We start from the raw sequence: 42,724 nt of genomic DNA, 5'->3' as shown, positions 1-42,724 counted from the left end.
GGTGGAGGACGCCCCGGCCGGGATCGCGGCGGCGCGAGCGGCCGGCATGCGCGTCATCGGCGTCACCACGACGGTCGGGCGCGAGCGACTGGAATGTGAGTGGTGCGTCGATGATCTCACGGCCTTGACCGTGGAGGCGTGCTGACAATACGAAGGTGGACAGCTCCGGCGACCAGTCAATACCAGCACCTTGTCCTTGTGGGCCTTGTCGGACATGAAGATTCCTCTCTTTCGAACAGAACGCTGATTCAGCGAGTCTTGCTACATGCAATGGATTTCGACCGGAACCGATACAAGCCAGCCGTTGCTTGATCATGCCGGTTCCTCCTGGCGAGACCTGACTTCGGACACGTTTCGGCGCGGCTCTTTGCGGCGGGTTGTTGATCTGGGCTTTTGCCGGTTGTCTGGTCGAGATTTGCGCACTTTAGCTCGATCTGGTCGACCGTCCCTCTGTCTCATCGATCAGCCGCCGCAGATGCGACACCTCGAAGTTCGACACCCCGATAGCCCGCATGCGGCCTTCGGCGAGGATCTTCTCCAGGGCACGCCAGGTTTCGACATACTTGTCCTTGCCTGGCACCGGCCAATGGATCAGATACAGATCAACATAATCCAGGCCCAGTGCGACAAGGCTCGAGTCGAACGCCCGCTCATGGCCGCGGTCGGTGTTCCACAACTTGGTCGTGACGAACAGCTCCTCCCGCGGCAGACCGCTCGTCCGGACCGCGGCGCCGACACCACGCTCGTTGTGGTAGAACATCGCCGTGTCCACGCTGCGGTAGCCCGCCTCGAGCGCCGTGTGCGCCACTCGCTCGATGACCTCGTCCGGGATCTTGTTACACGCCCGACCCGAGGCTGAGCATCCGGACGCCGTCGAGCACAATCGCGGGAACCATGCCAACCACCGTAGTGGTGACCAGGGCCGGGGGTTGGGCGGTGGTCAATTCACGGCCAATCCTCAATTTTCCGGCCCCATAAGGCCATAAAGGTAGCGGACCCTTCCCGGATCTGAGATGCTGTAGCGGAATGAGGCGGACCGAAATGTCCGTAGTTTACACGTCATACGCATCTGAGAATTCTCACGGGCTCATGACGTTGATACCGGATGGGCAGGTTTGGCAGCGTGGAAAAAACCTCGCAGGTAACAGGAACTGGCACGGGTGCCGATCCGATCGACCGGGCGCCGGGAATCGCGGAACCGATTCCCGAGGACGTTCCGCATGAGGCCGCGACACCGCAGGTCGTGGCACCGGGGATCAGGATGCTCACGTTCCCTGGTGTCAAGAACGTCGTCAAACGGTGGGGTCAGGAACGATGGTTGCACGAGTCAGACAGTCCGTTCGGTTTCAAGGTGGTCCGCATCCGGGCGGGGCACCGGACGCCTCCACGGTCAAGGCCGTGAGATCATCGACGCACCACTCACATTCCAGTCGCTCGCGCCCGACCGTCGTGGTGACGCCGATGACGCGCATGCCGGCCGCTCGCGCCGCCGCGATCCCGGCCGGGGCGTCCTCCACCACCACGCACCCAGCTGGCTCGACGCCCAACCTGGCTGCGGCACGGAGGTATCCGTCCGGATACGGTTTGCCCCGTCGGCACGAGCTTCCGTCAGCAGCCCAAGCATTTCGTTGCGAGGACTACACCCCATTCAGTATTCGAGCTTGACGAAGTAAGCCAACTCGCGCATGTCCTCGGTCAGTGTCCGCCGCTTGATGACGACGGCCGACAGGACGTCACGGGCGTAGCGTTGTTGTGTCAGCCATTGGGGTGCGGCGGGCAAGTGGCAGGAAGGACCCGACTTCTACATCTTCCGGTTTATCCCCAATCCTGCGGTCACCGTGGACAAGCTGACCAACCGACGCGACGAGATCTTCCTGGCCCTGGCCCTGGCCCTGCCCTCCGGGTTCAGCATTCGCACCCGCAGCGACCGCGGCTCCGTGCTCTTCGAGATCCCCAAGATCGACGACGAGAAGTACGGGGTCGACGCCAAAGCGCTGTGGCAGCGGTGCCCGGCCGATCCCGAGAGCCTCATCGCCCCGCTGGGCGCCGACATCGAAGGCAACCCGGTCACCATCGACCTGTCCTTCGCAGACTCACGGCACTTGCTGGTGGCCGGCACTACCGGATCAGGAAAGTCCGTCGCCCTGGACACGATCCTCGAGGGCTTGGTCCGGTACGACAAGAACACCCTGCGACTCCGCCTCGTCGATCCCAAGGGCACCGAGCTTGTCGACTTCGAGGACGACCCTCACCTTGATGGCATGATCGGCATGGACGCCGCCGACGCCATCGAGATTCTCGAGGAAACCGTCGAAGAGATGGCTGTGCGCTACAAGGACATGAAGGCGATCCGCACACGCAAGCTCGTCGAGTACAACGCCAAGGTCGACAAAGTAGACCGAAAGCCCTGGATCGTCATCGTCCTGGACGAGTACGCCGACCTCACCAGCGATCCCGAAGAGAAGAAGCAAATCGAAGCGCTGCTCGAGCGCCTGACGCAGAAGGCCCGCGCTGCGGGCATCCATGTCATCGCAGCCACGCAGCGCCCGAGCGCGGACGTTATCTCGACGACTATCCGCTCCAACTTCCCCGCCCAACTCGCCCTGCGGGTCAAGACCGCGACCGACAGCCGCATCATTCTGGACGAGACCGGAGCCGAAGCTCTGGCCGGACAAGGCGACGCCTTCCTGCACACAGCCAAGGGCACCATACGAGTGCAGGTTGCCTACGACGGGAGCTGACCAGGCCCCAAGACCGCGGCGAACCATGGGAACGCCACAATGCGGCTGAGGCAGCTATGGACGCACTACGAGCATTTGAGCACTACCCGCTCGGACACGAATTTTCTGGCGCTGCAAACCAGACTGATCGAACCCGGACGCCACGAGGCTGCCGACATCGCTCCATACAGCTGTGAGCCGCCTCCCAGTACGTAAGTCAACACTCTTCAGGAATTGGATGTTCAGTTGTCGACACCTGCCGAAGCGTTTTTCAGTTCAGCCGTGATGCCGTGATGAGTTGGAAGGCGTCGCCGACTCGCTCGACGCACGGCTGATGGAAGTCTGCCGTCTCGAGCATGGAGACGAGCTCGGCATCAGAGTGGAGGCGAACGCGTTTAGCCACAGGTGGGGGCATGAGAGAGCGGGGCGGCTCGGGTGCGACGGTGTGCAGGACGAGACGTCCGCCCGGCGCGAGCACACGATGCAGTTCGGCGAGCAGGGCTGGAACAGAGACGAAGAACAGCACGTTCATCGCGGTCGCGCAGGTGAAATGCCGGTCCGGCAGGGGTAACGATTCGGCAGCCGCCTCGATGACCTCGAGCCGGCCGCCGCGCACGGCGTCCGCGTTGGTCGACTTCGTCAGCGCCACCATGTCGGCGCTGTGATCCACCGCGGTGATCCGGCAACCGAGCGCGAGCGCTTGTGCTGCGAACGTGCCGCCGCCGCAGCCGATTTCGAGCAAATGATCATCGGATGTGAGGTTCAGCGCCGCCAGGGTGTCGCGGAATATCTCGTGGTGGGACTTCATGTCCCGCCACATCATCCGGGCCAGCCGTCCTCGGGGTCGGCGCAGCAGGTGGTCGGTGAAGAGGTCGAAGAGTGCCAAGACTGTTTCCTCGGTCGGTGTCGGTGATCGGTGTCAGGATCGGGGGTGCGGGTCGATGCGCATATCTCCGAAAACGCTGCGGCGCGCCATGGGGCTTGCGAGGACGTTGTGTGGATATACCGGACTGATGGCGGATGCTTGCCGCAGGTAGTCGAGATGGTGGTCCTCGAAGTGCACGGTCAGCGCGCCGAGATTGTCCTCGAGCTGCGCGAGGGTGCGTGCTCCGAGAACGGGCGCGGTGATATCGGGACGGCGCAGCGTCCAGGCGAGGGCTATCTGCGCCGGGGAACGACCGAGCTCCTCGGCGACCCGGCGCACGGAATCGGCTACGGTCAAGGACCGTTCGGTGAGCCCGTCACCGGCGAGGATCAGGTCCTTGCGGGAGGTGCCCACCGTCGGCTTGCGCGCGTGCGACGGCAGATCGGCCCGGGTGTACTTGCCGGTGAGGACGCCGCCTGCCAGCGGTGACCAGGCGACGACGCCGAGACCGAGTTCCCGTGCCATCGGCAGCATGTCGTGCTCGGCGGTGCGCTCGGCCAGGTTGTACTCGAGTTGGACCGCGATCAGCGGCGTCCAGCCGCGCAGGTCGGCGATGGTCTGCATGCGTGCGATCTGCCAGGCGGGGGTGTTCGAGATGCCGACGTACAGTACTTTGCCTGCGCGCACCAGATCGTCGAGGCCGCGCAGGATCTCCTCGACCGGTGTCAGGTCGTCCCACAGGTGCAGGTAGAGCAGATCGAGATAGTCGGTGTTCAGGCGGCCCAGACTGGCCTCGACCGAGGCGGTCAGGTTCTTGCGGTGGTTGCCGCCGGAGTTCGGGTCGGTGAGTCGTCGTAGCGCGGTGTATTTGGTCGCCAGGACGAGGGCGTCCCGGTCGGCCGCGGCGAACTCACCGAGCCATTCCTCGGCGGTGCCGTTGGTGTAGTTGCCCGCGGTGTCGAGGAAGTTGCCGCCCCGTGTGACATATGCCTCGAAGATCCGCCGCGCCTCCTGTTTGTCCGCCCCCCAACCCCAAGCGGACCCGAAGGTCAAGGTGCCCAAAGCCATCGGTGACACACGCAGTCCCGACCGGCCGAGCAGGCGATAGTGGTCCAACGCGTTATTGAAAAGGAATGTCATTTTCGGTTAGTGTAGGCGGGTTGAGTTACCCGAGCAAGGGCTGGAGATGCCGACAACCGTGAATGAAGTTCGCCGTTGCGCCGCAACGGTTCTCGGAATCGACGCAAGCGAGATCGACACGCAGCGTCCGTTGCAGGAACTCGGATTGGATTCTTTCCTCGCCGCCCGTCTACATCTGCGTCTGGCCGAACGTACAGGCGTCCGCGTCCCACTCGCCTCTTTCGTCGGAGCCACTCTCGAATCACTGGCCGCCGAAGTCGAAAAGCGCAGCGAGACAACGAATCACCCGCAAGTTGACGATGCTGTGCCGTTGCGCACCGCCACGCTGCCCGACGTCGTTGCCGAGGAGGAGCTCACTGCGATCCAGGCGTCCTACTGGGTCGGCCGTGAGGAGGGAATGCCACTCGGCGGGGTGGCCACTTTCTACTACTTCGAGTTCGACCGCGATCCGGAGCGGTTCGCGGCGGTGGACGGGCGAGCCGAGGTCGGCCTGCTCGAAGCGGCCTGGAACAAGGTCGTCGCACGTCATGACATGCTGCGGGCCGTCGTCACCGACGAGGGTCGCCAGCGGGTGCGACCGGTCGGACATCCGTACCGCATCGGGATCACCGATCTGCGGGATCCCGGAAGCGACGCCTCCGCGGAACTGGCGCGCCTACGGCAGGAGAAGTCGCATCAGGTGTGCGACACCACGACCGGACCATTGTTCGACATCCACGCCGCGCTGCTGCCATCCGGTGCGATGCGGCTGTTCGTCGGTTTCGACATCATGATGCTGGACATGGCGAGCTGGATTCAGCTCATGCAGGAGTGGGGATCGTTCGTCGCCGATCCCGGCGCCGTGCTACCCACACCGTCGACGTCGTTCCTCCAGGTACTGCGCGCCCGCCGGATGGCCGAAACGGCGAGACGAGAGCGGGACGAGGCGTATTGGCAGGAGCGACTGACCGTGCTGCCGCCCGGCCCTCGGTTGCCCTACGCCGTCGCTCCGGAAAGCGTTCGCACCGCCCGTTTTCGCCGCCATGAGCAACGATTGAGTCCGGCACATTGGTCGGCTCTCACCACGCATGCGGCACGGCGCGGCCTGAGCCCTACCGCAGTGCTGCTCGCGGCCTTCGGCCTCACCCTGTCGCGCTGGGGAGCCACCGACGCGTTCTGCCTCAACGCCACCCTGTTCGACCGGCCCGACAACGGCGCGGACATCGAAGATGTGGTCGGTGATTTCAGCACTACCGCGTTGGTCGAGATGCCGTCGCTCGACCTGGGTTCCTGGCAGGGCTTCACCGATTTCGCCCGCCGCGTCAACGAACGTTTCTGGGCCGATCTGGAACACCGTTCCTACAGCGGTGTCGAGGTACAGCGCGAGCAGGCGCCCGACCTCGCTCCGCGCTATCCCGTGGTCTTCACCAGCGGCGTGGGATTGGGCCAGTCCGACGGCCCGGCCGCGGGCTGGCTGGGCGATGAGATCTTCGGCGTCTCGCAGACCCCGCAGGTGACCCTCGACCACATCGTCTGGGACGAAGCGGGTGGACTGCGACTGGCATGGGACGCCGTCGAGGAGGTCTTCCCGACCGACTTCGTGGCCCAGATGCTCACCGCGCACGCCCGTCTGCTGCGTTGGCTCGCCGGGGACGACGATGCTTGGGAGAACATCGATTTGGGCTGGAACCCGCATTTCGAGTCGGTGCGCCCGCTCCCGCCCGGACTCGGCACCGGGATGCTCACCGATTCGCAGCGCGACCAGTCGGCGGCGCGGCCCGAGGCAGCCGCGGTGCTGTCCAGCACGGGAAGGCTCACGCACGGCGAGGTCTCCGCGCGGGCGCGTGCGCTCGCCGGGCGGCTGATCGGGGCCGGGGTCCGGCCACAGGACCGGGTGGCGGTCTTGGCCCCCAAGTCGGCGGCACAGATCGTCGCCGTGTACGGAGTCCTCTGGGCAGGGGCGACATTCGTGCCCGTCGAGCCCGATTGGCCCGCGTCGCGGATCACCTCGGTCTGTCGCCGTGCCGGGATTGCGCATGCCGTGGCCGTATCCGGCGTCGAGTTGCCGGAGAACGTCACCGCGCATCCGCTCGACGCGGCGTCTGGGGCGGTCACCGTGGACCAGCCGCTCGCCGCTGGGGACGACGCCTTGGCCTACATCATCTTCACGTCCGGATCGACCGGTGAGCCGAAGGGCGTCGCGGTCGAACATCGCGCCGCGCGCAGCACCATCGACGAGATCAACGACCGCTTCGGCGTGGGCCCGAGCGACCGGGTGCTCGCACTCTCGGCGCTGAGTTTCGATCTGTCCGTGTACGACATCTTTGGCGTGCTCGGCGCGGGCGGCGCGCTGGTCCTGCCGGATGCCGAGGGGTTGCGCGATCCTGGGCACTGGTGCGAGCTCGTCGCGGCGCATCAGGTCACGGTGTGGAACACCGCGCCCGCGCTCGCCGAGATGCTGGTCGAATACGCCGAGGCCGATCCGGCGGCTGCGGGTCGGCTGCGCTCGCTGCGGGTGTTGCTGTTGTCCGGTGACTGGATCCCGCTGTCGCTGCCGGATCGGCTGCGTGCGGTGATCGGCGAGCACGTGCGGGTGATCAGTCTGGGTGGGGCGACCGAGGCCGCTATCTGGTCGATCTGCTATCCGATCCGGACGGTGCGGCCCGAATGGACCAGCATCCCGTACGGCACGGCGCTGCGCGGCCAGTCGTTTCTCGTGCTCGACGACGAAGGCCTGCCCTGTCCGGTCGGTGTCCCTGGTGAGCTGCACATCGGAGGCGCCGGTCTGGCGCGCGGGTATGTCGACGACGACGAGCAGACCGCGCGCCGTTTCATCTGGCACGATCGGCTGGGGCAGCGGCTGTATCGAACCGGCGACCTGGGCAAATGGCGTCCCGACGGGGCGATCGAGTTCCTCGGTCGTGTCGACCGGCAGGTCAAGGTGCGCGGCCACCGCATTGAACTGGGTGAGATCGAAGCCGTGCTCGCCCGCCATCCGGGCGTACGCCGTTGTGTGGCGGCGGCCGTGCCGGGGGCGGATGACCGCCCGCAGCTCGTGGCCTACCTGGTGACCGGTGATACACCCTCGGAGACAACGGATCTCGCCGACCACGCGGCGCGCCACCTGCCGCACTACATGGTGCCGACCCGGTGGGTGCGACTGGACGCCTTGCCGTTGACGTCCAACGGCAAGGTCGACCATTCCCGGCTGCCCAACCCGTTCCGTCCCGGCTTCGCGGCCGCGGCGTCTCACGCCTCGGCCGAGGACGGTCGTGCAGACGGCGGGACCGCAGTTCATCCGAAGCCCGAAAAGACGCTTGCGGCAATCGATCTCACGCAGCCCGCCGTAGTGACAGACGACGACGGGCCTATGACAGCGGCATCCGGCGATCTCGCGGGCGCACCGGGTGCGGCAGGTGAGCAGGCGTGGACCCCGGCCGACGACTGGCTGCTGCACGCAGCACGACAGGCCGAGGCGCTCGGATTGACGCTCACGTTGCGCGCGCAATCCGTCGACCATGCCGCCGCGACCGCCGCTGGCGAGTGGGTCGGCCGACTGCATGCCGCCGCCACGGCGGGCGGGCTCGTCGCCGAGGTCAGCTATGGCGATGCGGCCGAGCTCGTGCTCACCCCCGCGGTCACGACGGCCACGGTCGCCCGCGCGCGGGTGGAGGCGGTGATCGCGGAGGTCTTCACCGATCTGCTCGGCCCCGAAGTCGCGGCAACCACCCCCTTCCACGATCTCGGCGCGACTTCGCTGACATTGGTTCGCGCCCATCGCAGGCTGCGGCATCTCACCCCGGCGCTCACGGTGCCGGACATCTTCCGGCTCGGCACCGTCCGGCGACTGGCGGACTGGATCGCCGAGCGTGTCGCGCCGGGTGGGTCGACGCGCGAAGCCGATGCCGTGCCGATCGATCTCACCCACGCCGCAGCGCGCGGCCGCCGCCGCGCTCACCGATCGAAAGCGAGGCTCGCGGATGTCGTTCGCTGACACCGTGTTCCGGCTGCGTACCGCCGCAAGCCGGGCGGCCGACCGCAGACAGCGATTCACCGTCCACACCGCCCACCGCTCCGGCACCCCCACCGAAATGTCGGTGCGCATCGGACGGCACAGCGTCGTGGTCGACGAACCCATGGCAGCAGGGGGCGGTGACGCCGGTCCCGACCCGATCGGAATGGCGTTGGCCGCGCTGGGCGCCTGTCAGGCGGTCACCTACCGGTTTCACGCGGCACGGCTGGGTATCGAGATTCGTTCGCTGTCGGTGGACGTCACCGCCGATGTGGATCTCGGTCCCGTGTTCGGGCTTACCGAGCCCGCACCGCCGGGGCGCATCAGCGTCCGTGCCCGGGTCGGCGGCCCGGACGAACCGGCCCGGTATCGGGAGTTGCATCGGCTCGTCGAGGATTCGTGCCCGGTGCTGGCGATGATGCGCGGACAACTGACTGTGGACTCGGAAGTGGAGATCGAATCGTGAACGACGACAACGCCGTCGCCATCATCGGGATGGCCTGCCGGTTTCCGGGCGCGCCCGACCTGGCCGCCTACTGGGACCTGATCGCCTCGGGGCGGGAAGGTCTGACCCGGTTCGACGACGCGGAGCTCGCCGCGCGCGGCGTGTCCGCCGAACTGCGCGCGCACCGCAATTACGTGCCCGTCGGCGCGGTGATCGAGGGGCAGGACCGCTTCGAGCCGGAACACTTCGGCATCGTGGCGCGCGATGCCGAACTGATGGACCCACAGCTGCGGCTGCTGCTGGAATGCGCATGGGACGCTCTGGGCGACGCGGGATACCGAGGTGGGGCAGGCCTCGACGCGGTCGGTGTTTTCACCGGCGCCTCGAGCAGTGACTATCTGGAGCACAATCTCGGCGCCTACCGCGCCGATGCCGAACGGGATCCGATCGGTCGGCTGCAAGCGGAGATGGGCACGCTCACCGACTATTTCCCCCAGCAGATCGCCTACCGGCTCGACCTCACCGGACCCGCTGTCGCGGTGCAGGCCACCTGCGCGACCTCGCTGGTCGCGGTACACACCGCCGTGCAGGCGTTGTTGTCGGAGGAATGCGATGCCGCCCTCGCCGGGGGTGCGTCGTTGATCGTCCCCCAGGGACGCGGCTACCTGCACGTGCCCGATGCGATCTTCTCCGCGGACGGTCATACCCGAGCGTTCGGAGCGGACGCCACCGGCATGGTGCACAGTCAGGGCGTGGGCGTGGTGGTGCTGCGGCGACTCGCGGACGCGCTCGCCGACGGCGACCCGATCTACGCGGTGGTGCGCGGCAGCGCGGTGAACCACGACGGTGGCGGCAAGGCCGGTTTCGCCGCTCCGTCGGCGGCCGGGCAGGCGCGGGCGATCGCCGAGGCGCTCGCGGTCGCCGATGTCGGCATCGACGCGGTGGACCTGATCGAGTCGCACGGCACGGCGACACCACTGGGTGATCAAATCGAACTGGCGGCGCTGGCCGCGGTGTTCGCCGACCGAACGGCGGCGCAGCCGATCGCGCTGGGGTCGGTGAAGAGCAATATCGGTCACACCAACAGCGCGGCAGGCATTGCGTCAGTGATCAAAACCGCTCTCGCCCTGTCGCATCGGCGCATTCCGGCGACGCTGCACGCCAGTCCCGCCCATCCGGATCTGGAACGCCATCGACGGTTGTTCGAAGTCGTCGAGCACACCCGGGACTGGGCGGAGCGCGAGGGAACCCGGATCGCAGGGGTGAGTTCCTTCGGTATCGGCGGCGCCAATTGCCACGCGGTGCTCGAACAAACTCCCGTGCGGGGCGGTTCGAGCGACCCCGACCCGCGCGCGCAGCTGCTGTTGGTCTCGGCGGTCACGGAAGCCGGATGCCGGGATCAGATCGCGCAGGCCGATGCCGGTGTGACCGCGGAAACCAGAGCCGATTACGCCTACACCGTTTCGCGCGGGCCGCATACGGAGTCCGGGTGGCGTGCCGCGGCGCTGCTGTCGGACGCGGATCCGGGTTCGCGGCCCGTTGCCGCCGGCCAGGTGCCGTCCAGGCGACCGGACATCGTTTTCGCGTTTCCCGGCGCCGGTGCACAGTATTCGGGTATGGGCGCCGGGCTCTACCGTAACGAGCCCATGTTCGCCGCTCGAATCGATGAATGCGCCGAAGCGATGCAGCCGGTGCTGAACTACGACATACGCGAGATCGTGAGCGGCCGCGCCGTTGCGCAGGACGTGGACGACGTGCGCTACGGACAGCCCACCCTGTTCGCGGTGTCGGTGGCCACCGCGGCGACCCTGCGCCACTACAGGATCGAGCCCGACGCCGTCATCGGCCACAGTTTGGGCGAATACGCTGCCGCCGTGGTCGCGGGAGCGCTGAGCTTGCGCGATGCCGCCCGGTTGGTGGCGGTGCGGTCCGTCGCACTGGCGGACACCGCGCCGGGAGCGATGCTGGCGGTCGAGCTCGGGGAGGAGGATGTGCGCGCCGCTTTGACCCGCTACCCGGAGATCGCGCTCGCCGCCGTCAACGGCCCGGACGCCTGCGTGGTGTCGGGACCGGTCGACGCCATCGAGACGCTGTCGGCCGCCCTCGGTCGAGCCGCGATTCGCGCGAGCAGGTTGCGGGTCAACGCTGCCCTGCATTCTCCTGCCGTCGCCGCGGCGGTCACGCCGCTGCGTACCGCGGCCGAGAGCGTGCCGTCCACTCCGGCCACGCTGCCGCTCTACAGCACCCTCACCGGCCGGCGGATCCGATCCTTCGACGCCGAGCACTGGGTGCGGCATCTGCGTGAACCAGTCCTGTTCGCGACCGCGGTGCGGGCCGCGACGGCCGCGGCTCCGACGATCCTCGTCCAGGTCGGACCGGGCAGTGCCCTCGCCGCGCTCGCGCGATGCAACGCGCCGGCAAACTTGACCGCCGCGCTGAGCACGCTGGCCGAAGCCGAGGAACGGACCGGCGATACGGCGCCGGATCGCGCCGCGCTGCTCAGCGCGGTCGGTCATCTCTGGTGTACCGGCGCGGCTGTGGACGTTGATGCTCTGCATCGTCGTCGTCGCCGCATTCGCCTGCCTGCCTACCCCTTCCAACGCCGCAGTGTGTGGATCGATCCGCCCAGTGACCCTGGAACGGCACCAGCCGCGCCGGGCACCCGATCCGCGCCGCGTTCCATGCAGGACGGTGGCCGCCCACAGCTCGGTCCAGAGGTTCGGATCGAGGCGCCGGCGGTGGCGCTCGCACCATCCGCGCAGCCGGCTCCAGCGGTCGTCGAAACACGGGCGGTGTTGTTGACCCGCGAATCGCTGTTGCCCGCCAGCGAATCGGTGTTGCCCGCCAGCGAATCGCTGATGCCCACTCCCGAACCTGTGTGGCCTACCTTTGAACCGGCATTGCCCCTTCGTGGATCGGCGGTGCCCAACTGTCGGCCGGAGGCAACCGAGTCGGACCGGCGGCCGGAACGGCAGACGAGGAACGGCAGGCCGCAACCGGCGTCGTCACTCCCGGCGCCTGACCTGGTGGGTGGAAAGGGAGCACCGGCCTCAACCGCCGTGTCGGAACCCGCCGGATCGCGCACGTTTGCGAGTCCGGAAGAGAACAAGATCGCCGCACTCTGGGAGGAGCTGCTGGGGGAGCGGGTCCCCGGTACTGAGGCGGACTTCTTCTCGCTCGGCGGAACCTCCCTGCTGGCGACCCGGATGCTCGACATCCTCAACGAAGGCGAGCACACCGATATCCGCATGCGGGAGCTGCTCGCTCACTCGACCGTGGGCGCCTTCGCGGCACTGCTGCGAAGTCGCCGCCCGGCATCATCGGTCGCGGCGGTGCCGGCTGTACCCGAGCTGCCCGCGACGGAGGTCGAACGCCCGATACGCGAGGACGTGCTGGTCGCCGACGCCACCTTCCCGCTCACCCGGGTGCAGCACGCGTACTGGGTCGGACGGTCGGGCGCCTTCGGGCTGAGTGACGTGGCGTGTCACATCTATCTCGAATACGACTGCGACAAGCTGGATCTGGATCGCTACGAGCAGGCGTGGAACCGTGCGATCCGGCGGCATGAGATGCTTCGTGCGATCATCACCGAGGACGGGCGCAATCAGATCCTCACCGAGGTGCCGGAATACCGGATCCGCCGCCACGATCTCGCCGGCTCCACCGGCCAGGCCCGTGCGGACACGCTGGGGGACCTGCGGCGGCGGCTGTCGCACCGGGTGCACCGCCCTGACCGCTGGCCACTGTTCGATGTGCGCGCCGCCCGACTGGACGACACCACCACGCGGCTGTTCATCGGCATCGATGCGCTGATCTGCGATGCGGGCAGTTTCCTCGTCCTCGACCGCGATCTGCGCCTGCTCTACACCGACCCGGCGGCCGTGCTGCCGCCGCTGCCGTCCCGGTTCGCCGATTACGTGGCACATACCGAGGCACGCGCCGAGTCCGCGGACCGCAAGCGGGCGATCGACTACTGGCAGCGGCGGATGGACGCCCTGCCCGGGGCACCCGCTCTGCCGACCATCACCCGCACCCAGACTCAGCCATGGTTCGGCCGCCGTGCGGACCGTCTCGAACCAGCGGAATGGCAGGGGCTGCGGCGGCTGGCCGCCGATCATGGCGTCACGCCGTCCGCTGTGCTGCTCACCGCGTATTCGGACGTGCTCGCCGCCTGGTCCGGCGACGAGCGGTTCACCCTGTCGCTGACTCTGGTCGACCGGCCGGTGGCGTTGCCCGGAATCGACGGCGCGGTGGGCGATTTCACCACGCTCCTGGCGCACGAAGTCGATCGGACCGATGGCGGCGCCTTCGTGAAGCGGGTCGTCCGCACACAGCGGCAGCTCTTCGACGACATCGATCACCGGGAGTACTCGGCACTGGACCTGCTTGCCGAACTGTCCACCCGCACGGGGCAGCGCCGGCTGCTGCCGGTGGTGTTCACCAGCGCCCTCGATATGGCCCAACTGTTCGGTGGCGCACCGGATCTGGAGTGGGCGGGCAGCATCGTGCACGGCGTGAGCCAGACACCTCAGGTGTGGCTCGACCATCAGGCGTTCGTGGATGCCGGGGGACTGCAACTGCAATGGGACGTCCTCGAGACCGTCCTCGATCCCGTGGCTGCGGACACCGCGTTCGCTTCCTATGTGGAGTGGCTGCGCCGTCTCGCCGCTGATCCGCAGGCGTGGACCGTACCGGATGCCGGTACGCGACGGGAAGACCGGGACGAGGACGTGGCCGCCGCCGTCTCCGCGATCTGGGCGCAAGTTCTGAACGTCGAAACCGAGGTGCTGCGGCCCGATTCGACCTTTGTCGGCCTGGGCGGCGACTCGGTTCTGGCGGTGCGCATGGCCACCATCGTGCGCACGCGACTCGGTGTCGCGGTGCCCGTGGCGGAGCTGGTCGGGGATCTCTCGTTCGCCGATCTCATCGCGCTGATCGCCGAGCGCCGTTCCGGTCTCGCGGCGACGGCTGTCGAGCTGGCGCGGCAGGCCGACCCGGCCGCGCCGTTCCCGCTCACCCCGCTGCAACAGGCGTATTGGGTGGGGCAGCAGCACGGCTACGCTCTCAGCTACGACTCGGCGCACAACTATGTCGACTTCCGGCTCACCGGGATCGATCCGACCGTTCTGGATGAGGCGGTGCGCAGGCAGGTCGAACGCCAGCCCATGCTGCGGGCGGTCTTCCTTCCGGACGGCACGCAGCAGGTGCTGCCCGCCGACGACCCGCGCCTGGCCGCGCTGCCGATCATCCACCTTGACATGAGGACGGCGAGTGCCGGTGAAATCGACCGGCGACTGGCCGCCATCCGCGCCGATGTGCAGCGCACCGGGCCGCGGCTGGATCCGTGGCTGTTCGCCGTGACCGCCGTCCGGCTTCCGGGCGACGAACTGAGCTTGCACATCGTGTGCAGTCTGCTCGTGGCCGACGGGTGGTCGGTGCAGCTGATGTTCACCGAGCTGTTCACCTACCTCGACGAGCCCAATACGGTGCTGCCCGCGCTCACCGCGCACTTCGGCGACTACGTGGAAACCATCTCCCGCCAGCGTGGCGAACCGGAGTGGCAGGCACAGCGCGACTGGTGGTGGGAACGCATCGACGATCTTCCACCCGCTCCCGCATTACCGCTGGCGGTGCCGTTCGATCAGGTGCGTCCGGACACGCTGGAACGACGAGAATTCCGAGTATCCGGCGAGCGGATGGCGATCCTGCGCGACCACTGCGCCGAGTACAGCATCACCCCGACCACGGCGTTCGCCACCTGCTGGGCAGCGGCGCTGGCCCGGCTGGCCGGGCACCGCCGATTCCTGCTGAATGTGCTCTACCTCAACCGCCTGCACCTTCCGCGCGATCTCGATCACGCTATCGGCCCGTACGCGGGCACCGTGCTGCTCGACATCGCCCTGCCCGCACAGCCGACGTTCCTCGCCGCCGCCCGGACGGTGCAGGAGGCCATCGTCACCATGCTCGACCACGGACAGGTCACCGGCGTGGAGGTGCTGCGGGAACTGGCGCGGCGCAGGCGCGACACCGCACCCCAGGCGCCGGTTGTCTTCCACAGCACCCTCGGGCTCAATCCGCCGGGCGGGACTCCCGACACGGTCGGCGTTCGCGATTTCTACCAGCGTGTACGCACGCCTCAGGTGGCCTTGGACATGCAGGTGTTCCAGTGGGACTGGGACGACTCGGTGGTGGTGAACCTGGACGCGGTCGCGGAACTGTTCCCTCCGGGCGTGCTCGACAGTCTGTTCGCGCAGGTGTGCGACGTGATCACCGCGCTCGTGGACCGGCCGGGCACGTGGACGGCGCCGCTCGAGGTACCCGAGGCCGAACGACCTGCGCACAACGTCGCCGCATCGACGCCCGCGGTGGTGGGTGGCCCGCCCGCCACCGAGACCGAGCGCGCCATCGCCGAACTGTGGCAACGGATGGTGGACGTGCCCGGTAGCCTCGACCGCGGCACCGACTTCTTCACCATCGGGGGTGATTCGGTACTGGCGATCCGGATGCTCAACCTCCTGCGCGGCGAGCTCGGCTTGGCGGTGACGCCACGGGAATTCCTCGCCGATCCCACGCTGGCTGCCGTCGCGGCGGCCGCGCGGCACGGAGCCGCGGAGCCGTCAATCCCTGGTGATTGTCTGGTGCCGCTTCGCGACGGCGTCGGACGGCCGCTGTTCCTGATCCATCCGACGGGTGGCGACGTGCTCTGTTATGTGGATCTGGCGCGCACGCTCGACACCCGGGCACCGATCGTCGGAATACTGGACCCGGAGTTGGCCGGGGCGCCGGGACCGGAGACGATCGCCGATCTGGCGCGGGTGTACGAGGGCGTGGTGCGCGCTCACCAGCCGGTCGGCCCCTACCGGATCGGCGGCTGGTCGATGGGCGGCATCATCGCGCACGAGGTGGCACGCCGGCTGCGTGCGGCGGGTGACACCGTGGAGGCGTTGATCCTGCTCGACTCGAACATCGCCGACCGGATCCATCATGTCGACGGCCGCGGATTCTGGACGCGCTACCTCGGGTCCCTCGCCGCTTTCCTCGATTTGGACCTCGAAACCGACACGCTCAGCGCCGAGTTCGATCGGAATCCGGACGAGCAGCAGCGAGCCGAGGTCCGGCGTCGACTGGCCGCCGCGGGGCTCCTGGAGCGCGGCGACTCGGCCGACCAGCGGGTCCGGGAAGATATCTTCCGGCGTCACCTGCGGGCTCTCGGCACACACCACACCGGTCATCTCGACGGCGACGGGCTCGAGATGCTCCTGGTGCGCGCCGACCTACCGTCGCCACACAACTCCGGTGTCGGCATGGGAGTCGACGACTGCTCCGATCTCGAGGACCTCGGATGGGCGGCCCACACCGACGTCGTCATCGATACCCGGCCCGTCGCGGCCCACCACTACGCGATGCTGCGCCCGCCTGCGGTCCTGACGGTCGCCCATCTGGTGTCGGAACTGCTCGCGAGCCTGGACGATTCGGAGCAGCCGTGACCGACGACTACGCCGCCGCGGCGGAGTTCTACGACCTCATGGCCACACCGTACGTGGCCACGGTGGAACCGGTGCTGGCGAAACTGCTGGCCGAGGTGGACACCATCGCCGGACTGGTGGCCGACATCGGGGCGGGCACCGGACTGTCCACAATGCTCGTCGCCGACGCGTTGCCGGACGCACGGATCGTGGCGGTGGAGCCGGCCGCGGCGATGCGCGCGGTGCTGCTGTCGCGACTGGCGGCCCGCAAGGATTTGCGCGAGCGAATCACCGTGCTGCCGCACGGATTCCTCGATATCCGACTGCCCACGGGATGCGCGGCGGTGGTCGCCCTCGGTGTGATCGGGCACTTCGATCCCGCTACCCGTCCCCGGGTGTGGAAGGCCATCGCGGACGCGCTGGCACCGGGCGCCGATGCCGTGGTCGAGGTACAGCGTCCCGGGCGCGTCGAACCATCGGCGCAACGGCGCTACACCACCGCAAGGGCCGGGGACCTGCGGTACGAGGGCTGGAGCCGGGCCGACCCGGTGGACGCGGAGTCCCTCGTCTGGCAGATGACCTACCGCGCCTACAACGGCGACCGACTGGTCCAAGAGGTGCGCACCGAACACCATGTCTGGCCGACCGACGCCGACCGCCTCGCCGCCGAGGCGCGCACGGCCGGGTTGCGCCTGGTCGACGCCGACCACACAACCGGGCTGCTGCGCTTCACCCGCTGACGGCTCTGAGCACCTGGAGACCGCACGGGAACGAACATCCGACTCGCTATGGAGGACAACGCAATGACCGACGACGCCACCGCCGCGGTACTGGCCGCGGTCGGTGAACTGCTGCCGACGCTGAGCAAGCGTGCCGCGGACACCGAGCAGGCCAGGAGGATTCCGGCGGAGTCGCTGGCGGAGATCACCGCGACCGGGTTCTTCGGCCTGCTGCGCCCGCGCCGCTATGGCGGGCACGAAGCGCATCCGGCCGCCTTCTACACGGCAGCCGCCGAGCTGGCCTCGGCCTGCGGCTCGACCGGGTGGGTCGCCTCCGTTCTCGGCGTATCCCCATGGAACCTGGCACTCTTCGACGGCTCCGCCCAACAGGAGGTCTGGGACTCGGGCGTCGACATCCCCATCTGCTCCTCGTACGCCATGACCGGCACCGCCGTTCCGGTCGAGGGCGGCTATCTGCTCAGCGGAACGTGGGGTTTCGCGTCCGCTTGCGACCACGCGCGGTGGGCGTTGCTGGGCGCACGGGTCATCGTCGACGGCGAATCGGTCGATTCGTGCACCTTCCTGGTGCCCGCTGGCGACTACCGCGTCGCCGACGTGTGGCAGGCGATGGCCCTGCGCGGCACCGGAAGCAACGATATCCATGTGGAGGAGGTGTTCGTGCCCGCGCACCGGGTGCTCGCCTCGGATGCGGTGACCGCCTGCCGTACGCCCGGACAGCAGGTCAACGATGGGGCGCTGTACAGGATTCCGTTCGGCTGCCTGCACACCAGCGCCATCACCGCCGCCATCGTCGGAATGGCGCGCGGCGGTTATCGCGCGTACCTCGAGCAGCAGAGTGACCGGGTGCGTGCCGCATTGCCCGGTGACGCACGCAAGGACACCGGCTACCGTGGTGACCAGTTCCGCGACGATCCAGCCACGCTGGAGCGAATCGCGTTCGCCGCGACCGAGATCGACGCCGCCTGGCGCCAGCTCACCCACAACATCGATGATCTGTACGCGCTGGCGGCGGCAGACCGGCCCATCGGACCGCGTGATCGATTGCGGCTGCGCCGCGATCAGGTCCGCGGCACCGAGCGCGCGGTGGCCGCCATGGATCGACTGTTCGAAAGCTCCGGTGGCCGCGCGTTGCGGCCCGACAGCGCCGTGCAGCGTTTCTGGCGCGACGTGCACGGGGGGCGGGCGCACGCGGCCAACGATCCCGAACGCGTGTACCGCATGTTCGCCGCGGCCGAACTCGCGGCCATGTCGCAGGCGCGCAAGCCGTGACCGATCAGGTGGTCGCCGCGCTCGGGCGGCATCCGTGGGTCGATTCGGCGTGGTGGGACGCGCGTCGTGCGGCGCTCGTGGTGCGTCCCGCCGCCGAAGCTGTCGCGGTGCGGCCCGCTCCCGGGGCGCTGCTCGTCGAGTATTTCGAGCATTGGCGGCAAGTGTACGAGTACGTCTATTCCTCCGAGGAGCTACGCCACGGCGAGGATCTGGATCTGTCCGGATGGCGGGCCTCCGACACCGGTGCGGCGTTCCCGCGCGAGCACATGCTGGAGTGGATCGATCACGCCGTAGGCATGGTGCGTCGCGGGCGACCCGACACTGTCCTCGAGATCGGCTGCGGCAGTGGTCTTCTCGTCCACCGGCTGTATCCGTCGACGCGAGGCTATGTGGGGCTCGATCCGGCCGAGCCCGTGGTGGAAAGGCTGCGTGCTCTACGGCTTCCGGGTGTCTCGGTGCTGCGCGCTGCCGCGCACGAGCTCACTACCGACCAGGTGCGGGCTGCACTACGTGCGGTGGATGCGAGCGGGCGGCCGGACTGCGTCCTGCTCAACAGCGTGACCCAGTGCTTTCCGGACGAGCGTTACCTCACCGCCGTACTCGATGACGCGCTCGACATGGTCGCGCCCGGGGGCGCCGTCGTCGTCGGTGACATCCGTAATCTGCTCGGGGCGCAAGATTTCGCTCGATGGCTGGAACTGGCCCGTGATCCCGGCCTGAACGCCGAGGACCTGGATCGGCGGGCCGCCGCCCGACTCGACGCGGACGAAGAGCTCCTGTGCGATCCACGGGTCTTCGCTCGGATCGCGCATCGGCATCCCCGATCGGTGCGGGTCGCCTTCTACGCCAAGCCGATGCGGGACGATACCGAACTGACCCGATATCGCTACGACGCCGTACTGACCGTGGACGAGCCCGCGCCGGTCCCGCCCCGTACCGTCGTCTGGCGCGACCTTCGAGGCCGCGACACGGCCGATCGGATCGCCGCGCTAGCCGACACCGTGCGCCGGGAGGCGACCATGGTCACCGGCATACCGAACGCGCTGCTCGTCCCCGACGCCGCGGACGCGGTCGCGCCCGCTTCGCTCGCGGCGGCGCTGCCGCCGGAATGCGCGGTCCTGCTCGACTCGGCCGACGCACGGCTGCTCGCCGTCGGCCGCCCCGAACACCAGGCGGATCTGGAAGCCGTGCGCGCCGATCCGCCGCACCGCGTCTGCAACGACCCGTTCACACGCTACGTGCGCCGCCGGATGCCGGAGGTCCTCGCCGACTATCTCGAATTGCTCCGCGGCACCACCGCACCGCCTCCCATCGTCGTCTCCGAGGAGTTCGCCGCCACATGACCACTCAACCGACGGACTATCTCACCGACCTGCGCGCGGCCTGCCGAGGCGCCGTCCTGACACCGGGCGATCCCGGTTACGACCGCGCACGGCAACGCTGGAATTGCGCTGTCGACCAGCGGCCTGCCGCCATCGTGTGCTGCGCCCGAGTCCCCGACGTGCGAGTCGCGGTCACGACGGCGCGGCGGCACGGGATGGCCGTGTCGATACGCGGCGGCGGCCATGAAGTCGCGAGGCACCCGGCCGCGAACGGCTCACTGCTGCTGGATCTGTCGGGGCTGCGGACGATCACCATCGACCCGATCGCCCGGCGTGCCACCGTCGGCGCGGGAGTCACCTGGGCGGAATTCGATCGTGCCTGTCACCGGCACGGCCTGGCCGTCACCGGAGCGGACGTGTCCACCGTCGGCGTGATCGGTTCCGCGCTGTGCGGCGGCAGCGGGTGGCTGCAGCGGATGGCAGGCTTCACCTGCGACAGCGTTCGCTCCGCCCACATAGTGCTCGCCGACGGACAGCTGGTGCACACCAGCGCGGAGCACCACCCCGACCTGCTGTGGGCGCTGCGCGGCGGCGGCGGCAATTTCGGTGTCGTCGTTGCTGTGGAGTTCGAACTGCATCCGATCGGCCCCCTGCACGCGGGCACGCTGCTGTTCCAGCTGGAGGCTGGGCGCGCGGTCTTCCGTGAATTCCGCGAGCTGTGCGCCGAGGCCCCGGACGAACTCGCGCTACGCGCGACCCTGCTGCACTGGCCGCCCACCGCGCCCGAGGGGCCTGCAATGGCCGCGGTCACGGTCGCCTACTTCGGACCCGCCGACCGGGCCCGCGCGGAACTGGCACGATTGAAGCGCTTGGGCGAACCGGAGCTCGACCTCATCCGGCCGCTGGAATATCCCCAGCTGCAACGCAATACCGAGCAGGCATTTCACGAAAGCCACGGCACCGCCACCGGGACCGAATGGCTGCGCGAATTCGACGACGACGCCATCAACGCGCTCATCGACCTCGCGGCCGACATGCCCACCCCGTACTCGCTGGTGTCGGTCCATCAACTCGGCGGCGCGCTGCGCCGTGTGCCGGTGGACGCGACCGCGTTCGGCTACCACGACGCCGACTATCACGCGGTCATGTTCTCCGGCGGGCCAGCGCGGACAGATCTGGACTCCTCGCGGCGGTGGATCGCCGAGGTCGTGGCCGCACTACAGGGCTGTTCGGCGGGCGGGCCCTACATCGGGATCCTCGACGACACCGCGTCACCCGAACGGGTGCGCCGTGCCTACCATCGCCATTCCTATCCGCGACTGCGACAGCTCAAAGCCACCTACGATCCCGACAACCTGTTTCGCTGCAATCACAACATCCCGCCGCTGAACGAGGCGCGATGATTACCGACGAGACCCTCGACATCGCCGCGCGCGCCACGGACGCGGTCGCCGATTTCGATGCGCGACAGTGCCTTTCCGCGCGCGAGGACCTCGATCTGTTCGGGTTGCACGCCATGGCCGCCGCACTACGACCCGCGCTGCCGGGCGGTACTGCGCGCACCGAGGACGACATCGCGAAAGCGTTGGACGTCGCCCCACGACATCGCTGGCTGCTGCGACGCTGGCTCGGTCTGCTCACCGCCCACGGGTGGCTGGAACGCGCCGACCGACACTTCTCGTCCCTTCGGGAGGTCGCCGCACCGCACCGCGCCGATTTGGACCGAGTGTGCGCAGACCTCGGGTTCTCCCCGCAGCTCGCGCGCTTCTTCACGGCTGCCAACCGCCACGCGTGTGATCTGTTGCGAGACCGAATACTCGCCCAGGAACTGTTGTTCCCGGACGCCGACCTGCTCACCGCCGAGGCCGCATACCGTGACAACCCGGTCAACCGATACTTGAACGCGGCCGCCGGCGCGGTCGTCGCCCGGTCGGTGGACGATCTCGCCACCGACCGCCACCCCGTACGCATCCTGGAACTCGGCGCAGGGGTCGGCGGCACCACCGCCGACCTTCTCCCGGTACTCGACGGCCTGCCGGTCGAATACCACTTCACCGACGTATCGTCGTTCTTCCTCGACGCCGCCCGGGCACGCTTCGCCGACTACCCCTGGCTGCGGTTCGCCCTGCTCGATCTCAACGCCGACTTGCCGCCGCACCGGTCCTTCGACATCATCCTGGCCGCGAACGTGCTGCACAACGCCCACCACAGCGGGGTCGCGCTGGGGCGGCTGCACGAGCTGTTGCGCCCCGGCGGTCACCTCGTCGTCATCGAGTCCTGCCGCGAACACTGCCAGCTGCTCACCTCCATGCATTTCCTGATGTCCCCCCGTCCCGGAGGCGTCCGCCCCGGTCGCGACGATATGCGCGCAGGCACCGACCGCATCTTCCTGACCGAAACCCAGTGGCGCGCCGAGCTCATTGCAGCCGATCTGCCCGCCTGGCTGGTTCTGCCCGGACCGGAGCACCCGTTGGCCGCACACGGCCAACGGATCTTCGCCGCTCGTACCCCACGGTGACCCGGAGGAGTCCCATCATGTTCCCGCACCCCACCGTGGGTCGTAGTTACGCCGACACCGACCACTACGAGGTGGGCCGGGAAAAGATTCGCGATTTCGCCCGCGCAGTCCAGGATTTCCATCCCGCGCACTGGGACGACGCCACCGCCGCCGCGCTCGGCCATCCGGGCCTGGTCGCACCGATCACCTTCGCCTCGGCGGTCGGCTCCTTCGCGCACCGGTCGCTTATGCGGGCGGCGCTCGACGGTTACGACCCCGCGCACTTGCTTCAAGTGGATCAGGACATTCGCTGCCACCGCCCCGTAGCCGCAGGGGCTCGGCTGACGCACGAGATCATCATCGATTCCCGCCGGTCTACACCGAGCGGTGACCTGATAGCCGTCACCACTGTCGTCCGCGACGAAAAGGGCAACCTGGTGCAGACCGTGCATACCACGCTCGTCGGGCGCGCTCACGAACTCGCACCGACGGTGGACGCCCTCGCGATGCTCGACATCCCCGAACCGGCACCCGCGGCCGCCCCACCCGCGCCGCAGCCCGCGACACCGATCCCGCCCGGGACGGCGATCGGCGCCCACGCCGCGGTACCGAACTTGACTGTGGGACGGAAATTCCCGCAGCGTGTCTTGCGCTTGTCCCGGGGTGAACTCGTGCACTACGCCGGTGTCTCTGGAGATGTCAATCCGATCCATTGGAGCGACGAAGCCGCGCGGCATGCGGGGCTGCGCCAGGTGACCGCCCACGGCATGCTGACGATGGGACTCGGCGCCGCCTGCCTGACCGAATGGCTCGGCGTCGCGGACTGTATCACCAGCTACTACGTGCAGTTCGCGAGCCCGGTCCTCGTGGATTCCCACCGCGTCTCCGAGATCACGTTCGGCGGCACCGTCCGATCCATCGGTGACGCCACCGGGCAGGCAACCATATCGCTCACCGCACACTGTGACGATGTCGCTGTTTTCGCGGGAGCCTCCGCGACCGTGTACGCGAGCTGATCGGCACCTCTTCGTGCGGGCGAGAACCTGACTTCGAAATCGCCGCAGACGACTCCTTCGTACATCGACAGACAACGGGCCGTGAGGACGATTTCGAGTTCTTTTGGGTGCCTGTCGATCACTTGACGACATCGATCTTCCCGGTAGCGGTCAGGGACCTGTTGCCGAGGTCGATGTGGCAACTGCCGGGCGGCGGATTGGTCGCGGTGCTGCTGTACAACACCGGTCCTTAGAGCAGCGCGGCCTGGCCGAGGCGAGGCTCGTATCTGTGGACTTGAATCTCCTGGGCCAGTACGCACATCGGTGGCGTGGACAGCCGCCCGCAACCCGCGAGGTGGCTGCGTCCATGGATACTGACGATGCTTGTCCATAGATTCCGACGGCAATGAGGGCTGGTTTCAAGATCGAGTGTCCGTGAATTCGGACGGCGCTTCGTGTGCGTGGTGGGGTCAGTTGCCCGTCCAGATCGCCGCTCGCCGCGCCGGCCCGCGTGCACTACAACCACCCCCGCACTAGCCTGGACCGGCGTCCGAACTACGTTCTCGTCGCGTGCGCAGCCTTCTGGGTGCATGACGACTCGACATGTGCTGATGCCGAAGAGCGGACGTGGACGCCGTGAGTTGTCCAAGGTCCTCAACCGGGGGCGTGGGTTCGGGCAGAGCCGAGTGGGGTGGGTGCGGATCTGCGGTATTGCCTTGACGTCGGTGACAAGGTTTACCGTTGCTGCAGCAGTCTCGACAGGAGGTCACATGCTGATCGGAGAGCTGGCCGAGCGCGCTGGCACGAGTGCACGCACGGTGCGCTACTACGAGCAGCACGGACTCGTGCAGCCCGAGCGGTCGGCCAACGGTTACCGCGTCTACGACGAGCACGAGCTCGAGATCGTGCGGAAAATCCGGGCATTGCTGGAGTTGGGTTTCGACCTGGTCGATGCCCGCCCGTTCATCACCTGCCTACGCACCGGCCACCGGTCCGGCGACGAATGCCCGGAATCGGTGGAGTCCCTGCGGGGCAAGATCGCCGAGATCGACGACGCGATCGACAGGCTCTCCGCCGCGCGGCGACAGCTGAGCGCGCGGATCAGCGCCTTGGCCGGCCGGCCCCCGAAGTGCGAATTCTCCCTCTAGCCCTGTTGTCTGCGGTCGAGCCGGCACGGCGATGACCGGCTCCCATCTGTACCAGGAAGGAATCTCGTAATGCGATTTGCGACCAGCTACGGCACGGCGTTCAACGGCACCGATCCCGATCGCCTCGTCGCGTTCGCCCGGCACGCGGAAAACCTGGGGTTTGAGGCACTGTATGTCCAGGACCATATCGCGCTGTATCCCGGCGCCGACTACGGCGCGGGCGAGTTGCCGCCGACGTTGCCGTATTTCGAGTGACTGTAACGTAGTTACGTGTTGTGTTGGGTTGCAGTGTATTTGGGTGTGCTATGGCGGTGGTGAGTGGAGTTCGTGGTCTGGCCGAGCGGTGGGCGGTGTTGTCGCCGCATCTGAACGAGCGGCAGCGGCGTTTGATGTTGGGCGGCGAAGCGCGGGCGTTGGGGCATGGCGGGGTGCGTGCAGTGGCGCGGGCGGCCGGTGTCAGCGAAACCACTGTCCGCAGAGGAGTTTTCGAGTTGGAGGCGGGCGAGTCGCCGTTGCCTGGTGGGCGGGTGCGTCTGCCCGGCGGTGGCCGCAAACGGGTCGAGGAGACAGACCCAGGGGTTCGCGACGCGTTGATGGCGCTGGTCGAGCCGGACGAGCGGGGTGACCCGAGTTCACCTCTGCGGTGGACGACGAAGTCGCTGCGTAATCTCGCCGACGAGTTGACACGGCAAGGGCACCCGGTCTCGGCGATGACGGTCGGGCGGCTGTTGAAGGCCGAGGGCTTCAGCCTGCAAGGTGTCGCCAAAACTCTCGAAGGCGCTCAGCATCCGGACCGTGATGTCCAGTTCCGCTATGTCAACGAGCAGGTGAAGCAGCATCAGGCGGCGGGCGAGCCGGTGATCAGCGTGGACACCAAAAAGCGCGAGCAGATCGGTCGGCTGCCGATGGCCGGGCGTGAGTGGCGACCCAAGGGCGAGCCGGTGCAGGTCGAGGACCATCATTTCTTCTTCTCCGGCCCGGAGATCGAGCAGGCCATCCCCTATGGGGTCTATGACCTCGCCCGCAACACCGGCTGGGTGAACGTCGGAGTCGACCACGACACGAGCGTGTTCGCGGTGGAATCGATTCGCCGCTGGTGGACCGCGCGCGGCAGCCTCGACTACCCAAGCGCGGCGAAACTGCTGATTACCGCGGACTGCGGTGGCTCCAACGGCTACCGCCGCCAAGTATGGAAGAGCGAACTGGCGGCGTTGGCCGCCGAAACCGGTCTGGCGATCACAGTCTGTCACTTTCCGCCGGGCACTTCGAAGTGGAACAAGATCGAGCATCGGATGTTCTCCCACATCACCCACAACTGGCGCAGTCGCCCGCTTACCAGCCACGAGGTCGTCCTGCAGACAATCGGATCCACCACCACCCGCACCGGGCTGCGCATCGAGGCCGTACTCGACAGCGGCGACTACCCGATCGGGATCGCCGTCAGCAAGCAGCGGTTCGCCGCCCTGCCGCTCCAACGACACGAAACGCGCGGCACATGGAACTACACGCTTCATCCCGAGCCCGGCACCGCACCGTTGGGTGAGGGCGATCCGACGCATGGCTCGACGGCGGCTCACCGACGCCGGCAGATGCTTCGGCGTCTCGATGATCCGCGACTGACCGGCCTGGACCCTGATCAACTCGCCCGGCTCTGCGCAGTCTTGGCGCCTGCCCAGGCGGCGCGGTCCCAGCAGCGCTACAGCGAGCAGCGTGGTGGCCGGGCGCGTCGCGCCACCGGCAGTCAACGCGTCAAGCCACTGTTCGACGACCCGACCCGCGTCCTGCTCACCCTCCTCTACCAGCGGCAAGTGTGTTCGCTGAACGTCCTCGGCGACCTGTTGGAAGTCACCGGCGTCTGCATAGGTGATCTCGTCAAGGAAACCCGCCGGATCCTTGAAGACCACGACCACCTGCCCGGCACCGCCGCCGTTCGATTCACCACAGCCGCCGACCTGCTCAGCTTCCTCGACCACGACACCACACCGCAGCGGACCGCGATCATCGAAAAGCTCTCGGCACCGACCCTGACCGGCATGACCCGCGCACAACTGGATGCCCTCACCCGGAACCTACAAGCTCGCCAACTCGCCCAGACCGAGCGACTGACCCACCAGCGCCGCGGCGCTCAACGCCAACCAGGCACCCGACGGGGGGTATTCCCCCAGAAGATCGGAAACACCGAACGCGTCATCCTCACCATCCTCTATCAACGCCGACTCTGCACCATCGACGTCCTCGCCGACGCGCTCGGCGACGTCAGCAGATCCTCCATCGGCAATGTCATCCGCGAAACCCGCCCCCTCCTGGAACAAGTCGGACACACACCCACACCCGCCGCCACCCGGTTCCGCACAGCACTGGAACTGCTCGCCGCCGCCGACACACCGACAGGTTGATTCCTTACAGTCACCGATCCACTGGATTGCTTGAGCTTCGTCGCCGCGGCCACACATCGGATTCTGCTCGGTACCGGTGTGCTGCTACTGCCGTACCGGCATCCGGTGGTCCTGGCCAAGCGGCTTGCCACCGTCGACGTACTGTCCCGAGGCAGGATGCGGCTGCTCACCGTCGGCCTCGGCGCCTTGCCTGGGGAAGCCCACGCGATGGGCGTCGATTTCCGCAGTCGTGGCCGTCGCGCGGACGAGGCCATCGATGTGCTGCGCCTGCTGTGGGCGGGCGGCCCGGACGGCGTCAGCCACCACGGCGAGTTCTTCGCCTTCGCCAACCTGTGCAGCTATCCCAAACCGCACGAAACGACCGCGTTACCCATCCATATCGGGGGCTCCAGCGCGGCGGCAGCACAGCGCGCCGGACGACGCGGTAACGGATATTTCGTCGGCGGCATGCTGACCGAACACGAACGTGACCGGCAGATCGAACTGGCCCGCAAGACCGCCACCGACGCAGGGCGTGATCCTGCCGAAATCGAGTACACCCGCTGGGGATCAGCCGACATGTCCCCCGAACTCGTCGAGGAACTCGCCCAGCACGGGGTGGACCGGATCGTCGTCGGCTTCGCCGGTGCCGACCCCGCGCAGCAACACGACCAGATGTCGGAATTCGCCGAACGATTCGACCTCTCACCCAGAGACTCAGCCATCGACCACGAACACCACTGACAGCGACGACGATCAGCACAACCGTCGACGATTTGAAACAGCAGTATCTCGAGGCCGAAAGCCAAGATCCAACTCCGAGAATTCCGCACCCATCGGCTTCACTTACGGAGGGGCTGTCCATACTGCCCTCAGCCTGGCTGGGTCGAACCCGAACGTCAGAGTGACAATCCGGACGACCCCGCTCGGTGTGTTGTTACCGGCCAAAGTGCCCAGCGGTTGCCGGCTTATCGAGCGGTCGCAGGCGTTCTGCGCCGCATGAAAGCGGTTTCCTCCGGGTGGCGGAGCAGGGCGCATCTCTCGGTTTCGCCGGACGGGCCGCAGGGTTCGGCTTGGCGCTGGCTGCGGGTGTGGGTGAGCCGGTAGGAGTCGGTGCCGGTCTCGAGGATGTTGCCGCCGAAGGTGAGCCGGTCGACAATCGCGGCACAAAGCCGGGGGTCGGTGAACGTTTTCGGCCATGAGGAGAAGCTTTCGTTGGAGGAGATCGCCACACTCGCTTTCTCCTCGCGTTCGGTCAGAACCTGGAACAACAGTTCCGCACCGCGCTTGTCGACCCCAGAGCTCGGTGCCAACCACCAGAGCAAACTGGTCCTCAAACAGCACCGAGCGACAGCCGACGGCACCCGCGCCGACGACCAGGAACGCCACCTCGAATACCGGCACAACGACCGAGAAGTCCGTGCCACCATCGTCCGCGTTATCGCTGACCACCTCTGCCCCACAGCCGAATACAGCTGGTCGACAAGCGACTCCGACTTCCTCGCGGCACATCTCGAGAACATCGACCTCAGCAATGTGAAATTCTCGGGCGATGCCTAGTTCGGTGGCACGATCTTCTCCGGCGACGCATGGTTCGGCGGCGCGGCCTTCTCCGGCACCGCCGGGTTCCGCTACGCGACCTTCTCCGGCACCGCCTCGTTCGTGCAGGTGGATTTCGGTACTGAGACCATCTCTTTTGTCGAACCGAAACAGTGGGGTCCTCCGACACCGGTGTTCGACTGGGACCAGGATGTCAGCGAGAAACCCGCCAATGTCGAGCCACGGGATTGGCCGCCGGCTGTCGTACCGGCCCTGTAGCCGCTCCGCCGGGGTGTTGAGAATCGAACGATTCTCAACACCGCCGATAGGGTGTGAGCCGAGCGGCTTCCAGCTCCGTCTGCCGAACCGATCAACTCGGCGTTGGATCTGCGAGTCGGCTACTTCACGTCCAGCGCGGCGATGGCTGGTAAACCGCATTGTTCGTCCGGTCGGTGACTGTGATGATCAGTCCTGATCGGATCGAAGGAGTGCGCGATGGGTATAGAGAGCGTGGTGTGCGCGTTCGACGAGGAGAGATTCCGCACTGTGGTGGTCCCGGCGTTGAGGTCGGGACCCGGACATCCGACCGTCGCGGGTGCCATTCGTCGTTTCCATGCACACCTTCGGTCGCATCACGGCGAGGAGGTGCTCGGCGATTTCGAGGGTTTGGCGGCGGTGATGGCGCATGTCGACGACTCGTTCTCGGCCTGCGACCTCGGAGATGACTTCCAAGTTGTCAACGGCACGATCCGCGAGCATCCCTCAAAGAAACTGGATCGTTTCGACCCCGACAGTTCAGCGTGGGACTACGAAGATTTCGTCGGCCTCATGGAGTGGATCATCGCCCGTGAGACGCTACGAGCCTGCGCGCGACTCTACGGCCGGGAGGCGTACCTTTCGGAGGTCTTGCCGATGTACAAGGGGCGACGACATGTACCGGTCACCGAGCTGGACACGCTACTCACGCGACTGGCGTACGGTTCGGCCTATCTGCTCGGACTGGGAGCTATGGGCGAGGGTATCCACGGCTGGCTCGACGCTGCCGCCACCCGACGCCTGGCCGCGCTGATACCGCCGAAACCACGAGGCAATACCAGCGATCCCGACGAACGGTTGCGCGCGAATCTGTGGGCGGTCCTGGATTGGGCGATCGAGCGCCGTCTGGGTCTGCTGTGGGGATGTCACCTCTCGGTTCTCGACGAGGAACACCCCGAGGTGACGGTGTTCGACGACGGCGCACACTTGCCGGTATGGCTGAACGCTCATACCGGGATCCATCAGTAGTTTTTCGGTGTTGCGCGTTCAGAATACGATCGGTTTACCGACACCCACGCCGCCCGGGGCCGGAACCCTTGGTCGGTTGTTGTTTTCCTGGTCGTTGTGGCGAGGTGCGGATCTGCGGCTTCGCCGAGTAGTTCACGAAGGCAGCGTCGCCATGCTGCACGGTGTCGAGCGGACGGCAGGTGTGCAGGACATTCTCAGGCGTCTGTTGATCGAGCCGACGGTCTCGATCGATGACACGGCACGGCTTCTCGGTGTCGGTCGGTCGACTGTCTACGCAGTGGCGAGGTCCGGTGAGGTGCCGGTCATTCGAGTCCGTAGCCGCCTGCGGGTGCCGTCGAGGTGGGTGCGTCAGCGATTGCATCTCGAGGGTGAACCGGACGCCGTGGGTCCGTCGGTCCGCCCACCGGAGAATCGGGGAGACGTTCACGCAGATTGAAACCGACTGGTCGGGGCACGCATGTGCGTTGTTTCCTGCTCGCATCTTGGTGCACGGCAATGCATCCCGTGTCCTGGTGAGTATCTGCGATTCTCGGAACAGTTTGAACGACGGGCATAATCGGCCGATGGGCGTTGCTCGGATCGCCGGATATTCGGTGAGCTCGGCATGGCAGGGATCCCGTGTGCAGGGGTGTCGGGGCATGACGATGAGCCAGGGTAGGTCCAGCGTCTGGCCGCTGGTGTCAGTGCGGCAGGAGAGCCGGTGAGGAGGCGGGCGGCCAGGTGCGGGCGGGCTGAGGTCCTCGATGAGTGCGAACCGGTTGCAGGCGTGGACAAAGGATGTAGAGGTCTTGCGTTCGCCGAATCCATATACCCGCAGACCGTATTCGCGCAGCCTTATCAAAGCTCGGTGAAATAGGCATCGCTCGCGAAGTACCACCGCCGACAAGTCGGCGGACAGGGCGATAGGGACCGCACCGGCGACCATCACGTGATCGGAGCAGTTCTTACCCGGCGAGAACGTGATCGCATCGATTCGGCGGATCGAGTGGGCCTATACCGCGTGCCGCGCGATCCTTCTCAGTGTCTGGGTGTGACCTGGTCGTAGAAGATGCCGAGGCGGTCGATCCGCCACAGTTGGCCGTACACGACGAGGGCCGCGCCGAACAGGGTCGGCCAGATCTCGAGCGCGACGAGCCCCCAGACCAGCAGGGAGGCGCCCGTGAGGGTGCCGACGGCCCAGAAGCGCTGGACCACTGCGAAGTCGGCGGGCATCTGTGATCGATCCCGCAACCAGAGGCGTTCGCCGTAGATGCCCTTGGACGACCAGGCGGTTGGCTTGTCGATCGGCGGAAACGCATGCGGGTTCCACCACAGCCATCCGATGACCAGCGCCAGCGGCGTCAGTGCCCACCAGCCGATCCAGGTGCGGCTCCAGACCGACAGAATGATCAGCGGGATCGCGGCGAACCTGGTCCAGACGCTCCACGGGTTGGCATGGCGCTTCCACGCCTGCTCACTCATGCCGGCCATGCGCGTGTATCTGTCCAGAACGTTCATCGGAGCATCCCCCTTGCCAGAGTCCGGATGGTGGCTTCGAGTACCTGCTCGTAGGCGGGGCCGAACCGGTCGCGGTGCATCACGACGAGACCGACGGCGCGGATCACCCCGACGAGAATCTCTGGTGTGATGTCTTCGACAAGAACTCCGTCGCACTGACCTGCGGCCAGATAGTCGAGAAGCGGCGTCACGATCTGCGGGGTGACGCGGGCGATCTGCTCGGGACCGACGCGTCGGGTGACTGCGTCGAGTTCCTCCGGCTGGGTTAGCAGCCGCCGATACAGGGGGTCGGCGACGAGCACGTCGGTGATGGTGTGCATTACCCCAACCAGGCTCTCCTCGCTAACAGGGTGGATCAGCGCGGCGGACACTCGCGCGGCGACCTGCGGGGTGCGTCGGAGCATGATCTCCAGGTAGAGCCGCTCTTTGGAGTCGAAGAAGGCGTAGAAGCTGCCTTTGCCGATACCTGCGGGGCCGGCGAGCTCTTCCAGCGAGGTCTTCTTGAGTCCCTGGGTGGTGAACAGTTTTTCGGCCGTGTCGAGGAGAGTGCATGCGATGCGCTCCTTCTCCTCGTCTGTGAACGCGGTTGCCATAGCTATGACTCCTTTGGTCATTCGGTCATAGCCTATCCGTTTCGGTGGCTGCGTGCACACCCTCGGCATGAGCGTGCACGGGGACGTGGCCACCGGCCGCGCAGGGGTGTCAAGGCCGAGCTCAGTGGGCTGGCTGCGGACGAGAGCTTGAACGGTCTGTGGACACCATCGCAAGATTGCGAAAGTCGAGGTCGGCATCGAAGCGGTGGACGCGGCGTCCGCGCGGCGGAACCGGAGCAGCGGCCGTCCCCGCCGCTGCCCCGACGCCGTGTCGAACTTGCCGGTCCTTGATCTGGTCAACCGGGCGCTGCTGGATTCCAATCATTCCCTGGACGGCCGCGAGGTGACTATCAGCGGATTCGTCATGCGCCCAAACGATCTCGAACAACAACATCCCGCTACCACCGAGGCCGACCTGGCTCGCGTGGTCATCACCTGCTGCGTTGCCGATGCCCGCTATGTCCTGGTACATCTCGCGGGCATGCCGGAGCCGATCGAAGACGGCGCCTGGCTGGAGGTTCGCGGTGTCGTGCAAACCGACAGCGCCCAGCACGATCCCGATCAAACCCCGACCCTCGCTGTCATCGATTACCAGCGGATCCCGGCTCCCGACCGTCCATACGAACGCCGGCGCCAGCGACGACAAGGTTGCTCGCACGTTCGACACAGGAGCGGCGACGTACCGGGAGGCTTCGTGCGGATCTGTGAGGGCATGATTAGTGGCGGTGCGGGCAGGACCTGACGACTGCTCCCACGCGGTAGTGAAGCGGATTCAGTCATCCGTGACGCCGCTGAGCACATTGGGCGTGTCCGGCACTGTGACGGTCGTCGTGATGATGCCCGTCGCGAGGTCGATGCGGTACAGCTGTCGGGTTGCGGGCTCGGATACGTAGGCGACGTCGGCCCGGACGAAGAGGGTCGGTCGCGGCTGCTTCCAGTCCACGGGTTTCTCCCACGGCGCGATGACCGGGATGGTGCGGGTGACTGTGGCGGTAGCAGGGTCGATCACGTAGATGCGGCCGTCGGTGCCCAGCACCACGGCTTCGCCGTGTGGGCCGCGGGCCGGCGATCGGAAGCTGTAGCTTGTGCCCAGGTCGACCGGGCGCAGAGTGTCGGTGGTGGTGTCTATGAGCGAGATCTGTTGCGGGCGTTCCAGTTCGGCGTTGGGGTTCTGCGCGAAGTTGCCGAGGACGATCGGGGAGACGGTGCTGCCGGTAAGGGTGGTGATGGCACCGTAGGCGGTGGGGCTGTTCATTTTGATGATGGCGCCGTCGCGATACATCAGCGCACCGTTCTCGCAGCCGATCACGACGGCTTCGCCCGGCGCGGTGGCCGCGCCATGCGCTCCAGGGCAGTCTTCATTGCGGGTGATCTCGTGGCGGTCGCGGTCGAGCACCATGATTCCCGTGCGAGTCGTCTCGGTGCCGAGAGTCACGATCAGCTCGCCGTCGGTCAACGGGACCGCCACGCCGTGATGCGGTTCAGCCGTCCGATACGTCTCGGTAACGGGCGCGCCGCCCGACAGCTCGGCTGGGTCGATGACGGTGACGTCACCGGTGCCGTCGGTGAACAGCGCAGTGCGCCCGCCGTGGCGCACCACGTGCCCTGGTTCGTGGCCAGGAAACTCGACACCGGTGAATTCGGAGGCGATGGTGTCGAGCACGCGAAAGCCGTCCTCAGCCGAGACGATGACGTGCCGGTCGTCGCCGGCGGGGTCGAGTTCGTTGAAACCGGCGAGCGGCACATCCGCAGCGTTCCGCAGAGTGGTGCCGTCGAGGACGTACAGGCCGCCGTCGTGGGTGACGACGATCGGGTCGGCTATCGCGGGGTAAGCCGATACCGTGCCAGGTTGGCTTCCACCCCCGCCGACGACTGCCACGGTGGTGGCGGTCAACACGACAACGACAAGCCGTGAACGAATGCGCATGTACTGCCCCATATCTCAATTGATCCTACGATCACGCCACCGAGCACCGGACTCGACAGCGCCGATGTTGGGAAGCTCCGTCTGGTGACTATATTGAAAACGGTTGTCAATGCAACGCGCGGGCTTGCCGCCCGCAGCAGGCGACGCATCAGCGCCGGGGCAAATCGCAAGACTGTGTACAGTTCCGGACTCGGTGGCCACCGGGCGCGGCCTCATGCTCGGCGAAGCGGTGAAGGCCATGGCTTTCGCCGCATCACGGTCGATGACGGGGCGTGCGACTGGCAACGGTGAACAGGAAGGGCAAGCCGCTGTGAGTACGTACCAAAGCCTCGAACCGATCGGCCGGAACGAGGCGATCGCGATGCTCGATTCGGACGACAACCTGGCGGTTTCGCAGGCCATACTGCGGTTGGCTCTTCACGACCCTGATGGCGGATGGGTCACCGACCGCGCGCTCGCCTTGCTCGAGAATCCGGACCCCAATGTTCGCTCCGGTGCGGTGACGGCCCTGGGACACATCGTGCGTATTCACAGGGCCATCGACACCGACCGCGTCGTTCCTGCGCTACGCGAACTCGTCAACGACCCGATCATCGGTGGTCGCGTTGAAGACGCATTGGACGACATCACCGTCTTCGGGGGACGGTCCTAAATCCCCAGCGCTGGCCAACAACAAGCAGGTGACCTGGCTGCCGGAGTGGGGACATAAGCGAGCCAGCGGATATCCGAATTTTGTTCTGCTACCGGCACGGTCACCGGGACCGGCCGTGGCTATCACGCCTTGGGATTCCGCGGCGTTCGAGTGCCGACCGAACGGTGGTGTGGGCGACGTTCAACCGGTCGCCAATGCGGTTCAGCGACTCGCCGTGCTGGTAGCTGGTGACGGCGTGGTCGATTTCGTCTTCGCTGAGTCGCCGTTGCTTCCGGATGTGGGTACCCGCGTCGCGCAGGATGGAGAGGATGCTGCCTTTGGCGAGTTGCCACTGGATGGCGAGCTGTTTGGTGGAGGCTCCGGCATCGTATGCGGCAGCGATCTCGGCGCGCTGGTTGGTGGTGAGGCCTCGTTGGAGTCGGTGGGGCCGGGCTGGACTAGGCCGCTTGGTCGGTGCAGGGGCTGGTCCGTCGGGGTCGGGCAGCGCCGCCAGCAACTGCTCCAGCGCTTCTACCTGCATGTTCGTGTTGTAGTAAGGTCCCCCAAGGTCCACCCAAGAAAGTCCTGGTCGCAGGCTATATGGCTATACCGGACCGGGACATATGTCATCAGTGCGGTCTTTGACACGGTTCTCAGGGCACGTCGGCACCTGAGGAGAGACCGGTATGCCCACCCCCCGGCCCGCGGCCGCGCACCGATGGCAGCGACGCCTGGCAGCTTCCTTACCATTTCTGTGACGAGGACGGCGTCCGTCGGCAGAAACCGTCGCCTGGTTCGCCGCCAACGCGACCTTCATTCGAGCCGAAACAGTGGTGACATCGTGTCCGGTCAGTGGATGAACTTTCGCCATTCCCAGTGCCGCTGGCCCTTTCGATGCCGCACCCGATGACCGTCGATCGAAACGCCGAGGTCATGCTTTCGCTGCTGCTCGAACTGATTGCCGGAATGTTCGAAGTGCGGCCCCCCGGAGGTTCTCGCAGGTGCGCAGCCTGTCGGTAGCTTGCGATCGGAGTCGAAGGTGTCCGCGGTGTCGATGGCAGCGCGGATTGTCTCGCCGTACACGACCTCGCTGGACAAGGCGAGGGTCGGGATCGGGTGTTGGCGCGGCGGATTGCCGATGGGTTGGCTGGGGTCGGTCCGGAGGGTTGGCGGCAGTTGGATGCGGTGTTCGCGTTGACTGTTACCTCTGGTTTTGCCGAGGTGGTTTATACCGATGGTGAGCGTTCGATGCGGGCTGAGCCGCCGGCGGCGGTGGTGGAGTTGGTGGGTGAGCATCGGGGGTTGGTTGCGGAGTTGGATGGGGAGCCGTGGTGGCGGTTGTTGGTGCGGTTGAGCGCTGAGGGGGAGTTCGAGGTCGATTACGACTTCGGTGACGAGCCGTTCCCGGAGGGGCAGCTGTTCGAGCCGGAGGCCTATCGTGCCGATCTGGAGCAGTTCCCGCGTGAGGTGCTGCCGGTGTGGTTGGCGGCGTATGTCGGCCATGGTGGCAGGCAGGCCCGTACTCCGCAGGAGGCTGCCGCCTCGGCGCGGGCGGATCGGGCGGGCAGGGTGTGGCCGGTGTTGGCGGAGAACGAGTTTCCGGATTTCCCGGAGATGTGGGCGCGGTGGGCGTGTATTTCGGCGGCGTTCGTGGCGGCTGGTTCGGATTGGGGGCCGCGGGTGTTGCCGTCGATGGGGTGGTTCGAGAGTTCGCGTCGGGGTGGTGCGACGTTGTATTCGCTGCCGGGTGGGCGGGCGGTGCTTTCGGGTGGGGTGTGGGAGTCGCCGAATTTGGATGCCGCCTACAACGACGGCGCGTCGATGCCGAACTTCTATGCCGGCGCCCCGGAGTGGGTGGCCAATCCGGTGCTGAACCCGCGTGCGGCGACGGGTTTGATGTCGTTTGTGTATTGGTGGGAGGGTGGCCGTTGGTATCGGGGGGAGTCTCCGTCGGCGGAGCAGTGCGCTACCGCGGTTCCTGGTGTGTGGACGGCGAACACCGTGGTGGGMATTGTCGCGGGTCTGGCCGCCGCGCCGCCGAGCGCGCAGCAGCGCGCTGCTGCTGCGGCGTTGGTGTCGGCCGCGGAGGTGGGGGTGGTGACCCGGGAGACGGTGGAGAACCTGTTCGGCCACGACGGCCGGTTCGACATCGACGGGGCGATGTACCAGTTGACCCTGGCCGGGGTGGTGGCTGCGCTGCCGCAGCAGATGCCGGAGGAAGAAGCCATCTTCCGGGTGCGTAGCTACATCCGACCACGTTCGTGAAGGGTTTCGAGCAGCGGTTCCAGGAACGGCAGGGAGCGTTGGGGTAGACCGGGAAGCTCGCCCACAGCCTGAGGCGCGGTGGTTCCCCAGTGTTGGTGAACCACCGTGTTCGGGGTGTGGGTGAAAATAGGATCGTCGGCTCGGTGGATGGATAGGTAGAGGTGGACGGCATGGATGCGGATGCGAAAAGGGTCAGGGTCGAAGCCGAGCTGAGCCGACTGTCGGGCGATTTGAAGGATATTGCGAGCAGGATCGGTGACGTGTTTGCCACGTTGAATGCGAACACGGGGCCGCTGATGGCGCAGCCGGTGTGCGGGACGAACGCGCCGGGCGATCAGTTCGAAAAGGATTGGAGTAAGCAGCACGAGGCGATCTGCAAGGCCGGTGAATCGTTTGTGAATATCCTGAATAAGGATTTCGCCGGTGGGATCGACAAGAGTGTGGAGCTGCTGCACGGGATGGATGTCGAGGGCGGGAAAGCGATCGAGGAGGCGACGAAGGCGGGTAGGGGCCGTTCGGGGTCTGTCGTCGAAGCGGGCAGGGGTGGGGGTAGGGCATGAGCAACGCTGATGAGGAACTGCTGGCGAAGATGCTCGAGGACGTCCAGGCGAATATGAAATCGTTGCAGGACGCTTATCAACAGCGYGCCCAGCTCACCGGGACCGGGACGGCCGCGGGTAAGCGGGTCACCGTTGTGGTGAATGCCGATGGYCTCGTCGTCGATACCACGATGACCGACGGRATCGAGGATTTGACTCCGACGGAGCTCGCGCGGGCGGTGACCGCCGCCGCGCAGCAGGCGCATGCCGAACTCGGGCGTAAGACCGAGGAATTGGTGGCGCCGATGCGGGAACGCCACGCCGCGGTGCCGAAACTGTCGGAGTTCYTGCCGGGTCTTCCCGACGAGCTGAGTAGCCTGCCCGTTTTCACCAAGGCCGCGACGGGGCCGCTGGATTCGGAGGAGTCCGACGCCAGGCGCAAGGATGCCGGTGGCACCGGTGGCACCGGACCGCAGGTCACCGAACCCGGTTGGTAGATGTATACGGCGATACCGACTTCCCTCAGGTACTTCATTGATATCTTCGGTGGAGTTGCGCCGTGGATGGATCCATGGACGTGGAATACCGATGGTGTCACCGAACTCGGCAACCATTATGCGACGGCTGCTGATTCGCTGACCGAGCTTCTCCCGGATTTCGAGGCTGCGGTCAAGAACACCGGGAAATGGTATGAGGGGCATGGCGGGGAAGCGATCGCCAAATCGCTCAATCAGCTGATCGACGGCAAGTATTCGATCGATCACCTCATCGATGCGATGGGGGCGATACCGGAGTTCACTACCAACAGCAACAAGGCCATCAACGGCGACCGGATTACCGAAGCCGCTTTCGCGGCGTGGGGTGCGATCGAGTTCGAGATGCTCGCGGTCGAGTTGTTGGCGTCCGGGGGGACGGCGGCGCCTTTTGTGGCGGCGCAGCAGGCGTTCATCGTCGCGCTCGGCCGCTACACCTTCGCGGTGGCTCGCCGGCAGATGATGGAGCGGATCGGGATGGCCGCGGGCCGGTTGCTGGGCCGGGAGTGGTTGTTGCGGACGCTGGGCCGGATGGGGCTCGAGGGGTTGGAGAAGGTCGTGGAACTGGCCTACCACTCCCTGGGTGCCGGGGTGAAGCTGGCCGGGGTCGGGGCGGGGGTCACTACGGTGTCGCTGCTGGCATCGGATCAGAAACTGGATTGGCGCAAGATCGGCGATTCGGCGCTGGCGTGGGGAGTCGGGGCGGTGGCCGGGCACACGGCGGGCCGGGTGTTCGGGGCGGGTTTCGGGAAAGTCGGTTTGACGGGTTTAGCGGTCCCGATAGCGACCGGGTTCGCCTCGGGTGTGACGACCGCGGCCGCGATCGGGGCGCTGCACGGGCAGTGGGACATGTTCTCGCTGGGCTATATGGGTGGTTTGGGCGCGGTCAGCGGCACGCGTGGTGGWTTGTCCGCCGCCCGGCACTCCAGCATCGGCGCCACACCACTGGATATGGCCGGCAAGGTGGAGCATGCCGACCTGGTCAAGACGATCGAGGCCGACCTCAAAGTCTCCGACGGGCTGCCCAGCGCCGACTTCCGGGAAAAGTTCGACACCGCGGCCGCACGCAACGACATCCAGACACTGAAAACCCTGCAATACCAAGCACAYGACCATGCGGTGACGCATCCGGGCGACGGTAGCGCCGTGGTYGCGGACACCGCGTCGGCGAAGGCGACGGTCGCAGCCCAAGCTCCGGCTCAGGCTCAGGCCGCGGCGGCCGCGCAGAGCGGTGCCACGCCGCAGACCACCACCCAGAATTTCCTGGGCGGGAAAATCCGGGTTCCCGTCGAGGGCGCGACTTCACCGAGTGCTGCGACTGCCTCGGCGAGCGGGCTCGCCGAGGCAGGGCGTAGCACCACAGCCGGCACCGCCTCATCCGGGCGGGCGGCAACCACGRSSAGCCCGGACACCGGTGGCTCCCGTGCCTCGAGCAACGCCACGCCCGCCGGGTCCCCGCCACGCGCCGGCGCCGCGACACCCGAAAGCGGAGCGCGGGGGGGATCGACGGCGGCGGGCAGGGCGGAATCGGCCGCACCGGGCGCGGGTGTCAAGGACGGGACTGCTGCCCACCAGCCCGTGAAAGAGCAACCCCCCACCGGGAAGGAGGAAGCCGCTGCCGGGAAGGAGGAAGCTGCTGCGGGGAAGCGGTATCCGAATTCTGGGCTGGATGTCGACAARCCCGCGAAGGACGGGCCCGCCGCGCGGGCGCAGGTCACCGATTCCGGGGTGAATGCGCACCAGCCCACCGCGAAAGAGGAACCCGCGCCGCGGCAACGGCATCCGGAATCCGGGCTGGATGTCGACAAGCCGATCAAACAGCCCTCCGCTGCGGCGAAGGAGGGATCCGCTGGCGGGCAGGAGGGATCCGCTGGCGGGCRGGAGGGATCCGCTGGCGGGCGGGAGGGATCCGCTGGCGGGCGGGAGGAATCTGTTGCGCGGCGGGAGGGTTCGGCGGCCGAGCCGAGTATGCATGAGCCGTCGAAGGGGTTGCGGCGGCGGTTGCGGGCGTTTACCCGGGCATTGTCGGAGCGGATGCGTGCGGAGATGGCTGTCCGGGATCGGCTCGATGTGTTGGCGCCTGAACCCGACGGTGCGCCGCAGCGTTCGGTGGCYGAACGGTTCCGGGAGTGGGAGGCCGCGCAGCGGGCTCGGTTGGAGCGGGTCGGTACCGAGGCGCAGGCGGCCAGGGCGAACAAGATGCTCGATGAGATGGTCGCGGAGTTCGAGGCGTATGAGGCGAAGGTCGCCGAGTCCGATCACCGGCAGGCCACCGCGGAGCGGATGGCTGTCGAGGAGGTGTGTACCAGCTTCGGTGTCGAGGCGCAGGCACGGGTGCAGTTGCGTGAGGCGCAGGTGGCGGCGGCGAAGTTGCGCGAACAGTTGCGTGCGCAGAAAGCCGAGGTGCGGGCAGACGCGGATGCCGCGGTCGCYCMGGAACGYGAGGCGTTGGAGCGGGAGGTAGCGGCCGAGCGTGGCAGGGCGGCGAAACAGATCGCCGACACGCGGATAGCTGCGATCGAGGCGGTCCGTCGGGAGCGGATGACGCAGCTGGTGGGGCAGTGGCATCGGGAGAAGGCGTTGCCCGAGGGGCGGGCGCGGATTGAGGAGTTGCGGGCCCAGACCCGGCAGCGGATTGATGTKTTGCGGGCGCAGGCGCGAGAGCGTGTGGTCGAGTTGTGGCGGCGTTCGCGTGAGGCGGATCTGGGGGTGAGCCGGGAGCAGGCGCGGGAGGAGATGGCGCAGGTTCAGGATCGGTTGACGCAGGCGGTGCGCCGTGAGGAGCGGGCGCTGCTGGAGGCGATCGCCCGAGGTTTCCGGGAGCGGGCSGGGTTGGAGCGGGTGGCGGCGACCGGTCTGGTTGCCGCCGAGCGGATCCGGGAGGTGGAGAACTCGGCGGTCGGGCGCAAGGAGGCGACCGAGGCCGCGGGCCGCGAGCTGGTGCGCCATTACCAGGCGTTGACGGCCGACACGATAGCGGTCGGGATGGGTATCCGGACGGCCTCGGATGAGGTGTTGACTCACATGCTGCGTCATGGCAGCGCGGTGGAGTCCCGGATGGCGGCGGCGGAGATCCTGCGTCGCACTACCGCACAGTTGGAGGGTGGGGACGGCAAGGCGCTGCGGTGGACACAGTTCGCCTCGGGTGAGGCGATGCCGCACGGCCCGGCCAATCAGGGTGCGGGTGAGGGCAAGTCGATGATGTACCACGCTTTTTTGGGCCGGCTGGCCGCGGAGCGGGGCTCGATCGTGTATGTCACCAAAGCCAACCTGGTCGAGCGTGAGGTTGGGGAGATGTTGGCGGCTTACGGTCATCGTGGGTACAAGATCGTTCGGATCGATCCCGATGTGGTGATGCCGGAGCCGGTGGAGGGCGAACCCACCATTTATGTCGGTGATATCGGTGATGTGGTGGTATCGCGGCTGCGTGGTCATCCGGTGCCCAGCCGCAATGTCGTGATCGACGAGATCGACGAGGCGATGATCTACGGCAACTCGACCTACATCATTTCCGATGGGGTTCGCCAAGCAGCGCCGGTGCATGTTCAAGCGCAGATCCAGGCGGCGGAGAAGTTCCTCAAAGACGCGCTGCGGAACAAGATCTTGACCCATGCCGACTTCGGGCGGGAACGTTTCCAGCAGGGCGGTTCGGCGCGTTTGACCGAGGAAGGCAAAGCGAAACTCGAAGACCACCTCTGGAAAGAGCGGATCGCCCAGCAGCAGGCTGATCTCGGCCGGGAGCTGAGCACTGCGGAGCGGGATCGGCTCAAACAGGAACTGACCGCCCAGGAGCGGCATCGGTTGGATATGGCCGCCGCCGCGCGGTGGGAGATGGTGCGGGGCAAGCATTACATCCTGCTGGGGGACAAACACAAGCTGGAAGTGGCCGAAGACGGTGTCCAAACGGTGGTGGCCGAGGACGGGCAGCGGTATCAGTTCACCAAGGGGGTCGACGGGCGCCGAGCGATCCGCGAAGGACAGATCCTGATCATCGATCAGGTCACCCACAAGGTGATGATGGACAAGGGGGTGTCCAACGAGAGTCGATGGAACAACGGTCTGGCCCAAGCGCTCGAGGCGAAACACAACTTGGAGATCCGCAACGATTCGGATCATTCCCAGAGCCTGACCATCGCCGAAACGTTCACCAAAGACAATTACGACCTGATCACCGGCGCCTCGGGTACCGCCCAAGCGGTGTCGGGTCAGTTGAACAAACTCGGTTTGGGCCAGACCACCCCGATCGACCGGTTCACACCCACCAAACTGAACCTCACCCCCGAGGTCAACCCCACCGGCACGATGTTCTCACTGACCGCCCGCGAACGCGATCAAGCGATCGTCAACCAGGTACTGGCGGTGCATCACGACACCGAGCAGCCGGTTGTGGTGTATGTCCACGACAACCGGCTGGTACGCAAACTGACACGGATGCTGCAAAGCAAAGGCATCCAGGTCGACTCGATCGGCGCCGAAGACGTCGCACGGTGGGAGAAACAAGGGTCGGGGACCTCCGCGGATGCCGAACGGGAACGGATCTTCGGTGCGGCCGGCGGCCTGGGAAAAGTCGCGGTGATGAACATGGAGAACGCGCGCGGCGTCGACATCAAACCTTCCGAGCAAGCCCTCGCCCAGGGCGGGTTGCACGTGATCATTTCCGAGCACTCACACATCCAAGCCGTCGATATCCAAGCCATGTATCGRGCCGCGCGCAGCGGACAGCCCGGCGAAGCCAGCTTCCACGCCACACCCGACAGCGCGATCTGGGACATGCTCCCCCCCGACCACCCGATGGCGGTAGTGATCGAACGATACAGAACCACCGAAAACCCACTGGAACGCACAGTCTACGAACAACAGATCCGCGACAACCTCACCGAAATCCAGCAAGCCGCCGAAGCCCACCAACTCGGGGTGGCCCTGCGCGACACACCAGCCATGGG

At 66.8% G+C, this 42,724-nt stretch carries 31 protein-coding genes and 3 pseudogenes; 24 read left to right on the top strand and 10 right to left on the bottom strand.

The window, feature by feature from the left end:
- Window positions 1-424 precede the first annotated feature (424 nt).
- Window positions 425-808 carry an aldo/keto reductase gene (locus AB4Z47_RS27920; protein ID WP_441955209.1) on the bottom strand — a complete coding sequence of 128 codons (384 nt, stop codon included), beginning with the start codon at window positions 806-808 and terminating at the stop codon, window positions 425-427.
- A gap of 538 nt (window positions 809-1,346) precedes the next feature.
- Window positions 1,347-1,595 (bottom strand): annotated as a pseudogene (locus AB4Z47_RS27915) (HAD-IA family hydrolase); the annotation flags it as partial.
- Window positions 1,596-1,838: 243 nt separating this feature from the next.
- Here AB4Z47_RS27915 and AB4Z47_RS27910 point away from each other — a divergent pair.
- Complete coding sequence (locus AB4Z47_RS27910; protein ID WP_441955207.1) at window positions 1,839-2,741, top strand: FtsK/SpoIIIE domain-containing protein; 903 nt, start codon at window positions 1,839-1,841, stop codon at window positions 2,739-2,741.
- A gap of 250 nt (window positions 2,742-2,991) precedes the next feature.
- Here the strand turns inward: AB4Z47_RS27910 and AB4Z47_RS27905 are convergent, their stop codons facing one another.
- Together AB4Z47_RS27905 and AB4Z47_RS27900 are read right to left on the bottom strand one after the other, a co-directional pair.
- Window positions 2,992-3,606 (bottom strand): class I SAM-dependent methyltransferase, encoded by a 615-nt coding sequence (locus AB4Z47_RS27905; protein WP_441955205.1) that lies wholly within the window; start codon window positions 3,604-3,606, stop codon window positions 2,992-2,994.
- Window positions 3,607-3,639: 33 nt separating this feature from the next.
- Window positions 3,640-4,725, bottom strand: coding sequence for an aldo/keto reductase (locus AB4Z47_RS27900; protein ID WP_441955203.1), 1,086 nt, complete (start codon window positions 4,723-4,725; stop codon window positions 3,640-3,642).
- 46 nt (window positions 4,726-4,771) lie between these two features.
- On the opposite strand from AB4Z47_RS27900, the gene AB4Z47_RS27895 reads away from it, so the two are divergent.
- The 13 genes from AB4Z47_RS27895 (at window position 4,772) to AB4Z47_RS27835 (ending at window position 27,717) form a co-directional block, all read left to right on the top strand.
- Complete coding sequence (locus tag AB4Z47_RS27895) at window positions 4,772-8,698, top strand: non-ribosomal peptide synthetase (RefSeq protein WP_441955201.1); 3,927 nt, start codon at window positions 4,772-4,774, stop codon at window positions 8,696-8,698.
- A complete protein-coding gene (locus tag AB4Z47_RS27890; RefSeq protein ID WP_441955199.1) occupies window positions 8,685-9,182 on the top strand; it encodes an OsmC family protein in 498 nt (165 codons plus the stop codon). The genes AB4Z47_RS27895 and AB4Z47_RS27890 overlap by 14 nt, the downstream gene beginning before the upstream one ends.
- Window positions 9,179-16,648, top strand: coding sequence for a beta-ketoacyl synthase N-terminal-like domain-containing protein (locus tag AB4Z47_RS27885; protein WP_441955197.1), 7,470 nt, complete (start codon window positions 9,179-9,181; stop codon window positions 16,646-16,648). Before AB4Z47_RS27890 ends, AB4Z47_RS27885 begins: the two co-directional genes overlap by 4 nt.
- Window positions 16,645-17,367, top strand: a complete 723-nt coding sequence (locus AB4Z47_RS27880; protein ID WP_441955195.1) for a class I SAM-dependent methyltransferase — start codon at window positions 16,645-16,647, stop codon at window positions 17,365-17,367. Before AB4Z47_RS27885 ends, AB4Z47_RS27880 begins: the two co-directional genes overlap by 4 nt.
- A 63-nt stretch (window positions 17,368-17,430) precedes the next feature.
- Window positions 17,431-18,636: a 3-hydroxy-9,10-secoandrosta-1,3,5(10)-triene-9,17-dione monooxygenase oxygenase subunit gene (hsaA, locus tag AB4Z47_RS27875; protein WP_441955193.1), complete on the top strand. Its 1,206-nt coding sequence runs from the start codon at window positions 17,431-17,433 to the stop codon at window positions 18,634-18,636.
- Window positions 18,633-19,979, top strand: a complete 1,347-nt coding sequence (locus tag AB4Z47_RS27870; RefSeq protein ID WP_441955192.1) for a class I SAM-dependent methyltransferase — start codon at window positions 18,633-18,635, stop codon at window positions 19,977-19,979. The genes hsaA and AB4Z47_RS27870 overlap by 4 nt, the downstream gene beginning before the upstream one ends.
- A complete protein-coding gene (locus AB4Z47_RS27865; protein WP_441955190.1) occupies window positions 19,976-21,361 on the top strand; it encodes an FAD-binding oxidoreductase in 1,386 nt (461 codons plus the stop codon). Before AB4Z47_RS27870 ends, AB4Z47_RS27865 begins: the two co-directional genes overlap by 4 nt.
- Window positions 21,358-22,476, top strand: coding sequence for a class I SAM-dependent methyltransferase (locus AB4Z47_RS27860; RefSeq protein ID WP_441955188.1), 1,119 nt, complete (start codon window positions 21,358-21,360; stop codon window positions 22,474-22,476). The genes AB4Z47_RS27865 and AB4Z47_RS27860 overlap by 4 nt, the downstream gene beginning before the upstream one ends.
- 17 nt (window positions 22,477-22,493) lie before the next feature.
- Entirely contained in the window at window positions 22,494-23,471 is a 978-nt protein-coding gene (locus tag AB4Z47_RS27855; protein WP_441955186.1) for a fused (3R)-hydroxyacyl-ACP dehydratase subunits HadA/HadB, read from the top strand.
- Window positions 23,472-24,220: 749 nt separating this feature from the next.
- On the top strand, window positions 24,221-24,598 hold the full coding sequence (locus AB4Z47_RS27850; protein WP_441955184.1) for a MerR family transcriptional regulator: 378 nt from the start codon (window positions 24,221-24,223) through the stop codon (window positions 24,596-24,598).
- A 69-nt stretch (window positions 24,599-24,667) separates the two neighbouring features.
- Window positions 24,668-24,853, top strand: a complete 186-nt coding sequence (locus AB4Z47_RS27845; RefSeq protein WP_441955182.1) for a hypothetical protein — start codon at window positions 24,668-24,670, stop codon at window positions 24,851-24,853.
- Window positions 24,854-24,912: 59 nt separating this feature from the next.
- Entirely contained in the window at window positions 24,913-26,994 is a 2,082-nt protein-coding gene (locus tag AB4Z47_RS27840) for an ISAzo13 family transposase (RefSeq protein ID WP_441955180.1), read from the top strand.
- A 21-nt stretch (window positions 26,995-27,015) separates the two neighbouring features.
- Window positions 27,016-27,717: a TIGR03619 family F420-dependent LLM class oxidoreductase gene (locus AB4Z47_RS27835; protein WP_441955215.1), complete on the top strand. Its 702-nt coding sequence runs from the start codon at window positions 27,016-27,018 to the stop codon at window positions 27,715-27,717.
- A gap of 332 nt (window positions 27,718-28,049) precedes the next feature.
- On the opposite strand, the pseudogene AB4Z47_RS27830 reads toward AB4Z47_RS27835, so the two are convergent.
- Window positions 28,050-28,268 (bottom strand): annotated as a pseudogene (locus AB4Z47_RS27830) (ATP-binding protein); the annotation flags it as partial.
- On the opposite strand from AB4Z47_RS27830, the gene AB4Z47_RS27825 reads away from it, so the two are divergent.
- The 4 genes from AB4Z47_RS27825 (at window position 28,261) to AB4Z47_RS27810 (ending at window position 30,232) form a co-directional block, all read left to right on the top strand.
- On the top strand, window positions 28,261-28,533 hold the full coding sequence (locus tag AB4Z47_RS27825; RefSeq protein WP_441955178.1) for a hypothetical protein: 273 nt from the start codon (window positions 28,261-28,263) through the stop codon (window positions 28,531-28,533). The pseudogene AB4Z47_RS27830 and the gene AB4Z47_RS27825 overlap by 8 nt on opposite strands.
- Before the next feature lie 12 nt (window positions 28,534-28,545).
- Complete coding sequence (locus AB4Z47_RS27820) at window positions 28,546-28,791, top strand: pentapeptide repeat-containing protein (RefSeq protein ID WP_441955213.1); 246 nt, start codon at window positions 28,546-28,548, stop codon at window positions 28,789-28,791.
- A 216-nt stretch (window positions 28,792-29,007) separates the two neighbouring features.
- A complete protein-coding gene (locus AB4Z47_RS27815) occupies window positions 29,008-29,796 on the top strand; it encodes a hypothetical protein (protein ID WP_441955176.1) in 789 nt (262 codons plus the stop codon).
- 151 nt (window positions 29,797-29,947) lie between these two features.
- Window positions 29,948-30,232 carry a helix-turn-helix domain-containing protein gene (locus AB4Z47_RS27810; RefSeq protein WP_441955174.1) on the top strand — a complete coding sequence of 95 codons (285 nt, stop codon included), beginning with the start codon at window positions 29,948-29,950 and terminating at the stop codon, window positions 30,230-30,232.
- Between the two features lie 324 nt (window positions 30,233-30,556).
- Here the strand turns inward: AB4Z47_RS27810 and AB4Z47_RS27805 are convergent.
- The 3 genes and pseudogenes from AB4Z47_RS27805 to AB4Z47_RS27795 form a co-directional block, all read right to left on the bottom strand.
- Window positions 30,557-30,769: pseudogene (locus tag AB4Z47_RS27805) on the bottom strand (NYN domain-containing protein); the annotation flags it as partial.
- 44 nt (window positions 30,770-30,813) lie between these two features.
- Window positions 30,814-31,293 (bottom strand): DUF6653 family protein, encoded by a 480-nt coding sequence (locus AB4Z47_RS27800; protein WP_441955172.1) that lies wholly within the window; start codon window positions 31,291-31,293, stop codon window positions 30,814-30,816.
- Window positions 31,290-31,886 carry a TetR/AcrR family transcriptional regulator gene (locus AB4Z47_RS27795; protein ID WP_441955170.1) on the bottom strand — a complete coding sequence of 199 codons (597 nt, stop codon included), beginning with the start codon at window positions 31,884-31,886 and terminating at the stop codon, window positions 31,290-31,292. Before AB4Z47_RS27795 ends, AB4Z47_RS27800 begins: the two co-directional genes overlap by 4 nt.
- Before the next feature lie 364 nt (window positions 31,887-32,250).
- Between AB4Z47_RS27795 and AB4Z47_RS27790 the strand changes: the two genes are divergently transcribed.
- Window positions 32,251-32,628: a TIGR03943 family putative permease subunit gene (locus tag AB4Z47_RS27790; protein WP_441955211.1), complete on the top strand. Its 378-nt coding sequence runs from the start codon at window positions 32,251-32,253 to the stop codon at window positions 32,626-32,628.
- Between the two features lie 30 nt (window positions 32,629-32,658).
- On the opposite strand, the gene aztD is transcribed toward AB4Z47_RS27790, so the two are convergent.
- Complete coding sequence (gene aztD / locus AB4Z47_RS27785) at window positions 32,659-33,813, bottom strand: zinc metallochaperone AztD (RefSeq protein ID WP_441955168.1); 1,155 nt, start codon at window positions 33,811-33,813, stop codon at window positions 32,659-32,661.
- A gap of 193 nt (window positions 33,814-34,006) precedes the next feature.
- Between aztD and AB4Z47_RS27780 the strand changes: the two genes are divergently transcribed.
- Window positions 34,007-34,465 (top strand): HEAT repeat domain-containing protein, encoded by a 459-nt coding sequence (locus AB4Z47_RS27780; RefSeq protein WP_441955166.1) that lies wholly within the window; start codon window positions 34,007-34,009, stop codon window positions 34,463-34,465.
- A 100-nt stretch (window positions 34,466-34,565) separates the two neighbouring features.
- Here the strand turns inward: AB4Z47_RS27780 and AB4Z47_RS27775 are convergent, their stop codons facing one another.
- On the bottom strand, window positions 34,566-34,985 hold the full coding sequence (locus tag AB4Z47_RS27775; protein WP_441955164.1) for a helix-turn-helix domain-containing protein: 420 nt from the start codon (window positions 34,983-34,985) through the stop codon (window positions 34,566-34,568).
- Between the two features lie 578 nt (window positions 34,986-35,563).
- Between AB4Z47_RS27775 and AB4Z47_RS27770 the strand changes: the two genes are divergently transcribed.
- From AB4Z47_RS27770 to AB4Z47_RS27755, 4 genes are all read left to right on the top strand, one after another.
- On the top strand, window positions 35,564-36,709 hold the full coding sequence (locus AB4Z47_RS27770; protein ID WP_441955162.1) for a hypothetical protein: 1,146 nt from the start codon (window positions 35,564-35,566) through the stop codon (window positions 36,707-36,709).
- A gap of 161 nt (window positions 36,710-36,870) precedes the next feature.
- On the top strand, window positions 36,871-37,269 hold the full coding sequence (locus tag AB4Z47_RS27765; RefSeq protein WP_441955160.1) for a hypothetical protein: 399 nt from the start codon (window positions 36,871-36,873) through the stop codon (window positions 37,267-37,269).
- Window positions 37,266-37,745 carry a YbaB/EbfC family nucleoid-associated protein gene (locus AB4Z47_RS27760; RefSeq protein WP_441955158.1) on the top strand — a complete coding sequence of 160 codons (480 nt, stop codon included), beginning with the start codon at window positions 37,266-37,268 and terminating at the stop codon, window positions 37,743-37,745. The genes AB4Z47_RS27765 and AB4Z47_RS27760 overlap by 4 nt, the downstream gene beginning before the upstream one ends.
- Before the next feature lie 66 nt (window positions 37,746-37,811).
- Window positions 37,812-42,724, top strand: a 4,913-nt coding sequence (locus AB4Z47_RS27755; RefSeq protein WP_441955156.1) for a hypothetical protein, incomplete at its 3' end; no start/stop codon positions are given.

This window comes from Nocardia sp. 2TAF39 (assembly GCF_052114905.1).
Classification (GTDB): Bacteria; Actinomycetota; Actinomycetes; order Mycobacteriales; family Mycobacteriaceae; genus Nocardia.
Note: the sequence above shows the minus strand (reverse complement) of the source record. Positions and strands in the feature narration are given on the sequence as shown.

What these genes read in the sequence shown, in the direction of transcription:
- AB4Z47_RS27900 (WP_441955203.1), bottom strand. Translation starts at nt 4,725, where the DNA reads ATGACATTCCTTTTCAATAACGCGTTGGACCACTATCGCCTGCTCGGC.
- AB4Z47_RS27895 (WP_441955201.1), top strand. Translation starts at nt 4,772, where the DNA reads ATGCCGACAACCGTGAATGAAGTTCGCCGTTGCGCCGCAACGGTTCTC.
- AB4Z47_RS27890 (WP_441955199.1), top strand. Translation starts at nt 8,685, where the DNA reads ATGTCGTTCGCTGACACCGTGTTCCGGCTGCGTACCGCCGCAAGCCGG.
- hsaA (WP_441955193.1), top strand. Translation starts at nt 17,431, where the DNA reads ATGACCGACGACGCCACCGCCGCGGTACTGGCCGCGGTCGGTGAACTG.
- AB4Z47_RS27865 (WP_441955190.1), top strand. Translation starts at nt 19,976, where the DNA reads ATGACCACTCAACCGACGGACTATCTCACCGACCTGCGCGCGGCCTGC.
- AB4Z47_RS27860 (WP_441955188.1), top strand. Translation starts at nt 21,358, where the DNA reads ATGATTACCGACGAGACCCTCGACATCGCCGCGCGCGCCACGGACGCG.
- AB4Z47_RS27855 (WP_441955186.1), top strand. Translation starts at nt 22,494, where the DNA reads ATGTTCCCGCACCCCACCGTGGGTCGTAGTTACGCCGACACCGACCAC.
- AB4Z47_RS27850 (WP_441955184.1), top strand. Translation starts at nt 24,221, where the DNA reads ATGCTGATCGGAGAGCTGGCCGAGCGCGCTGGCACGAGTGCACGCACG.
- AB4Z47_RS27845 (WP_441955182.1), top strand. Translation starts at nt 24,668, where the DNA reads ATGCGATTTGCGACCAGCTACGGCACGGCGTTCAACGGCACCGATCCC.
- AB4Z47_RS27815 (WP_441955176.1), top strand. Translation starts at nt 29,008, where the DNA reads ATGGGTATAGAGAGCGTGGTGTGCGCGTTCGACGAGGAGAGATTCCGC.
- AB4Z47_RS27810 (WP_441955174.1), top strand. Translation starts at nt 29,948, where the DNA reads ATGCTGCACGGTGTCGAGCGGACGGCAGGTGTGCAGGACATTCTCAGG.
- AB4Z47_RS27800 (WP_441955172.1), bottom strand. Translation starts at nt 31,293, where the DNA reads ATGAACGTTCTGGACAGATACACGCGCATGGCCGGCATGAGTGAGCAG.
- AB4Z47_RS27795 (WP_441955170.1), bottom strand. Translation starts at nt 31,886, where the DNA reads ATGGCAACCGCGTTCACAGACGAGGAGAAGGAGCGCATCGCATGCACT.
- AB4Z47_RS27790 (WP_441955211.1), top strand. Translation starts at nt 32,251, where the DNA reads ATGCGCCCAAACGATCTCGAACAACAACATCCCGCTACCACCGAGGCC.
- aztD (WP_441955168.1), bottom strand. Translation starts at nt 33,813, where the DNA reads ATGCGCATTCGTTCACGGCTTGTCGTTGTCGTGTTGACCGCCACCACC.
- AB4Z47_RS27775 (WP_441955164.1), bottom strand. Translation starts at nt 34,985, where the DNA reads ATGCAGGTAGAAGCGCTGGAGCAGTTGCTGGCGGCGCTGCCCGACCCC.